Here is a 57671-nt window from a genome sequence, read left to right on the forward strand (position 1 = left end):
GGCCGGGGTTCCGGACGGGTGCCGCCGTGGCCGCCGTGGGCAGGGCCAGGGCGAACAGGAGCACGGCCCCCAGACAGGTGCGGCCCATAGCCGTGAAACGAAGCATACCGTTGTTCCCCTTCCATACGGATGCGGGACGGACGTCGACAAGGACGGTCCGGCCCTCCGGGACCCGCACCCCCCGCATGCGCCACCCGACCACGGGCCGGACGCATACGATACGGACCCCACAACCAGCACCATACCACACCCAACGACACCACCGCACACGACAGCCACGCATCCCAAGGCATCCGGCCCCGACACGATCCCTGCCCACATCATCACCCTCGTCGGCAGACTCCTGACCGACTGCGTCGCACCATCGCCGTTGCGGTCATGTACATCACCATCCTGTACCTCGCGTACATAGGCTGAGGGAACGGCGGGGGCATAGCCCTCCTCATATTTTATTTGTAACCTCAGTACCAGTTGTGGGGAAGCCAGAAGCTCTGGGCGCCACAAGGATTGTTATACCGGCCCTGGATGTAACCCAGCCCCCAGGTAATCTGAGTGGTCGCGTTCTCATGCCAGTCCGCACCAGCCGACGCCAGCTTGTTCGCCGGCAGCGCCTGCGGTATCCCATAAGCACCGGACGAAGGGTTCTCCGCATTCCACCGCCAACCCGACTCATGGTTCCACACCCACACCAGGCACTCATACTGGTCATCACCCCAACCCTTGGCCGGAAGCATCGACCTGGCGATCTGCTTCGCCTGCCCGGGGCTCGCATGCGTGCCATCGGTCGACACCGCAGTCGCCGGAGTCGTCGATGAGGACGCACACTGCCACATCATCCTGCCGCCCTTGCCCTGACCAGTCGACCCGGCCGGCACCGTGGTATGCATCGACCCCGTGTACCGGTAGGCCTCCGTCATACCTGGGGAGGCGGGACCCACACCAATCTCCTCGTCGGCCCCGGACCCCTGGTCGCCCGGCCGGCCATCCTCGATGCCGCTCGGGAACGCATGCCTGGCACCCACGAAACCGCCACCGCACGATACATCTCAGTATGGGCCGCAGGGTTCACGACGATGTCACCCCGCTGCAGCGACTTGGCCGCGTCGGCCATGTTACCGCTCCAGGAGAAATGAGTGAACCCCATGCTCTGCAATATCGGCCCCATGGTGAACGTCGTGAACGGCCAACCATCACCGACCGGGAACCCTGCATGCTTGATCGCAAACCAATCCAGGCTCGAACAGTCGTAATCATGTTGCGAGTTGCGACGGGCCTGGCTGTACCCGTGGGACTGATCGGCCGCAATACCCTCCGCCCATGAGACATACGCCTCGATCGTCGGATTGGGTGAACGCCCCACATCCCCGGCCGCGACCACGGAAGCGCCTCCGGATTTCCTGCACCCCGCAAGGAAGTCCAACACATCCAAAGGAGAGCACGCCGACAGGACCAGCATGGTCAGGACACAGACCAGCAACGCCACCGGCCTCCGGGCCGTCCGCCACCTTCGGTTCATTGCGCTGTCCCGGAGCCGCCGGAAACCAGCCAATACGGGTTCTGTCCGGACACGGCGACATCGACGACATAGCAAGGCGTCTGCCTCGTCCCGTAGGGCAGCATCCCCGAACCCATAGGCGTGTACGGGTGACGCGCGTCATCGGGACCCTCGTTGCCCTCACGGTCCAGATGCACACTCCGTGTGCTGGCCGGGCAGAACGACGTCACCGCCCAGACGCCATCATCCATCGGCACATACAGGGTGTCGTACCCCACACGGACGATCGACTGCGGATCCGTCCGGGAGTCGACCTGCAGGCCCTCCGGCACCGGGAAAGCCGTCTCGCCCAGGTACCCGTTCGACAACACCATCGCATCACCTGCAGGCCGGTCCCAGGTGTCCCCCTGGCAGGATGGGGCGGCCGTCGCCGAACCGGGAAGGAGAAGCGCCGCCGCGAACGGCACGACCATGACCGCATGGGTCCTCGGCCTGGTCGACGCACAGCTCGGCATCGAACGCATCAAGGACCAGGACGGCCGCCTCGCCGACGACGGCCACCCCATCGACCCCGGCACCATGCCGCATCAGACCATCGACTGGAGGGGGCAGGAAAAAGCGGCCATGACGATCAGGCTCACCCCCGACCAGGGGCGGGCCGGTCGACCTGCTGTGCGAACGCTTCGGCCTGTCCCGCAGCGCCCTCGTCCGGTCACTCGCGGAGGTCCGACCAGAACCATGAGAGTACAAAGAGTACAAAGAGTACAAAGAGTACAAAGAGTACAAAGAGTACATAGGGTACAGAGAGTACAAAAACAAGAGCGGAGCAAGCTAGATGAATCGTATATACGATTCAAGCTTGACCCCACGTCCCGCCCTCCTGCGGAGGGTGTGACCGTCTACCCGAGGGCCGAAGGCCGAACAAGCCGGCATGCGCCGGCCGACCATGAACCAACAACCGGTAAGGGCCGACGATGAGCCGGGTCAGGCACGGCCTGACCCGGAGCGGCGCCGTCAGGACACGAGCCAAGGCGGCCACCCCCAGGACCAGGCTCGTGACGATCCGGGTCAATCAGGACGAGCTCGACGAACTCCACCAGCAGTCGAGGACCAGCGGGCGCAGCATAGCCAGCATCCTCATGGGCGGCCGGCGTGACCCGGAGCCGGGCCGGCGCCGGGAGGAGGGGAGCGGGGCCGAGGCGTTGGAGCTCGCACGCATCCGCATGGAGATCCACCGCATCGGCGTCAACGTCAATCAGGTGGCCCACCTCGTCAACGCCCGGCTCGAAGCCGACCCGAACCAGGTCGCCGACATGGTGGGCGCCACCAGGCGCATCGAGGAACTGCTCACCGAGGTCGACGCCCTGGTCGCGCGATCAAACGCAAGCCGGCTGAGAACAGCCGATGCGAAACACGGCCGGCATGAGAGAATCGAACCAGGACAGGAACGGAAGGAAGCACACGCATGAGCGGTCAAGAGGTGCTGGGCACCAGACAACTCGCAGGGCTGCTGTATTCGATGGGGCGCACGTTCGACGGGCTCCGGTCGACCTTCATGGCCACCGAGGAGTTCCTGCGCACGGGCAACCCCAAGGTCGTCAACTCGAAAGCCGACTACAACCTCCTGCTCGATCTCCGGCAGGCCGCGGAGCACACCCTCCATTACGACTACGCACACCACCCGATCGACCTGGAATACGTGAAGAGTATCAACGCTGAACTGACCAGGACCGCATCCATGGAACCCGGCAAGCTGCGCGACGAGCACACCCCCGTCATGGTCAACACCCTCCTGGGCAGGTACGAGCCCCCCACGCCCGACCCCGAAGCCATCGCCGCGCTGCTGGGCGACACCACCAGGAAAGAGGAGGGTGACGACCTTGAAAGGGCCGTCCGCCTGTTCGCCGGCCTGGCCAGGATGCAGCCGTTCGGCGACGGCAACAAGAGGATGGCGCTCCTCGCCGCCAACGGCCTGCTGATCGCCGACGGGAACAGGAACCCGCTCACCGTGCCCACCAGCGACAAGGACCGCACCTGGTTCAACCAGGAGCTGGCCGACTACTACCTCAACGACGACCGGACCATCATCGGCCACCTGGCCGCATGGAACAAACAGCAGGCCGGCCGAGAGGAGGATGGCGCCGACACCCTGTTCCGGATCCCCGACCAGACGCTCGGGAACCACCAGGGCGGCCCCACCCTGTGAGTCCCCCCATCTTCGGCCGGACCGAGCCGAGAATGGTGGGATGATTCCGAACATCACCAGGGGCTCCGACCCGGCCGGCCTGCTCAGATACCTCTTCGGCCGGGGACGCTCGAACGAACACAGCGACCAGCACATGGTGTGCGCCAGCCCCGCCATCACCGACTGCTTCGACCTGGACGGCCGGCCGACGACCTCCTTCAGCCGGATCGCGTACGAGCTCGACAGGTGGTACCGGCGTCTGGCGCAGGACGGGCAGCCCATGCCCCCGGACATGCGGGGCAGGAGGAACCCGGACCAAGAAGCCGGCAAGGACCGGATCTGGCACTGTTCTCTGGCCATCAAGGCCGGCCAGGGGATCATGGACGATCAGCAGTGGCGCCAGCTCGTCGAAGACTACCTGACCAGGATGGGCATACTCGACGACAGCGGAAGCGATGTCAGATGGGTGGCCGTCAGACACGGGCTGAGCAAGAACGGCAACGACCACGTCCACATCGTCGTCGACCTGGCCACATCCTCGGGTTGGATCAACCCCTTTCACGACCGGATCCTCGCCCAGGACTCCTGCAGGGCCATGGAACGCGACCGTCCCGAACTCACCACGCTCCTGGACGACCCCACGCGATCCATGACCACCTGGGAGTACCGCCAATGGAGACGCTGGGCCACATGGAAAGCAGAACACGACTGGACCGGCGCCGAACCGTTCGACTCGCTCGACGGCAGGACCAGGGCCGCCCTCATCAACCAGGTGGCCGCCGACACCATGTCCAGGCTCTCCCCGCCCAGTCTCGTCGAGGCATGCGCCAGAACCCCGCCCTCACCTGTATCCGAAAGGTGTGTACCATGAATATCACGCGCGGAGAAAAGCACGGTATTGCCAGCATCGGGCATGTGGAATGCTCCTAATGTCAGGGTGCATCCGGAGATCTTGGCGGTTGGTCGGATGCACCGGTGGTCATTTCACGGGAGTTCTCCTGGTCATTGAAATCAGGAGACCTTCCCTTTTATACGGGCTGTGGTGATTTGGATAAAGGGATGTCACTGATGCCTAAGACGAAGTCGGAGGACAGTCCGAAAAGTTGGTGAAGAGCAATCAGGTCCTTTTGCTGCCACGTGGTCTTACCCCGAACCTTGTTGCTTATGTTCACGGAGGTTTGGCCCAGGAGCCCGGCAAGGGCTGAAGAGGAGAGCCCCTGACTCTTTAACCACCAGTACATGTTTGACGTAAATCCTCATTACATAGCTAACTGACAGTCAAGGAACAGAGTACATTTTGACTTTGTGCAAACTTGGCGATCAACTAAAACAGTCAGTGAAAAAAAATGAGCTGTGCTCGGAAGAAGGAGCCACAATGAGTTCTGCAAGTACTGTTGTAGAGGCAACCTCCGAGGATCATGCAACTTATGAGGATGAGGTACTTCGATACAACATCAGGATGCTGCTTGCGGCCACTCCGGGGGTCAACCAAACGACCCTGGCCCGGATCTTTAACATCACGACCGCCGGAATGTCCTATAAGCTCAACAGGCCAGGCCGTTGATCTTTCAGAGACGTGATCCTCATCGCCGATGAGTTGGGAACCTCGATGCAGGCGCTGATGGATGATTCGGTTTACCGGCGTATGAATGACTGGACCTTGAAGAACCGGAAAGGTGCAGAGTTGGGTGACGATGACAGGATGGTGGATGGCAGAGCCCGCTATTTCCTTACGCCTGAGTCGTCAGAGTGCCCCGGATGCGATTCGAACGCACGACACCTTCTTTAGGAGAGAAGTGCTCTATCCCCTGAGCTACCGGGGCAACGCGTACTACTGTACCACGCATGGCGGCCAGGTCGGGCGGGTGGTGTTGCAGGGGTGCCGACTGGTTCCACGGGCTGAAAGGGGAGGGGTGGGCCTGTGGTCTGGTTAGAATGTTGCCTGCCCCAAATCGTATTCGGAAGGTGCCTATGTCGAAATTCCGGCAGTCTTTTCTGGTGCGGCTCGTGTTCGGGTGGTGGGCCCGGATTCTGGCTATTGCTTCCCTGCTGGTTCTGGGGGCGCGGATGCTTCCTGCCTGGTTCCCGGTGCTGCCCTACCTTCCCGATCTGGTGGCGATCACGCCCTGGTTCATCCTGGTCGACTTGCTTGCCCTGGTCCTGGCACTGACCGCGTCCAAGTGGATGACCGCCCTGATCCTGATCGGGGCCTTGGCCTTGAACGTCTCCTGGCAGTACCCTTTTTACGGCGGGGGTCAGGGCCTGTCGGACAAGACCCTGACGAACATGTCCCTGGGGCACCCGGACAGGACCGATGGGTCGGCCCGGGTCATGACCTTGAATGTGTACAAGGGACAGGCTGATGTGCGGACGATCGTCCAGACGGTCAAGGAGAACCGGGTGGAGGTTCTGGCGCTTCAGGAGGTAACGGATGACTTCGTCCAGCGCCTTGAGGATGCCGGCATTGATGAATACCTGCCCTATAAGAAGGTGTCCTCAGCGGATGGGAAGTACGGCAACGGCATATGGACAGCCACACCCATGGGGTCACCGGCTCGTGATGATGTGAACTCCCGGGCTTCGATGATGCCTGCGGGGAGCGTGGGCTTCAAGCATGGTTCCACCAGTATCCGCTTCATTTCGGTCCATACGACCTCGCCCACACCCGGAACCTGGTCATCCTGGCGCGACAGCATTGACGACATGAACAGCCTGAAGCGGCATACCCATACCAGGTATGTGTTGATGGGGGACTTCAACTCCACCTACGACCATGCCGTATTCCGCGATTTCCTGGGCGACAGGTTCCAGGACGCCGCACGCCTGGCCGGCCATGGCATGACCATGACCTGGCCGACCGACCGGGCTTGGGTCCCCAGGGGGGTCGCGATCGACCATGTGGTGGTGGATCAGGGCATCAGGGCCGGTCAGCTGCAGACCATGGTCATTCCCGGATCGGACCATGCCGCCCTGCTGTCCACCCTGGAGGTCGACTGAGTCTGGATGGCCTGATCTGACTTCTCAGGAATCCAGGTTGGACTGTGTGCCGGCCTGGGCGCCTGCACTGGCCTGCTCCTCCTGGGCGGCATCCAGCTTGGCCCTGACCTGCCCCAGGAGTTCCTGGGCCCGCTTGGCCAGGGCCTCGCCAATCTCCCACTGGCGCATGGAGGCATCCAGGTCCAGACCGCCGGCCTCCAGGGCCTGGACTGCCTGGATGAGCTGGTCGCGAGCCTGCTCGTAAGGGAGCTTGGTGATGGTCTCGCGCTCCTTGTCGGTCAGGGACGAGGCCAGTAGGGGTTCTTCCTGCTTGTCCTTCGCCTGTTTAGCGGTTGATTCGCTCATGGACGCTCCTTGTCGATTGTGTTTGTCGGTCTTGTCTGAAGTTTTCATACCCTATCTGATTCGCTGAGATTCAGCGGTCCGCATCGGCTTTACCGGCGACCACCGCTGATCGTAGCCGGCAGCAACGGCCGAGTGTGCCGGGTGGTCCCTGTCGGCTCTAGCCGACTGCCACCACCCTGGTTTCGATCTTGCCCTCCTTGACGGTGAGTGTCAGATCCTGATCCTGGGCCACCTGGTCCGGGCTGCTGACCACCCCGCCCTCAACGGTCTGTACCACCGCATATCCCCTGTCCAGGGTTGACTGGGGGGAGAGGGCGGTCAGGGAGGACTGGAGTTTCTCGACCGTCAGTGAGGCATCGTCCACAATCCGTCGCAGGGCGATGTCCAGACGGACCCGGGACTCGTCGACCAGACGCTGAGGCTTGTCCAGCATGGTCTGCGGCCGGGTCAGGCTGGGACGGTTGGCATATCCGTCGATCAGCCGGGTCTCGCCCTCGACCAGATTCCGGATCCGGGACTCGATTCGGGTCCGTGCCTCCATGATGATCGATTCCTGTTCGACCAGGTCGGGGGCCACCCGCTTGGCCGCATCGGTGGGGGTGGAGGCGCGCAGGTCGGCCGCCAGGTCAATCAGGGTCCAGTCGTCCTCATGCCCGATGGCTGAAACGATGGGGGTTTGGCAGGCCGCGGTCGCCCGGACCACGGCCTCGTCGGAGAAACCGAGCAGGTCCTCGAAGCTGCCGCCGCCCCTGGCCACGATGATGACATCGACGCTGGGGTCCTGGTCGAGTTTCCGGATGGCCTGGACCACCTCGGACGGGCACTGGGGACCCTGTACATGGGCATGGACCACGGTGAACTCGATTGTGGGCCAGCGCAGCCGGGCATTGGTGATGACATCACCCTCGGCCCTGGCCTTGGGGGCGCAGACCAGGCCGATCCGATTCGGGAACTCGGGCAGGGGGACCTTGTTCTCCGCGTCGAAGAGGCCCTCCCCCTTGAGTTTGCGTCTCAGTTCCTCGATCTGTTCCTTCAGGTCGCCGGTGCCGACCCGCTTGATCCGGTCGGCCATGAAGCTCAGCCTGGTCTGCTTGACCCAGAGGTCCGGCCGGCCATGCACCACCACCCGGTCGCCCTGGCGGAAGTCCCTGGCCTGGGTGGCGAAGGCCCGGAAGCCCATGACATTGATTGATATGTCTTCAAAGTCGTCGCGCAGGGTCAGATATGCGGAACCGGTGCGCCTGGTGTTGATTTCAACGATTTGCCCCTCGATCCAGGCCCCGGGCCAGCGGGCCACCGCATCGTGGTACTTCTGGCTGAGCACGCTGACCGGCCAGGGGTCCTCTTCGGTGGTGTCGCGGGCCAGCCTGGGCAGTTGGTCCAGAGGTTTGGGGGCCAGGCCGCACGACGATCCGATGTCGTAGGGTGCACCCATCGACCTGCCCATGTTCGAACCCATGTCTGTTCGCACCCGAGCCTCCTGACCCTTGGTTCACTTCGGCCGGACCATCCGACGGGCCGTCGCCCTCTTCGGCCTGGTCAGGCCTGCATATCCGTTCAGGTTCCCTCAATACGGGGACAATCCCGGTAGGCCTGTCCCGTCCTCGGGCCTGCAACCAGTTGATTTCGCCAAGGGCAAAGTCCTTGATTTCCCTAAGGATTGCAAAGGTCGGAATTGGTTCATTGGTGCGAATCCCAACTATTGCGCGGGCCCGGCTTATTCGTTCCTGGTCGGGCATCGAATGACGAGGACGAAAACACCCTCGGTAACAAGGCGGCTCGCACCCGGGCGGTAGCATTGGAACGGTAAGCCAGGCATGGTGTGGGTTCTGTTTTCGACCATCATCATGCGGCGGTCTCACGGATTGAGGTTGTTTCATGTCTGAAGGCGTCGACGCTGCCAGTCGATATAGGGGGACGGAGCCGGGGGATTCCCTGCGGGTGGGTCTGGACATCGGTTCCACCACCGTCAAGGCCGTGGTCCTGGGGGTCGATGATGGTCTCGACCAGGCACTCTTCAGCGACTATCGTCGTCACCATGCCAACGTGCGGCAGTGCGTGGCGGAGTTGGTCACCGACATCAGGCTCTCCCTGTCGCGTGCGGGGCTGGCGGAGAACCCCATCAGCCTGGTCATCACCGGGTCCGGCGGACTGGAACTGGCCGGTCAGCTCCACGCGGAGTTCGCCCAGGAGGTCATCGCCGAGACCGAGGCCATCAACGCCACCCATCCCGAAGGCGATGTGATCATCGAACTGGGGGGCGAGGATGCCAAGATCACCTACCTGAAGCCGACTCCCGAGCAGCGGATGAACGGGTCCTGCGCGGGTGGCACCGGTGCCTTCATCGATCAGATGGCCACACTGCTCAACACGGATGCCGCCGGTCTCAACGACATGGCGTCCAGGTACAAGACCATCTACCCAATCGCCTCCCGGTGTGGCGTCTTCGCCAAGTCGGACCTCCAACCCCTGATCAACGACGGGGCCGCCAAGGAGGATTTGGCCGCATCGATTTTCAACGCCGTCGCCACCCAGACCATATCCGGCCTGGCATGCGGCCGCCCCATCCGTGGCAACGTGATCTTCCTGGGTGGTCCGCTCTTCTTCATGAGCGAGCTCAGGGAGTCCTTCAAGCGAATCCTCCAGGACAGGGTCAGCCGGTACATCATCCCGGAGAACGCCCACCTGTATGTGGCCTATGGTGCCGCCATCATGGCGGGCCGTCACGATCAGGACGGTCAGGATGACTCGGCACGGGTGGAGACCGACTATTCCCCCGAGACCGACGTGAACGATCCCTTCGGGCCCGCTTGGGGCCTGGATCAGGACGAGGTGGACAGGGCCGGATCCGCCAGGGCCACCGATCTGGACAAGCTGGCCCTGCAGGATGCCATGCAGGACGGCCGGACCGTCACCACCCTGGTCGGTGACGGTGAGGGCGGTCGTCCGGATGTGGAAACCGACTCCCGGGCGGTCGGGGCCGGTCAGGGTGCCCGTCATGGAATGAATTTCGACCTGACCTCACTGGACGGGGTCCTGTCGGCCCTGGAGGGTCTGGAGAACATGCCGTCGACGGCCAGGACCATCCGGCCCCTCTTCATGGATGAGCAGGAGCGCAAGGAGTTCGATGACCGGCACGGTTCGCAGGTCATCCCCACCGGTGATCTGAGCGGGGCCAAGGGACCCCACTTCCTGGGCATTGATGCGGGCAGTACCACCATCAAGGCCGTTCTGGTCGATGACGACAAGACCATAGTCTGGTCCACCTATGGGGTTCACAAGGACAGCCCTCTGATCGCCGCCGCCGATATCGTCAAGGAGGTCAGGAGGGCCCTGCCCGAGGGTGCCTACATAGCCAGGGCCTGCGCCACCGGTTATGGCGAGGGGCTCATAACGGCCGGTCTGCATGTGGACGAGGGCGTGGTCGAGACCATGGCCCATTACAGGGCAGCCGAGGAGATCAGCCCCGGGGTCACGTCCGTCATCGACATCGGCGGCCAGGACATGAAGTACATCGCCGTCAATGACGGTGTCATCGATTCGATCTGCGTCAACGAGGCCTGCTCGGCGGGTTGCGGGTCCTTCCTGCAGACCTTCGCCCGGTCCATGGGGATCAGCATCCAGGAATTCACCCAGCAGGCCCTGGCCTCCGGGGCCCCAACCGACCTGGGGTCCCGGTGCACCGTCTTCATGAATTCCTCGGTCAAGCAGGCCCAGAAGGAGGGTGCCTCCCCGGAGGACATCGCCGCCGGCCTCTGCTATTCCGTGGTCAGGAATGCCCTCTACAAGGTCATCAAGTTGCGCGACGCCAACGCCCTGGGGCCGGTCGTCGTGGTCCAGGGAGGGACCTTCCTCAACGACGCGGTACTGCGGGCCTTTGAGCTTCTGACCGGTCGCCAGGTGACCAGGCCCAACATCGCCGGGCTGATGGGGGCCTATGGCGCCGCACTGACGGCCCGCATGCACTGCCCCCAGAATGAGGAGGTCGAGGTGGCCGTGGCGGGCAACCCACGCCTTGGGCATCCCTCCATAACCATGCGCGACGGGGGGAAGTCGATGGGGGCCACCCCCACGACCCCCAACAAGGTACCAATCCCAGGTGGGGCCGGGGTTTCCGGGGCGACGGCCATGAAGGCCGAACCACGTGGTGCCATCAAGGGCCGCCCCCGGGAATCGACTGTGGCCGGCGCCAAGAACGAGCAGGGGTTCAGATCCACCATGCCGGACATCCAGGTCGAGGAGGACCATGTGGTCAGCTCCATCCTGGCCGGGGAACAGCTGGACAACCTGTCCATGACCACCACCCACGATGTATGCAAGCTCTGCCAGAACCACTGCAAGCTGACCATCACCGAATTCGAGGACGGCGGCCGCTACGTGACGGGGAACCGCTGCGAACGTGGCGGGGATAAGAACCGGAGGCGCTCCGACAGGCCCAATCTCTACGACTTCAAGTACAAGAGGGCCTTCGCCTACCGCCGCCTGACCCCGGACAAGGCCACCAGGGGCGATATCGGCATCCCCCGGGTGCTCAACATGTACGAGGACTACCCGTTCTGGTTCACCCTCCTGACCAGCCTGGGATTCCGGGTCATGATTTCGGGAAGGTCCAACCACGAGCTCTTCGAGAGCGGGATGGAATCCATCGCCTCCGAGAACATCTGTTACCCGGCCAAGCTTGTCCATGGGCACATCCACTCGCTCCTGGACAAGGGGATCAAGACCATTTTCTACCCCTGTGTCACCTATGAGCAGGAGCTGGTGCCCGACACGGACAACCACTACAACTGCCCCATCGTGGCCAACTATCCGGTGGTGATCGAGGCCAACATGGCCGAACTCAAGGAGGATGGGGTCCGGTTCATGAGGCCCTACTTCAACCTGTCCAACAGGGAGAAGATGGTCGAGCGGGTCGTCAAGGTCTTCGACTGGGCCGGCGTTGGCGAGGAGGAGGCCCGGGGCGCCGTCCAGGAGGCCTACCGCGAGGATGCCCGTTTCAAGGAGGATGTCCGGCAGGAGGGGTTGCGGGCCCTGGCCTACATGCAGGAGTACGGGGTCAAGGGTGTGGTCCTGTCCGGCAGGCCCTACCATGTGGATCCCGAGGTCAACCACGGCATCCCCGAGACCATCTGTTCCCTGGGCATGGCCGTGCTCTCCGAGGACTCCATCTGTGAGCTGGACGTGCACGATATGCCCAAGCTGAGCGATTACATCATCCCTGCCGCGGGGGAACGTGCCCTGGCCTCCAACAACCCCAATGCCGGCGAGTTCCGCAAGACGGTTCCGAACTTCGGCGACGGCCGGCAAAAGATGCCCCTGAGGGTGACCGACCAGTGGGCCTACCACTCCAGGCTGTATTCCGCGGCGCGGTTCGTCTCCGAGTACCCCGACCTGCAGCTGGTCCAGCTGGTCAGCTTCGGGTGCGGTGTGGATGCCATCACCACCGATCAGGTCCAGGAGATCCTGGCCGACAAGGGCGATGTCTATACCCAGCTGAAGATCGACGAGGTCTCCAACCTGGGGGCCGCCAAGATTCGTCTGCGCTCGCTGAAGGCCGCCATGGATGAACGCCACCAGCGTGATCTGGACATGAACGCGGCAGGCGAGGTCCCGGCGGCTGCCCAAGCTGAGAATGCCGACCTCTCCCTTGGTGGGGTCCAGGAGGAGGATACCGGTATTTCCTTGGATTCCGTCAATGAAGATGCTGCCGAAAGCACTATAGAGGTGGAAGGGACCGAAGGGGCCGCTGTGCCCGTCAAGGCACAATCCGACGGGTTCCGGTCCACGAACGCCCAGAGGATCAGCCTGTCCGGAAACAAGGCCGATATCGTGGCCCTGGCCCGGTTCGTCGCCCTGCACGATAAGAGCGACCAGGGTCTGGTGAGCCTCCACCCCATGGGCATCAGGCCCATGCGGGAGGCCATGGCCTCGCGGCAGAAGGAGGCGGACCAGGGGTCGGTAAAGACCGGAACCTCCCAGGGGCAGGATGCGGAGAAGCAGGCAGGTACCGGACCCAAGGGTGACATGGATGCCAAGACCGGTGAGGCTGCTGCCAAGCCGACCATGTCCAAGTATGCCAAGGAGCATCGCTTCACCAAGGCCATGGGGCACAAGTACACCGTAGTGGCACCACAGATGTCGCCCGTGCACTTCTCCCTCCTGGAGGCGGTCTTCTCCAGTGCCGACTACCACTTCGAGCTGCTGAAGCACGCCACGGCCGAAGACATCAACACCGGGGTCAAGTATGTCAACAACGACGCCTGCTTCCCGGCCATCATCGTGGTGGGCCAGCTGGTCAACGCCTTCATCTCGGGGAAGTTCGACCCCCATAGGTGTGCGGTCATCGTCACCCAGACCGGCGGCATGTGCAGGGCCACCAACTACTACGGCCTCCTGCGCAAGGCCCTGGCCGATGCCGGATACGGCTATGTGCCCATCATCACGCTGAGCGTTCAGGGGTTCAGGGCCAATCCTGGCCTTCGGGTCACCCCGGCCCTCCTGCACCGTGCCGTCAAGGCCTTCTACCTGGGTGACGCCATGATCGAGTGCCTGCTCAGGATCCGACCCTATGAGCAGGAGCCCGGCTCGGCCAACAGGCTCTACAAGCTCTGGGACACGATCTGCAAGGAGACCATCGAGCACCACGGATACTCCAAGACCGCCAGGAGGGTTTACGGCCGCGGCTACCTGCCCTACAACACCCTGATGAAGCGGATGATCCGGGCCTTCGATGACCTGCCCCTGCGTGACATACCCCGCAAACCCAGGGTGGGCGTGGTCGGAGAAATCCTGGTCAAGTATCATCCTGACGCCAACAACCATGTGGTCGACCTGATTGAGAGCCAGGGGTGCGAGGCGGTCCTGCCGGGGGTCTGCGACTTCATGGTCAATGGAATCTCCAATGCCGAGTGGAACGAGGAGATGCTGGGCACCGGCGGCCAGGTGGGTGTCAAGAAGATCGTCCTCAGGGCGGCGGACGTCTACCGTGCACCGATGATCGCCGGTTTCAAGGCCTCCAAGGGGAAGTTCGACATTCCGGCCCACATCAGCAAGCTGAGGCAGAAGGCGGCTACGGTCACCTCCCTTGGGGTCCAGGCCGGCGAGGGCTGGCTCCTGACCGGCGAGATCATCGAGCTGATCCAGTCCGGCGCCCCCAACATCGTCTGTGCCCAGCCTTTCGCCTGCCTGCCCAACCATGTGACGGGGCGCGGCATGTTCGGCAAGATCCGCAGGACCTATCCCGAGGCCAACATCGTCTCCATCGACTACGATCCGGGTGCCTCGGAGGCCAACCAGCTCAACAGGATCAAGCTGATGATCGCCGCTGCGAAAAAGCACGGCGACCGGGAAGACCTGAACCCGGACCAGGGGGATGCCGCAGCGGTCGGGGCATCGGAATCGACCGGTCGGGGTATGCAGCAGGAAGGCCTGGAGTCCGATGATTCCGGCCTCGTGCTGGACGATGACCGGAAGAAGGTCCTGGAGAGCCTGTAGCCAAGCCGGGGCTGGCGAATGTAAATGGTACCCGCCGGCCCGGAACCGTTCACCTTCCATCCGGAGGGGTGAATACGGCCCGCCCCACCGTGGGGAGGTCCGTCAGAACCAAGGAGAGAGGGGTATCCATGACCAGCCGCGAGGAGATCATGGCACTACTGGACACCGACCAGATCTATATTGCCGATACGCCTGAGATGAAGGAGATCCAGGACGCCCAACAGGATATGGTCTTTGACTTCAATGCCTGCCGTCCTTCCCAGGTGGAGGAGAAGCAGGCCCTCTGCAGGAAGATGTTCGGTTCCTTCGGCGAGGGAAGCTGGGTGGAGGGGCCGGTCCGGGCCAATTGGGCCTGCAACACCTACTGGGGGAGCAGGTGCTACGCCAACTTCAACCTGGTTTTGGTGGATGACGGGCGTATCGATATCGGCGACCACACCATGTTCGGACCCAACGTCACCATCGTCACCACAGGCCACGCCATCCGCCCCGATGTGCGCGAGTGCGGTACTCCCCAGTTCACGGTTCCGGTCACCATCGGCAGAAACGTGTGGATCGGGGCCGGGGCCATCATCATGCCGGGCGTTACCATCGGAGACAATACGGTCATCGGGGCCGGATCCCTGGTCAGCAAGGACATTCCCTCCGACGTGGTTGCCTACGGTCACCCCTGCACGGTCGTTCGACCCATTGACGACCACGACTATAAGTACTTCTGGAAGGACCGCAGGTACCAGGCCCCCTATGACGTCCGTCCCTTCAGAATGGGCCAGGAAGGCTGATTCCATGCATTGCATCGGACTGGTGTGATCGGTTTGGCCGGACATCCCCGTCTTGCATCCGTCCGGTCACGGTGATTTCGGTCAGCGGCAGTCATCCCAGGTCGGGGAGGGGAAGAGCAGGTTCCTGAACCGTTTCCACTCCTGGACATAGTCGATCTCCGGCTTGCGCAGCAGACGTATCTGAATGCCGTCCATGACTTCCAGGCTCATCCTAACGTAGTCCCGCATGTCCCTTTCCCACTCCAGGCCGTCGGGGAGTTTCCAAGGAAAGGCGGAATAATGTTCCCATACGCTGTCTGGTCTGCGGATGAAATAGTCATGCAGGGGGTGGTTGGGTGCAATGGCCTCTGTTTGCAGGACCGTATAGAGCCGGGTGAGTTCGGGCCGTCCGGCATTATGCTCAACCAGGTAATCGAAATAGGCCGGAAGACGGGGGTGGGTTGGATCTGATCCGGGTAGTCCCGTCTGGACGAATTCCTCGGGTGTGCCGTTGACATCATAGATATCGGTGACGAGGAGGGAGAGCAGGCCTTCCTTGCTGCCTACATAATGGAGAATGCCGGGCTGTGACATCCCCACCAGGTCGGCTACATCCTTGAGCGAGATGCCGTTATAGCCATGCCGGCTAATGAGGTGAGCTGCGGCCCGGGTAATTTCCGCTCGTCTGGTTTCCGGGGTTTTTCTGGTTCGGCTCGCCATGTCTGTGGTCCCGCAGCTCCTTTTCTTCCTTATGTGCTCGGTCATTTCCGGTTCGATGCTATTCATCCTACATGGGGACGGGCGTACAGAGCCTCGGCAGCATGGCTTGGGGACGATTCCGCCCTCCGGATTTCCTCTGGAGCAGAAAGGGCGAGCTTCTCGACGGTAATTAGATCAGCGACTTGACAAACTTATCGAGTGGTCGTTAGATATAAATATCTAATGCATATTAGATATGTTGCCTACCATGCATTGGATATGTCAGAGAAGACTAGTGTGAAAGAGGTCGACACGATGAGCGACTCGGTAACCCCGGAGTTGGGGAATTCAGAGCGTCTGCAGGCGCACAAGGCAGCCCTGGCCGCAGCCGAAAAAGATCCGCTGCTATCGCCCGAAACAGGTAAGCCGGTACCCAGGAAGACCCTGCTCAGGTTTGGCGCGAGCTTCCTGTTGTTCGGTGTTCTGTGGATGTCGGGGTTGGGAATCGTCAGCATCGTGCTCCTGCCAGAGCATCTGAAGCAGGTACCGGGTGTGGCTCCAGAGGCATTGATGGGCATCGTCAATGCCTGTACCGCCGTGGCCTCGCTGGTTTCCAACCTGCTTTTCGGTAATTTCTCGGATCGCAGCCGTTCCCGGTACGGTCGCAGGACCCCCTGGATCATCGGAGGCGCTCTCCTGGGCGGTGTGACCCTCTTCTTGACGGGTATGACCACAAACCCGATCCTGTTGACCATCGTGTACTGTCTCTGCATGTTCGGTCTGAACTGCATGATCGCCCCCATGGTGGCCATCCTGTCTGACCGTGTGCCCTCGGGCGTGCGTGGAACCCTGTCCGCCTTCTACGGTGCAGGTTCCACCATCGGCTCGCCCATCGGTTCCCTGATCGGTGCATCCATGGTGACCCATATGCTCCCAGGCTTCATCCTCGCCGGCGTGCTCATGTTCCTCGGTGGCATCGTGGCCATACTGATCATGCCCAGGGAAAGTTCCGCCGCCTACCTGCCCAAGGACGAGGGCACCTTCAAGGACGTTCTCAGGTCCTTCCAGCCGCCACGCTTCCATGGAGCTCACGACTTCTACAAGGCCTTTGCCGGCAGGCTCTGCATGCTGTTGAGCTACCAGATGATCTCCGCCTACCAGATGTACATCGTCGAGAAGTACGTGGGGCAGTCGGTGACCCAGGCCGCCGCCACCATCTCCGTCATGTCCATCATCACGATGGTCGTATCCCTCCTGGGTTCCCTGGTCTCAGGGCCCATATCGGACATCATCGGCCGCCGCAAGGTGCCTGTGATCATCGCCTCGGTACTCTTTGCCATCGGCATCGCCATGCCGTGGGTCAGCCCGACGGTCATGGGCATGTACCTCTATGCAGGCATCGCCGGCTTCGGATATGGTGTCTATTCCTCGGTCGATCAAGCTCTGAACGTCGATGTTCTGCCCAGCAAGGATGAGGCGGGCAAGGACCTCGGTATCCTCAACCTGGCCACCACACTTGGCCAGATGACGGGTCCTCTGGTCATGTCCTTCATCACCCTGACCTGGGGTTATGCCGCTGCCTTCCCCACAGCCATCGCCGCTGCTCTGATCGGCTGCGTCTTCATCATGACGATCAAGGGCGTCAAATAAATAAAGAATCAAATGCTTGACCCCGCTTACGATCACAACGTTTTGGTGTGCGAGCGGGGTTGGTACAGACAAGCAATCCACAAAAGGAGCGGAAACCATGACCATGAATACCTCTTCCGATGCAGAACCGGTATGGATCGAGACCACGCGGGATCAGACACTGCAGACCCGACACCTTGATGTCGGGGTGGCGGCAGCTTCTCAGGACCTGGTGTCAACCGGCAAGGAACTTCAGACCCTGAGAGGGTTCGGAGGATGCTTCAATGAGCTCGGCTGGTTGCCCCTGCAGAAGCTGGGGAGGGAGGACCAGGACCGGATCATCCGGGATCTCTTCAGCCCCGATGAACTGAATCTGGCCTTCAACCGGACCCCGGTCGCGGCCAATGACTTCGCTGCAGGCTGGTACAGCTACGACGAGACCGATGGCGACTACGGTCTGGAAGATTTCAGTGTCGAGCACGATGAACAGACGCTGATTCCCTATATCCGTCGTGCCCAGGAGCTCCAACCGGGCATGGGGCTCTTCGCCAGCCCCTGGAGCCCTCCCACCTGGATGAAGAATCCAAAGGCCTACAACTACGGCCGTATCGTCATGACCCCCGAGAACCTCAAAGCCTATGCCCGTTACCTTCTCAGGTACGTGCAGGAATATGACAGACGGGGCATCCACATCGATCAGCTCCATGTCCAGAATGAGGTCTTCGCCGATCAGAAGTTTCCATCCTGCCTCTGGTCAAGTGAGGACATGCGCATCTTCATCCGTGACTATCTGGGACCGCTCTTCGCCAAGGAGGCTCCCGAGACCTCCATCTTCCTGGGTACCCTCAACGGTCCCGAGGACATGAAGTTCGGTCCCGAGGGCATCACCCTGGAGAACTACAACAGGTATGTTGACAACATCCTGTTCGATGACGAGTGCCGTCGGTACATCTCCGGAATCGGGTACCAGTGGGCAGGCCAGCACGACATCGAGCGCACCCATCAGTCCTGGCCCGAGATCGAGCTGGAGCAGACGGAATCCGAATGCGGCATGGGCAACAACACCTGGGAGTACGCAGAGTACGTCTTCTCCCTGATCAACCGTTACTTCCGTGCCGGAGCCACCTGTTACACCTATTGGAACATGATCCTGGGCGAGGGCATATCGACCTGGGGGTGGAGGCAGAACTCCCTTTTCTCGATTGATACGGCAACCGGCGTGGTCCGGCGTAACCCTGAATACTACGTGATGAGGCACTTTTCCCACTACGTGCGTCCGGGCGCCCGACTCCTTGAAACCCGGGGGCACTTCAGCTCCATGTCACTGGCCTTCAGGAACCCTGACGGTACGATTGTGGTAGTCGCTCAGAACGCCCTGGATCGCCCCATGCCCTTCTCCTTCTCATCAGGAGAGCGTGGTGCAAGCTCCGCGCAGGGGTTCCGGGTGACGCTGGAACCGCGCTCCTTCAACACCTTCCTCCTGTAGATCGGAGATTCCAATGTCTGATAAGACCACACGATCCCGGGATTCGTCGGATCCACATGGGCCTCAAGGCCGTGTTCCGGACAGGACGATCTTCGGGTGCGCCTACTACGACGAGTACATGCCGGAGCAGCGGACGGACCAGGACATGGCCATGATGAAGGCCGCTGGAATCAATACCATCCGCATAGCCGAATCCACCTGGAGCACCTTGGAACCCCAGCCCGGGTTCTTCGACTTCACCCATGTGGACCGCGCCCTGGATGCTGCAGGCAGGGCGGGTATCGATGTCATCGTCGGTACGCCCACGTATGCGGTTCCGGCCTGGTTGGCTGCCATGCATCCCGATGTGTTGGCGGTCACCCCCCAGGGGCCCACCCGGTACGGGGCCCGACAGATCATGGACATCGTCAACCCCTCTTACCGCTACTACGGCGAGCGGGTCATCCGCAAGCTCATCAGCCATGTCGCCCAGAGAAAAGAGGTGATTGGATACCAGGTCGATAACGAAACCAAGTACTACGACTCGGTTTCGCCCGACATGCAGCGGCTCTTCGTCAAGGATCTGCGGCAGCGGTTCGATGACGATCTCGATCGCCTCAATGCCGCCTACGGCTTGGATTACTGGTCCAACAGGATTGATTCCTGGGAGGACTTCCCCGATGTCACCGGGACCATCAACGGGTCCCTGGGGGCTGCCTTTGACCACTTCCGCCGGACGCAGGTCAGTCGGTACCTGGCCTGGCAGGCCGGCATCGTGCGTGAATACGCTCGCGACGACCAGTTCGTTACCCATAATTTCGATTTTGATTGGAGTCCGGGCTGGTCCTATGGGGTCCAGCCTGCAGTCGATCACTTCGAGGCGGCCCCCTGCCTGGATATCGCCGGAGTGGACATCTATCACCCCACTGAGGATGACCTGACCGGAAAGGAAATCGCCTTCGGTGGGGACATGGCCCGAAGCATCAAGGGCGGGGCCAATTATCTTGTGCTGGAGACCGAAGCCCAGGGGCAGCACGGTTGGTTGCCCTATCCCGGGCAGTTGCGTCTTCAGGCCTATAGCCACCTGGCCTCCGGGGCGGATGGTGTCATGTACTGGCATTGGCATTCCATCCACAACTCATTCGAGACCTACTGGAAGGGTCTGCTCTCTCATGATATGGAGCCCAATCCGACCTATGAGGAGGCCGGTCGGTTCGGCAGGCAGATAGGGCAGAAGGAGGTGGGGGAGCATCTGGTGCACCTCCACAAGCGGAACAAGGTCGCCATCATGGTGGGCAACGATTCCCTGACTGCTCTGAATTGGTTCTCCCTGGAAACGGGTTTCCCCCGTCGGGATGGGGAGATTTCCTACAACGACGTGGTCAGGAGGGTCTATGACGCCCTCTTCGAGCTCAACATCGAGTGCGATTTCGTCAATGACCGGGCTGATGCCGACCTTCTGGGACGCTATGGCATGCTTATCGTCCCTGCCCTGTACAGCACGGATGAGGAAACTCTGAAGTCGCTTGCGTGTTACGTCGAGCGGGGCGGTCATCTGGTGGCAACACTCAGGTCCTTCGTCACCGATGAGAATCTGAAGGTTTGGCACGACAAGGCTCCGCACCTCCTGACGGAGGTATTCGGCATAGACTACAACCAATTCACCCGTCCGGGCAAGGATCTGAATCTGGACCTGACCATGGCGGATGGCGATCGTCCCGTCAGCCAGGGACTCATAGAGCTCTTGAAGGCACACCCCGGTACTCGGGTCCTGGCGCATTACGACCATCCGGTCTGGGGGCGGTATGCGGCCGTGACCCGTCACGGTTACGGTCGGGGCAGCGCCGAATGGATCGGCACCCTTCCTTCGGCGGAGGGGATGCGGGGTCTTCTCGCTGAGGCGGCTGATGCCGCAGGTGTCACCGGTCCGGCCAGGGACCTGGTTGGTAAGGTCAGTGTGCGGGAAGGTATCAACGCGCTGGGGGAACAGGTTACCTATCTGCTCAACTACAGTACCGAACCTGTTCGAATCGAATCACCCTTCGAAGGCCGCCTCCTGGTGGCCGATGGGGAGTCGGAACCGGAACGCAGCATTTCAGCCGGGCAGACCCTGAACATCGGTCCTTGGGATCTGGCGATCATCATCAAGTAGTCATCTCATAAGGAAGGTGCCCATATGGTGCAGGAAGCGAACAGGCAGGATATGCCTTACAGGAATGCCGCGCTGGGGGTGGATGAACGGGTGAACGACCTTTTGGGCCGCATGACCCGTGAGGAGAAGGTCGGCCAGATGATGCAGCTGGATGCTCGTCTGGATGTGGATCAGGAAGTGATCGACCAGCACGCCGGTTCCCTCCTGCATGTCTCTCCGGAGAACATGATCAGGGCCAACCGGGCCACCGGTCGTACCAGGCTGGGCATCCCCCTCCTGATCGGTGACGACTGCATCCATGGGCACTCCTTCTTCCGCGGTGCCACGATCTTCCCCGAACAACTCGGCATGGCTGCCTCCTTCGATCCCGACCTAGTAGAGAGGATGGGACGGGCCACGGCACGGGAGGTGGCCACGACCGGTGTCCACTGGACCTTCTCGCCGGTTCTTTGCATCGCCCGTGACACCAGGTGGGGTCGGGTCGACGAGACCTTCGGCGAGGACCCCTACCTGATCGGCGAGATGGCTTCGGCCCTGGTCCGGGGGTATCAGGGCGGCTCGGCCCTGTCCGGCTCTCTGGCCAAGGACTCGGTCCTGGCCACGGCCAAGCACTTCGCCGGGTACTCGGAGACCCAGGGAGGGCGTGATGCCTCCGAGGCCGACCTCTCCCACCGCAAGCTCCTTTCATGGTTCCTGCCGCCCTTCGAGCGCCTGGCCAAGGAGGGGGTGGCCACCTTCATGCTGGGTTACCAGTCCATTGACGGCACACCAGTGACCATCAACGACTGGCTTCTCAACGATGTTCTGCGGGGGAGCTGGGGCTACCAGGGCACCCTGATCACCGACTGGGACAACGTGGGGCGCATGGTCTGGGAGCAGAAGGTCCAGCCCGACTACACCCACGCCGCCGCAGCCGCCGTCAGGGCCGGCAACGACCTGGTCATGACCACCCCCGGCTTCTACCAGGGGGCCCTGGACGCCCTGGACCAGGGGATGCTCCGCGAGAAGGACCTGGACCGGGCCGTTCGTCATATCCTGGCCCTGAAGTTCCGTCTGGGACTCTTCGAGGACCCGCGCCTGCCTGATCCCCAGGCCCAGAAGGTGGTCATCAATTCCCCCGGGCACCAGCAGCTCAACCTGGATGTGGCCGAGGAATCCATGGTCCTTCTGCGAAACAAGGGTGCCCTGCCGCTCTTCGGCGGCCTGGATGACCAGGGCCATTGCGCGGACGGAAAGTCGCACTCCATCGCCCTGGTCGGTCCCCTGATCGACGATGCCCAGAACCAGTTGGGGGATTGGGCCGGCGGGTCCGGTCAGTGTGACTGGATTCAGGACCAGCCCAGGGAGATGATCTCCACCGTGGCCGACGGCCTCCGCCAGGAACTGCCCGACGATTGGACCCTGACCTGCACTTCCGGCATCGACATCGCCCGCCTGGTGGATGACCCCGACGGGGCTCTCTACCCGGATGGGCAGCCCCGGCCCAAGGTGGCGGCCCCGGCCCTTGTCGACCAGGCCCGGTTCAACCAGGCCATCGAGGCGGCCAAGGCCAGCGACCTGATCGTGGCCGTGGTCGGTGATGTGGTCCAACTGGTGGGCGAGGGGCGCTCGACCGCCACCCTAAACCTGTATGGCCCCCAGGCCCGGTTCCTGGATGCCCTGGCCGAGACCGGCAAGCCCATGGTCATCGTCCTCATGTCGTCCAAGCCCCTGATCCTGCCACCCTCCGCCGAGGCGGCCAAGGCCCTGATCTGGGTTCCCAGCCCCGGTATGCAGGGCGGGCGTGCCCTGGCCCGGATCCTCACCGGGCAGGTCGAACCCACCGGTCGTCTGCCCATCACTTTCCCCCGCCATGCCGGCCAGTTGCCTGTCTACTACAACCAGATTCGGGGCCAGCACGGCAACCGGTATGCCGACCTGACCCAGGACCCGGCCTTCGCCTTCGGCGAGGGTCAGGGCTACACCACCTTTGCATACGGGCAGCCCAGGCTCACGGGTCCGGCCGAGGTGGGTCCGGAGGACACGGTCGAGGTGGAGGTCGACCTGACCAATACCGGTCGGCGGGCCGGAACGGAAATCGTCCAGGTCTACATCAGCGACCTGGTCACCTCGGTCAGTTGGGCGGACCGGGAACTCAAGGCCTTCCGGAGGGTCCGCCTGGAGGCGGGTGAAACCACCCGGGTCCACTTCGGGATTCCCGTGTCGGACTGCACCCTGGTTGACGCCCAGGGCGACCGGAAGGTTGAGCCGGGAGAATTCGAGGTGCTGATCGGTCACTCCTCACGCAGAAACGACCTGCAGAAGGTGGCCTTCACCGTTCGGTAAGGAAGGGGCGCCGGACGTCCTCGGATGACTCGGCGGGCATTCTCCTTATGCCTCGATCGGTCCTGGTGGGTCCCATGGGGTTCCCGGCAGGACCGGTCTGGTTTTGCCCTTCATGTCGGTGAGGGGGATACCTTCGGCCAAGGCCAGTCAGGATAGTGCAATGTGGTTAACGGGGAGGGTATCGGATTATGGTGTGTTGGTTTCCGTCGGGGGAGTCCGCCTCCTACCATGACAGCATGAGGAAAAGCAGAGGTGTCGGGTATGCGCACCTGTTGACGGTTCCGAACCCCAAGCATGTAGCCAGCCTGGTCCGGTACTTCGAGCATGGGGCCAAGTCGGCCGCCGACCAGGGGTTCGGTGTCGAGATCGAGCACCTTCCGGTACGCAACGACGGAACCGATGCCCCGGTTCCCTACGAGGGTGAGACCGGCATAGCGGCCCTGCTCAAGGAGTTGGAACCGCTCTATGACGGTGACAAGGAGTACCGGGAAGATGGTTTCCTGGTTGGGCTGAGCCGGCCGGGGTGCGTGGTCTCCCTGGAGCCCGGCAGCCAGGTGGAATGCTCCTTGGGGGTTCTGAGGGACCGGAATGAATTCGAGTCCCTCTACCGAGGCTTCCGCAGCCAGGTGGACCCGATCGCCGAACGGCTGGGTTTCCGCCTGGTCGAGTACGGATATCGGCCTGCCGGTTCCTTCCGCGACGTGCATGTCAATCCCAAGGAACGCTACGATGTCATGAACACCTACCTGGGCCGTATCGGCCAGTGCGGGCCCATGATGATGCGGAGCACCGCCTCGACCCAGGTCAGCATCGACTACCGGGATGAGCGGGACGCGGTCGCCAAGATCAGGTTGGGCACCGCCATCGGTCCCATCCTGGCCTACTTCTTCCGCAACACCCCGATCTTCGAGGACCAGGTCAACACCCTGCCGTTGCGTCGGCAGCGCATCTGGGATTGGCTGGACGTCCAGCGCACCGGGCTCATCCCCGGACTCTACGAGGAGGGGTTCGGCTGGGAGGACTATGCGGTCGACCTCCTCTCCACTCCGCTCATGGTGGCCGATGTCTCCCAGACACCCGAGGTCCGGGACCGGCATGAGAAGCCCTTTTTCATCTGCTGGCACGAAAATGCGGCCGAGATCTACCCCGACCGTTCACTCAACGAGCATGAAGTGGCCCATATCCTGACCACGCACTTCAACGATGTGCGGCTGAAGAACTACATCGAGCTGCGACACTGGGACTCCCTGCCCCAGGAGCGTGCGGGACGGCTCTTGGAGATCATCAGCCACGACTTCTATGACCCGGGCCAGCTGGCCCGCCTGGAATCCCTCTTCTCCGGCCTGACCGAGGAGGAGGTCCTCCTGGCCAAGGCCGACCTTCAGGTACACGGTGCCCAGGCTCGGCCCTATGGTCGTTCGCTCGATTCCTGGCGCGAAATCCTGGGTGCCGCCGACACCCTGGGCACCGTCCCCGGGGATTTCGCCAACCCCGATTGCTTCCAGAAGTAGCGCCTCTTGCTTCCAAGGGGCAGAGCTGTTCTGCGGAAGGTCTTCCAGGTCGTTGCCGTGGTCTTTCATTGCAGCCTGCCGACAGGGCGGGTCATCCTGGTCAAGGCTTTTTGGTGTGTCCCGTCTTGCGGATGTCCGGTCCCAGGATACGAAAACCAGTCAATGATTTCATGAGGGTGGTATAATCTGTTGACCAATGGGCCTTGATCCGTCATCAGCGGGGAGCCTTCGGAAGAACAGAACCAGCCCCGGACTGGTTCCCAGTAGACCCGACGGGTGGGCCCGCACAGCCCTGATGAAGCGGTCCGGCAGGGTGTCTTGGCCGGGCAAGCGAGGTGGTACCGCGGTGGACCTGATTGGGTCCCATCGTCCTCGGCGTGGTTACAGGAACAACCAGCGAGGAGCGTGAACGGTGAGCCAATCCACTGAACCAGACAAGCAGGACGGCAATGTCTATCCCAAGGCCGTGGTGGACCAGGGTCTTTCCCAGGTGACCCCCAATCCCTCATTCCCCCACATGGAGGAGTCGGTACTGGAGTATTGGGACCGGGATGACACGTTCAACAAGTCCGTGGAGCGCAGGCCCTCGGGTGACCATGCCGACAACGAGTTCGTCTTCTTCGACGGTCCCCCCTTCGCCAATGGCCTGCCCCACTATGGTCACCTCCTGACCGGGTACGTCAAGGATGTGATTCCGCGCTACCAGACCATGAAGGGCCACAAGGTCAACCGTGTGTTCGGCTGGGACACCCATGGCCTGCCCGCCGAGCTGGAGGCCCAAAGGGAGCTGGGCATCGACAGCGTGGACCAGATCGAGCAGATGGGCATCGAGAAGTTCAACGACGCCTGCCGTTCCTCCGTCCTCAAGTACACCGACGAGTGGAAGGATTACGTCCACCGCCAGGCCCGCTGGGTCGACTTCGACCACGGCTACAAGACCCTGGACGTGCCCTACATGGAGTCCGTCATGTGGGCCTTCAAGACCCTTTATGACAAGGGACTGGCATACCAGGGAAACCGGGTGCTGCCGTACTGCTGGAAGGATCAGACCCCACTGTCCAACCATGAGCTGCGCATGGACGCCGACGTCTACCAGGACCGGCAGGACACCACGGTCTCCGTGGCCGTCCGGCTCAGGGACGAGGAGGATGCCTACGCGGTCTTCTGGACCACCACCCCCTGGACCGTCCCCACCAACCTGGCCATCGTGGTCGGTGCCGACATCGAGTACTCCGAGGTCAGCCCGGTCAGCGGCGACTATGCCGGGAAGAAGTTCTACCTGGCCACGGCCCGTCTGGGTGACTATGCCAAGCAGCTGGGGGAGGATTACCAGGTGGTCCGGACCCTCAAGGGCTCCGAGATGGAGGGTTGGCGTTACTGGCCGGTCTTCCCCTATTACGCGGACGATAAGGCCCTGGCCGAGGGCGGGACGCCCGGCCCCAATGCCTACACCATCTACACGGCCGACTACGTGGACACCGTCGAGGGAACCGGACTGGTCCACCAGGCCCCCTACGGCGAGGATGATATGAACACCCTCAACGCCAAGGGGATCAGGACCGTGGACCCCCTGGACGCCGGTGCCGTCTTCACCGGCGAGTGCCCGGACTACGAGGGGATGCAGGCCTTCGATGCCAACCTGCCCATCATCCGTAACCTGCGCGCCGGCGATGGCCCCCTGGGCCGGATTCCCGCCGAGCACCGGGCCATCCTCTTCCAGGAGAAGAGCTACGTCCACTCCTACCCCCACTGCTGGCGTTGCGGCACCCCGCTGATCTACAAGCCGGTCTCCAGTTGGTTCGTCTCCGTCACCAGGATCAAGGACCGCCTCCTGGAACTCAACCAGGAGATCAACTGGATTCCCGAGAACGTCAAGGACGGCCAGTTCGGAAAGTGGCTGGCCAACGCCCGTGACTGGTCCATCTCCCGCAACCGGTTCTGGGGGTCCCCCATCCCGGTCTGGGTATCGGATGACCCCAGGTATCCCAGGGTGGATGTCTACGGCTCCCTGGACGAGCTCAAGCGGGACTTCGGCCGCTACCCGACCGACGACCAGGGCCAGGTCAACATGCACCGGCCCTGGATCGACCAGCTGACCAGGCCCAACCCCGACGACCCCACAGGCAAGTCGACCATGCACAGGATCTCGGACGTGCTGGACTGCTGGTTCGAGTCGGGCTCCATGCCCTTCGCGCAGTTCCACTACCCCTTCGAGAACAAGCAGTACTTCGAGGACAGGGACCCCTGCGACTTCGTGGTGGAGTACATCGGCCAGACCCGTGGCTGGTTCTACACCATGCACATCATGTCAACGGCCCTCTTCGATCGACCGGCCTTCAAGAACGTGATCTGCCACGGCATCGTCCTGGGCTCGGACGGCCAGAAGATGAGCAAGCACCTGCGCAACTATCCGGACGTGAACGGGGTCTTCGACAAGTACGGTTCCGATGCCATGCGATGGTTCCTGATGAGCTCCTCCATCCTGCGTGGGGGGAACCTGGTCGTGACGGCCGACGGGATTCGTGACACGGTCCGCCAGGTCATGCTGCCGGTCTGGAGCTCCTACTACTTCTATACCCTCTACGCCAACGCGGCCAATGGGGGAGCAGGGTATGAGGCGCACCGGCTGACGGCCGACCGGGTCGGGAACCTGCCCGAAATGGACCGCTTCCTCCTGGCCCGACTGCGCCGTCTGGTCCTGTCGGTCGAGAAGGCCCTGAACGACTTCGCCATCTCGGATGCCTGCGATGCGGTCACCGACTTCATCGATGTGCTGACCAACTGGTACATCCGCAACAACCGCGACCGGTTCTGGAGTGAGGACCACCAGGCCTTCGACACCCTCTACACGGTCCTGGAGGTCTTCTCGCGCGTCCTGGCACCCCTGGCCCCCATGGAGGCCGAGGAGGTCTGGCGTGGTCTGACCGGAGGGGAGTCGGTCCATCTGGCCGACTGGCCCTTCCTGGTCGACGAGGCCACTGGCGAGGAGACCGAGCTGGGTCGGGCAGTCAAGGACGATACGGCCCTGGTCGCCGCCATGGAGAAGGTCCGCGAGGTGGTCTCCGCCACCCTCTCCCTGCGCAAGTCCGAGCAGATCCGGGTTCGTCAGCCCCTTTCCAGGCTGACCGTGATCGACCGCGACCCCGATGCCGCCCGCCCCTATGTGGGCATCCTCAAGGCCGAGCTCAACATCAAGGATGTGGGGTTCTGCACTCTGGATCAGGCCCAGGAGCGTGGCCTGCGCATCATCCATGACCTGAAGGTCAATGCCAGGGCCGCCGGGCCCAGGCTGGGCAAGCAGGTCCAGTTCGTCATCAAGGCCTCCAAGGCCGGAGCCTGGCGGGAGGAGGATGGCCGAGTGGTGGTCCAGACCCCCGCTGGTGACGTGGCCCTGGAGCCCACCGAGTATCAGCTTGACAACAGGATCGAACAGGAGGACGGGGCGCAGGCGGACCAGTCGGCTTCAGCCGCGCTGCCCACCGGCGGATTCGTCATCCTGGACACCCGACTCACCGATGACCTCATGGCCGAGGGATACGCCAGGGACCTGATCCGGCAGGTTCAGGACGCCCGCAAGGCCGCCGACCTGGACATAGCCGACCGGATCAGCCTGACCCTGACCCTGCCTGCGGCGGATGCCCCCAAGGCCGAGCAGTTCCGGAACCTGATCAGTCAGGAGACCCTGGCCACCAGCCTGGAGGTCAAGGCCGCTGACGGACTGACCGAGCCCCAGGTGGATCTGTCCAAGGCCTGATAGCAGGACACTGGAATGGGCTTCCATCCGGACCAGGGCGGGAAGCCCATTCCATTATTCGGGCCGCCTCAGACGAACCATCTTTGCGGCGGTCACCTCAGACTCAGGCGCCGACCTTGTCGCTGGTCTCGTTGAGGGTTTGGACCTCCTTGTCACTCAGTTCCAGCTTGGCCGCGGCCAGGAGGGCCGGCAGCTGCTCTGGTGTCCGGGCGGAGGCGATTGGGGCCGCAACCTGAGGGCGGTGGTTCAGCCAGGCCAGGGCCACGGTGGCCAACTCCACGCCGTGGGCCTTGGCGATGCCGTCCATGGCCGAGACCACGTCCAGACCCTCCTGGGTGAAGAAGTCCTTGACCATCCCCTCGCGCTGTTTGCCTTTCAGATCGTCCAGGGTGCGGTACTTGCCGGTCAGGAAACCTGAGGCCAGGGAGAAGTAGGGGAATACGGCCAGGTCCTCATCCCGGGCCACCTCCATGAGGCCACCCTCGTAGGCCTTGCGGTAGACCAGGTTGTACTGGGGTTCCAGGGCCACTGGGAGGGTCAGGTCGTTCTGGCGGGCGATTCTGAACCACTCGCGGATTCGGTCGGGGGAGTAGTTGGACAGGCCGATGGCCCGGGCCTTGCCCTCCTTGACCAGTTTATCGAAGGCTGCAGCGGTCTCCTCCAGGGGGGTCTTCTGATCATCGAAGTGGGCGTAGTAGAGGTCGATCACATCCACGCCAAGGCGGAGCATGGAGGCATCGGCGGCGGCTTCGACGTTCCGGGCCGACAGCCCGGGGTATTGGGGGTGCTGGCTGGCCTTGGTGGCCACCAATACCTTGTCGCGCTTGCCGCTTCTGGCCAGCCAGCGCCCCAGGATAATCTCCGACTCGCCGCCGGAGTGGCCCGGTGCCCAGGCCGAGTAGACGTCGGCGGTGTCAATCAGGTTGCCGCCGGCCTCGACGTAGGCCTCCAGGACCTTGTCGCTGGTCTGCTCGTCACTGGTCCAGCCGAAGGTGTTGCCTCCCAGGACCAGGGGGAAGATCTCCGTATTGGTATTGCGAAGCAGTGTCATGAATCGTCCTTTCAGAAGCGGTGAATTCGTCCACGGTTCCGGCGCGGGCTGATAAGGCCGAGTGTATTCCCCCTGGTTCGGCTTCCACGGTATTTCCGCGCTCCGGTGCAATCATGGCCATGTTCGGTTTCATGTATGGTGGTCATGACGACTGTCGGAGGCGGCTGGTCCTGGAGTGGGGGCCGTGGGCCGTTGGGAATCAAAGGAGAAGGAAGATGGGTTCTGGTATCGCAATAGGCCTTTTGGTCATCATTCTGTTAGGTCTCATGCTGAGCATATTCGTGGTGCCACAGCAGCAGGCCTACATCATCGAACGGTTCGGCAAGTTTCACCGGGTGGTCCTGGCCGGAATCCACGTCAGGATCCCCCTTGTCGACAGGGTGGCCACCAAGACCAACCTCAGGGTCAACCAACTCAACGTGAAGCTGGAAACCAAGACCAAGGACAACGTCTTCGTCACCGTGGAGGTATCCACACAGTTCCGCGTCGAGGCGCAGAACGTGGCCACGGCATACTACGAGCTGGGCGACCCGGCCGGGCAACTCCGCTCCTACATGGAAGATGCCCTCCGTTCCGCCATCCCCTCCCTGAGCCTGGATGACGCCTTCGCCCGCAAGGACGATATCGCCTCCGACGTGCAGCAGACCGTCGGCCAGGAGATGCGGCGCTTCGGCTTCTCCGTCATCAAGACCCTGGTCACCGCCATCGATCCCTCAGCCCAGGTCAAGCAGGCCATGGACTCCATCAACGCCGCACAGCGTGAGAAGGAGGCCACCAGGGAACGGGCCGCAGCCAGGAGGATTGAAATCGAGACCCAGGCCAGCGCCGATGCGGAGAAGACCCGTATGCAGGGTGAGGGCCAGGCCAACTACCGGCGCGAGATCGCCAACGGTATCGTCGATCAGATCAACAGCCTGAAGGCCGTCGGCATGGATATCGACGCAGTCAACAACGTGGTCTTGTTCAACCAGTATCTGGATGTGATGCGGTCCATGGCCGAGTCCGACAATGCCAAGACTCTCGTGCTGCCTGCTGCGACCCCCGGTGGGTACAACGAGCTCTTCAACCAGATGGCCACGGCCATGATGACCGCCCAGTCCACCCAGGATGAGCGGTAGGACAGAATCGTCAATCACAGTTCGCCCGCTGGATTGGGTGAGCGGGTCAGTCGTATTCCGTAAGCAGGTCGATCAGGTTCGGTGATCGGCCTGCGGGCTTCAGCCGACCAGGAAGTCCTTGATGGCCTCGGCACTCCGGTAGCCCTTGTCGTACATCTCATTGAGCCCTTTCAGGGACTTGCTGAGGGTGGTCAGTCCGCAGAGGCTGTCGGGGGCCAGGATCAGGACCTTGCCCTTCTTCTCGGCCTCCTTGGCCAAGGCCACCTCGTCGTTGTAGGTCTTGTAGCGCTCCATGAGCCGTTCGGCGGCGGCCGGGTAGGTCCTGGCAAGGATCCTGGCCGGGAGGACGTCCTTCTTCTGCTCGCGCAGGATGTCCCGCTGACGGGTCAGGACCAGGACGATGCGGTCATAGCCCTCGTCGAGGGCCTTCCGGACCGGAACCGGGTCGGCGATGCCGCCGTCCAGGTAGGGGATCTCGTCGATCATGTAGGCCTTGTTGGCCACCGGCACCGAGGATGAGGCCTTGAGGATGTCGTAGTTGTCCTGGGCCAGGTCGGACTTGTCGAAGTAGGTTGCCGAGCCGTCCAGGGCATTGCAGGCCACGACCGTGAACCCGGCGGGGTTCTTCATCAGCGCCTGGTAGTCCAGGGGGTTTTCCCCGTCGTGGGCCGAGAGGGTTCCGTAGACGTAGTCCAGGTTGACGAAGCTGCCATCCTTGACGAAGTTACCGGCCCCGGCGTATTCCCTCCTCGAGGAATAGACCGTGTAGAACTTGTAGCACCGCCTGAGCTGCCCTGCCAGGAAGGAAGCCAGATTGGCGCTGCCTGCCGAGACCCCGTAGCAGTGGTCGAAATTGATGCCCTCCTCCATGCAACGGTCGAAGACGCCGGCGCCGAAGATGGAACGGTACCCGCCGCCCACATCGATGACAGCTGTTCGGTTCGTTCCCATGAGGCACCTCGTTTCGTCGATTGTCCCCTACAGCTTATGCGCGGATGATGGACAAGCCCGGCCCCTGCCCGACTCGAGCAGATGGCGGGAGTACTCGAGCATCCGGGCAGAGGGATCCGAGTTGGCGATGAGTATCCTGCCCGGGGCCCCATCATCCTTCAATTGACCGGACTCGGCAAGGAGATTCCGGAGGTGTCTGGCCGTTCCCCCGTTGCCGTCTATCAGGGCCAGTCCGGGTGGGCAGATTTTGGCGATTCGCCCCCGGAAGAAGACGAAATGGGTGCATCCCAGGACGATCGAGTCCATGGTGTCCAGGTCGTACCGGTCCAGGTACCGGTGGAGGGTGGCATCGACCAGGTCATGGTCATCCAGGTGGCCGGACTCCACAATCCGGACCAGGTCCGGACAGGGCTGGGTGAAAATCGCGTGGGTGGCCTTGAACCTGTCCATCAGGCGGGAGAACCTGTCCTCCTTCAGGGTCAGGGGGGTGGCCGCCACGATGACCCGCTGGGGGCGTCCGTCGCCCCGTTGGCAGGCCAGCTTCAGGGCGGGCTCCATGCCGATGATGGGGACCGGGTAGCGCTGCCGCATCTCCTCCACGCAGACGCTGGTGGCCGTATTGCAGGCGATGACCATGGCCTTGACGCCCTGGTCCATGAACCGGTCGCCAATGGCCATGCAGCGTTGGGCCACTGCCTCGGGAGACTTGGTTCCGTAGGGGGCATTGGCCGAGTCGCCGAAGTAGTGCAGGTCCTCGAAGGGGAGGAGGTCATGGATGCAGGCGGTGACGCTCAATCCTCCGAGTCCGGAATCGAAGATCCCGATCGGTGCCCCTGAACCCATCTGGCAGCTCCTTTCCAAGCTGAATGACAAGCCTATCCTGTCGGTGAATGGCCGTACCCTACAACCATGAGTATTCCCCGGACTGTTTACAAAATGCATGCGACGGGCAACGATTTTGTGGTCTATGAGGATTCCCAGGGGAACCTGGAGCCCAGTGCCGACCAGGTGCGTTGGCTCTGTGACCGGCATTTCGGGGTCGGCGCCGACGGGGTGATTCGCCTGGCTCATCCCCGGGACGTCAGCGACCTGGACCAGGAGGCCATCGAGGGGTGCGACCGGTTCGGCTGCCAGTGGTTCATGGACTACCGAAACGCCGACGGATCCCTGGCCCAGATGTGCGGCAATGGCACCCGCGCCATCACCCTCTTCGCCCAGAAACAGGGGCTGGCACCGACCATGGAGGGGTCGTCCTTCCTGCTCGGCACCCGGGCAGGGGTCAAGCGCATCGTTTCCCGCAGCCCCATGTCCGACGACGGTGGGCATGTCTTCACCGTCAATATCGGGGCCTGGACGATGGGCCCCCTGGGCGGTCGGATGGTGGACGGCGGTGCCCTGGACGGCTCGGCTCCGGGAACCCTGGTTGACATGGGCAATCCCCATGTGGTGGTCCTGGCCGGGTTGGGAAAGGGCCCTGTCGGGAGTGGTTCCGACGTGGCTGGAGCGGATGCAAGTTCAGGCGTCTCCGTGCGGAATCCGACCCCGGCCGGTCTGCCTGAGGCCGTCACCACACTCCTGTCCAGGAGCGACCTGCCCGACCTGGACGAGTTGGATCTCGAGAAGCAGCCCAGTGCCCATCCTGGTCTGGAGGAGGGGCAGAACATCGAATTCCTTCGTCTGGAATCCATGGATTCCCAAGCCGGAAGGGGTCATGCCGCCATGCGGGTCTATGAGCGTGGTGTCGGGGAGACCCTGTCCTGTGGGACCGGGCTCAGCGCCAGCGGTGTGGTGCTCAGGGCCCTGACCGGGTTGGACCACTGGACCATCCGTGTGGGCGGCGGTGTCCTGGGCGTGGATGTGGACGATCAGGAGGTCCATCTGACCGGTGAGGCCAGGCTTGTGTCCCGTCTCACCCTGGAGGACATTCCCCGGAATCTGACCTGATCACCCGAAGAGGGCCGACCCTTCCGTGACCAGGATGATGGTGGTCAGGGCCACCAGCCAGACCAGGTCGACCATCAGGTCGAAGTGCAGACGGTAGTAAGTACGTAGCCCCCGCCCCAGACCGGGCAGGCGGCCGGTTTGCGAGGGAAGTCCCTGGACGGTCACGGTGGCGTGACCGAAGGCCATGAACTGGATGCTGGTGGAGGCCATCAGGACCAGGCACCAAGGGCAGAGGGCCCTGATGACGAAGACCGACTGGGTGAAGAGCCAGGTGGCATAGGCCAGGGCCAGGAGTGAGCCGAACCAGGTCAACCCGTCCAGCCAGGAGGGGAGCCTGACCCCGCTCAGGCCGACTACGGCCAGGGTCAGGAAGACCGCCTCGGCGACCAGACCCAGGAAGGCGTTGGGGATGGGCAGGGTGCCCAGGTGAATCAGTTCGGCCTGCCAGGACTGGGCCACGGTTGAGCAGGAAACCACGGAGTTGATGTCGCAGCTGAGTCGTTCCTGGGGGTTCCGGGCCAGTTGGAGGGTCTCCGCCGACAGGATCAGGCTGGCGAAGAGGGCCGCCAGAGAGGCGATGCCGGCCATCAGATAGGTCCAGACATGCCCATGGCGCCAGCCCGGTGAGGTTGTTCCGGAATTCCGCTCGCTCATGGCCACCACCTCGGTAGGTCGGAATGGTCCCGAAGAAGGTGCAACTCCTGCAAGGGGAGTGCTCGCTCAGGGCGTTGATACGAAAACGAGTTTAGGATGGAGGCATGACTCATGAGACAGGGGTGAACCCCGACCTGGACCAGGACGGGCCGGGGTGGGACCTGCACTGCCATACGGTGTTTTCCGACGGGACCATGACCCCCGCGCAGATGGTCGCCCTGGCCGGGAAACGAGGGCTGGCAGGCCTGGCCATCACCGACCACGACACCAACGCCGGCTGGGAGATGGCCGCGCAGGCCGCGGAGGGGGCGGGGATGCCCCTGCTCCTGGGCACCGAGATCACGGCTGAGGACCGGAACGTTTCGGTCCATATGCTGGCCTACCTCTATGACTCCGAAGACAAGGTCATAACCAGGCTTTTCGAGCGGACCAGGCGGGCCAGGCTGACCAGGACCAGGACCATGGTCGACAGGATATCCCGGGACTACCCAATCACCTGGACGGATGTGCTCGACCAGGTCAAGGAGGGTGGCCGGACCACCGTCGGCCGTCCCCATATCGCCGACGCCCTGGTCGGGGCGGGGGTCTATCGCGACCGGAGCGAGGCCTTCGCCGGGGTCTGTTCCTCCTCCAGCCCCTATTATCTGCCCACCCCGTCGCCCACCACCCACCAGGTGCTGAAGGCCGTCAAACATGCCGGTGGGGTCGTGGTCATCGCCCACCCGGGTGCCGCCAAGCGCAACCCGGTCCTCCTCAGCGACGAGCAGATAGGAAACCTGGTCAGGGAGGGGTTGGACGGCCTGGAGGTCCGGCACCGCGACAACCCGCCCGAGGAGCGCGAACGGCTGCTGGCCCTGGCTGAACGCTGGGACCTCCTGGTGACCGGCGGGTCCGACTGGCACGGTGATGGCAAGCCCAACGAACTGGGGGAGAACCGTACCAGTGCCCCGGTGGTGGAGCGGATTGTCCGTCGGGCATACGGAAGCAGGCCGGTGGGGTATCCCTCGGAGTGAGGGTCTTTACCGGCCTGCCAAATACCGTATGTGGGGTCTGACCAATCTCAGTCGGTGGCGCCACCCAGGGCGCCGAAACCCACCGGGTGGGTGGTGTCCGAACCGATGACCGCATAGCCCAGGGCATCCTTGGGGACGATGATGTGACGGCCCTTGTCGTCGACCAGATCGATGGGGCCTCCTGCGCTCAGGGCCTGGCTGATGTGGGCGGCCACCTCTTCGGCCTTGGCGTCCATGCTGAAGTTGACCGTGCGGGCCACGTTCCTGATGCCGAATTCAATATCCATCTTTGCCTCCAAGGATTCCGCCTGCCCTGTAGGCGAGCTGGCGGGCAATATGCTTGTTTCATTATTCGCTGGCGGGGTCGATTACGCCCTGAGCGTCGTTCCTGTCCTGACGGACGATTCCATCCGTGGTCCTGGTCGGTGTCTCCTTCGGGTCGGGCTTGCGGGGCATGACAATGGTTTCCGTGCCGGTCAGGGGGAATTCGTCGGAAGCCTCATCGTGGGCGGGTCCAGCTTCCTTCTTGCCGGCTTGGTCCCCATCGGCGGCTTCCTTGACCCGAGAGGATTGATCATCCTGTGAAGGGTTCTCGTCCTGTGTGAGGTTCTTCTCTTGTGCGAAGTCCTCATCGGCGGATTCCACGTCCGGGGAGGGTTCCTCCTCCTGGTGCTCATCTGAACGATCTTCGCTGTTCGGGAGTTCATCGTGGTTCAGATCAGGGTGCCTGTCCTGATCGGGCAGGCCAATATCCGCCATTGTTCCCGCATCCCCCGGTTTGTCCGCCCCAGCGTTCTTTTCGTCATCCGTGTTCTCATCGTGTTCGTCGGCGACGCGGGCCTGGCCGGTAGCCGGATTGGTAATCTGGGTCTCCGCCTGTACCCTGGCCGACATATGGTCCATGGCGGTCTGGGTCTGGGCCAGATCGACCATGTCGACCTTGCTGATGGCAACGGTGACCGAGCTGTCGCCTGCAGGTTCGTCCACCTTGTCCTCATCGGCCCGGGACTCGTTGGTCTTTTCCTCCGGCCGGACAATGTGGGTCCGGTCATCTGATTTGGTCCCAGTGTCAGCCGAGGATCCATTCTCGGCGGCCTCGGACGTCCCGTTCGATCCGGTTGTGCGGGGTTTGGCCTCGTCCTCTCCCTTCAGGAGGGTTCCCACCGTAATCGTCGATGGGGCGGACCCGGCTCCGGGCTTGGCCGCCTTATGGTCCTCACGGGCACGGCTGGCCTGCTCGTGGTCGCTGAGCTGCTGGGCCAGGCGTTCCACCTGGGCCTTGAACTGGATGATGCGTTCGTTGTCGGCCCGGTCCAGGGCCGTGATGAACTCGCCCACCTGTTCCATCTGCAGCCAGAGGTTGGCCCGGAGCATGATCAGGTCGTCCAGCCGTGAGCCCACCATCCGTCCGTAGGCGGCGATGACCGCATTGCGGCGGGACCCGTCCAGCTTGGAGAAGATCCAGGCCAGGTCGCGGGCGGGATCATTGACCTGTATGTCTTGCCACCCGTACACGGCGCTCAGTCCGGAGTCCGCAAAGAGAAGGTCGCCATCCGAGAAGCCGCCGTGTACCGTGCAGGTGTCGAATGACCAGAGTCCATCCGTTTCGACGATGGAGGCCCAGTTGTCGGTGATCTCTTCGGGGACGTGGCCGTCCTTGCGCAGGCGCTTGATCCACCCCTGAAGCTGGGATGAGATCTGAACCGTCGTAAAGGCGGGATACCGGTGCTCCTTGAGGAAGTCCGGCCGGATGCGGTGGATGGCCCCGATGGCCGTTCCCGCGGCCGTGCACTCGTTGACGGTCAGCAGATGGAGGGGGCGGATCCTGCCTGGGCAGTGCCGCATGACGGTGACGCTGACCCTGCCGGTGGGGCTGGTCTCGCTCAGCCCCGGTTCATAGGCCAGAACCTGCTCCACCCGGAAGCCCATGGCGGCCACTTCCTTGGCGTCCTCCAGGGCTCGGGCCGCCTTGACCCGGGCCGCCATGCGCTGCTTGCCGACTTCCTGGTCGGCTGCCCATACATCGTAGGTGTTCCCCATGGAATCCTGGACCACAGCAGAGCTGATCCCCTCGGCCCGGTCCATGTGGCTGATCTGATCACAGTCCCTGGCGCCCGTCATCTGCACATCGGGCATGGCTGCGGAAGCCAGTGCGGCCAAGGTCAGCTTCGTTTTTTCACTCACACTCCCAAGGATAATACAAGCGACGGGCTTCCAGAAGGCGGAGGTCGTCGGGGTCTCCTCCCGGGAACCTTTGACCACATGGACACCATGGCGAGCGTCGGACGGGGCGGTTTGACACAATGGGGGTGTGCATGAAGATCAGGAGAACTCATTGGAGGGTCTGGACCGGTTCCAGAGGGAGGCTGTTCTCAGTCTGGACGGCCCGGTCAGGATCATAGCCGGGGCCGGTGCAGGAAAGACCCGGACCATCACCCACCGAATCGCCTATGCCTGCGCCCGCGGGAGTTGGGATCCCTCCAAAACCCTGGCCGTCACCTTCTCGGTGAAGGCGGCGGCCGAGATGCGTTCCCGGCTCACCGCCTTGGGGGTGCCGGACTCGGTCAGGACCGCCACCTTCCACTCGGCGGCCTTCCATCAGCTCCGTCAGGTCTGGGACCAGGTCAGCTCTTCCCATTCACCCACCCTGATCCAGGACCTGAGACCCCTGGTGAAAACCGCCTACCAAAGGGTCTGCGGCCAGGAGGAGGCCGACCCGGGCCAGGTGCGCGACCTGGATGCCGAGATCAACTGGGCCAAGGTGGGGCTGATCGCCCCCCAGGATTACGTTCGCGTCTGCGCCGCCACCCACCGCACCCCACCGGCGGGGCTTGACCCCGACCGGATGGCTGACCTCTATTCGGCCTTCGAGTACGACAAGTCGGCCCATAACCAGATGGACTTCAACGACATTCTCCTTCTGGTCTGCCACATTCTCCAGGAGGAGCCCGAAGCGGCAGCCGTCATCAGATCCCGTATCCGTTGGATAACCGTGGACGAGTACCAGGATGTGTCACCCCTTCAGCACCGTCTGCTGAACCTCTGGTTGGATGGCCGTGACAATATCTGCGTGGTGGGCGACCCCGCCCAGACCATCTACTCCTTCGCCGGGGCCGCCTCCTATTACCTGCTCGATTTCCCCGAGGAATTCCCGGGTATGAAGGCCGACATCAAGCTGAACACCGACTACCGGTCCACGCCCCAGGTGGTCAACTATGCCAACAGGGTCCTCTCCAAGTCACCCGACCGGGGTGACTACCTGAAGCTGAAGTCGGCCAGGGAGGCAGGCAAGCGGATCGGGACGACCAGGTACCAGGATGACCGGGAGGAGGCCCAGGGGGTGGCCAAGCGGATAGAACGGCTCATCCACGGAGGGGCCGATCCCGGGCAATGTGCCGTCCTGACCAGAATTAACGCCCAGCAGCAGATCATCTGTGCCGCCCTGCATGAGCGGGGCATTCCCTACCGGTTGCGGACTGATTCAGGCTGGTTGGGCCAGACCATACCCGAGGTGGCTGCCGACGCAGGCAAAGAGGCAACCCTTGATGACCTCCGGCAGGCCAAGGCGCGTGGCCAGGTGACCGTCTCGACCATTCATGCGGCCAAGGGGTTGGAATTCGGCCATGTCTTCCTGGTCGGCTGCTCCGAGGGGCTCCTTCCCTTCGGTTCACCCAGGGAGGGTGACGACCTGGAGGAGGAGCGCAGGCTCATGTATGTGGCGGTGACCAGGGCTGAAGACACCCTGCACCTGTCCTTTGCCGAGAAGAAGGACCCGGCCTCCTTCGCCAGACGTTCACCCAGTCGTTTCGTTCAGAGGTGATATGACCTCCGGCCCGACTCGGATGATGGTGGGTTTGAGAAAGGACAATCTCCTGGCCGTGGTTGCGGCATGACCGTACACCGCAAGCATTCGGTCACACCCGCTGAGAGCGCGGACTACAGCTGGGAATCCCCATCCGCGGGGTGACCATCATCCTGATCGGGGTCGGTACCGGGGAAACCTGCTTGATTCTCGGTGCCGTGAGAGGGGTCGTCTCCCTTATCCGGCGGCTCGTTCCTCCCCTCGGAATCGTCGATGCCGTCATGGTTCCCGTCTGCCCTGCCGCCCGGTTCCGGGGTGGAATCGGTGCCATGCTCTCCGTTGTCATCGTCCAGGAGCCTGGCCAGCTCGGCGTCCCAATCCACCGAGGTGGGGGCGGAGGTCCGCCCTTCGGCCCGGTCCGTAACGTCTGGTCCTGATTCGACCTGGCCATCGTTGCCTGACCGGTCATCCGACTTCTCCCCGGGTAGGGTGGGGAGGAGGTCGGGATGCGACCACATGGCGTCGCGCTGTGCGAAGCCCAGCTTGCCGGTCTCTTTCTCCCATAGCTCGGCCGCTTCACGCAGACGCTTGGGATGGAGCCTGAGACCGAGCAGGGACTCAAAGGTCTGTTCTGCTGGTCCGCCCACGGCGCGCTCGCGCCTGGTCATCTCACGGAGCTGCTCCAGGTGGGGGATGTGTGCCATACCTGCGTTCCAGACCACGCAGTCCACCCAGCCATCGGCCTGGGCCAGGAGGATCTCCAGGCTGTGCAGGGCCTCCTCCTGCTCGAGGGTGTCCTCGATGCCCACATTGCTCAGGTTGATGGCCCCGGCGATGGATTCCGGATTGAACTCGGTGGCCTCGCGCAGCTGTTCCTCCATGGCGTCCAGGTCGATGGAGACCCCACGGGCGTACTTGCCGATCAGGGCCTCGAAGCGGGGCATCAGCCAGGGGACCGAGGAGAAGAGGCGGGCGTGGGCGGCCTCCTGGAGGGCCAGATAGCTCATGACCTCGTCCAGGTCCAGGTCGAGGGAGGAGGCGTAGGACTTGATGTTCTGCGGAATCAGGGCTCCGGCGGGGTTCTTCAGGAGGGCCACGCCCTGATCGAATCCGCCACGTACCTCCTTGGAGAGCTCGCCGGCGGCCTGGCCGAGTTGCATGGCGAAGGAGGTGTTGCCCAGGAGCTTCATCAGGGTGGCCGGATCCTTGAGGTTGTCCGGCAGGGGAATGGGGACCGGCCCGGCGAACATGCCGGAGATCTCCCCCTCGGGGAGCCCTCCCAGGCGCTCGCCCATGACCGCGGTCAGGGCATCGCTGACGGCCTGGGCCACGGGGGAAGCGAACTGGACCCAGGAATCGATGCTGCCCTCGATCCAACCGGCCCGGGTCAAGGCATCGGCATGACCGGGGGCCGGGTCGAAGGCGCAGACGGAATCCAGCCAGAGGTTGGCCTCGCTCATGATCCTGGACACCCGATCTCCGTCCCCGGCAGTCACGGTGGTGTCCGACTGGTCGGATGAGGTCTGCGCCAGGGCTATGGACTTGGCGAGGTTGACGTTGATGGGGCCCTCCTGGGCCTGGTTCTCCATGTCGGCCGGGGTATTGAGGCCACCTGCCGTGAAGGCCTGGATCAGGGCCTGCACCTCCGACGGCTCGGGGAGTTGGGAGGGGTCCTGGGCGGCCATCCGGGAACGGACGGACTCAGGCAGCTGAGAGAACTGCTTCCAGGCCAGCTCGCCCTGGAGGGGGCCAAAGCAGTCAATCAGCCATTGGTGGATTGCATTCTCGTCCATAAGGTCGTTCCAGTCCTCGCAAATCGGGTGACGATGCAGAAAGTGCACCGTCTGAACAGTTTATCGTCTCCTTCTCCCATAATATGGGAGCTATGACACATATGCATGGGAAAGAGGGAATCTCCGCCACAGGCGCACCCGGGGCCGGGGAAACCTCCGGTCGCAGGCTGACCAGGCGAATCCTGGCGAGTGTCCTTCTGGTCCTCCTCTCCCTGGTGATTCTCTGCCTGCCCAGCCCCTATGTGATCGAGACCCCCGGGCCCACCCAGGATGTGCTGGGCAGGAGTGGGTCCAACCCGGTCATCTCGATCAAGGGGGCCAGGACCTACACCGGGACCGGCAGACTCCTCCTGACCACCATCAATGCCGACGGACTGCCCGGTTCGCCGGTCACCAATCTGGAGACTCTGGTGGGATGGGCCAACCCCAAGGCCATGGTCATGCCCAAGGAGGCCGTGATTCCCCAGGGACAGACCCTGGACGAGTACCGCAAGCAGGAAGCCAGCGATATGAACGGCTCCCAGGATGCGGCCGCCAAGGCGGCCCTGTCCTTCCTCAGGTCCAGGGGGTACCAGACCGACGGCATCAGCATCGGCATGCATGTGGACGACATCGGAGGCCCTTCGGCCGGCATGATGTACACCCTGGGCGCCATCGACAAGCTGACCCCCGAGGATGAAACGGGCGGCAAGACCATCGCCGGAACGGGGACCATCGACGCGAAGGGTGCCATTGGTCCCATCGGAGGCATCGGTCTGAAGCTGATGGGCGCCAAGCGTGATGGGGCCACCTGGTTCCTGGCCCCCAAGGACAACTGCAAGCAGGTGGTGGGGCATGTGCCCGAAGGGCTGCGCGACGTCCGGGTGGAGACCCTGGACCAGGCCTACGATGCCCTGGTGGCCATCGGTCAGGGCAGGGGAGGGAGCCTGCCCCATTGCATGGTCGATCCGGGCACTGAAACCAAGTGACCCCTCCGGCCGCCGGATTCGGGTCGGTGTGAAAACGCAGGCTTGCAATTGGTGAATTCCAGCAGTTTTGTTATGCTGAAATCGTGGCTGAGACTACCTATACAGCGGAAGAGTTCGGTTTCCATACTGGAGATATCGTCCAGGAGTGGATGTGGGATGACGATGTCGATGACGGCATCAGGACCCGAATCGAAGACCTGACCGGTGAAGAGCTGGTGGATGAGGATTACGACGCAGCTGTTGATGGCGTGATCATCTGGTGGCGTGACGGCGATGCCGAGGATGACCTGGCAGATACCATCGTCGATGCCTCCGCCATGGTCAACCCCGGTGCCCCTTTCTGGGTCCTGACCCCCAAACCGGGCCGCGACGGGGCTCCCGCTCCCAACACCGTCTCCAATGCCGCCAAGACGGCCGGAATGAATGCCCTTATGCCCACGACGGTCAGCAAGGACTGGAACGCCACCCAACTGCGCGCCTTCGGCAAGGGCAAATAAGTACCTTTGCGGGGATTTCCGCTCCGCTTGATGTGCGAAGAGCAACCAGGCATTTCTCCTGTGGTGGTTTCTGCCGAATACCTATCATCAGGTGTGTTTCCGCGTGATCCCGTAGGACACTCCCGCTCAGCACCCTTTCCATAACATGTTCTCCAGCACTTCTGGTTGGCGATGGGGAGGATGCGACAATGACGGACCGGCAAGTGGGAGTAAGCCCTCCAGCACCCATACGTGGGCTTGGCCGCTTTCCTGCTTGTGTGCGTGGTACCTGTTACTTGTCTACCGGCTACCGTCACCGGGGCATGTCGGTTGCCGTTTCCCCGGCGACGGCGGACTGCTGATACTCGGACAGGAGTGTCTTGGAACGAAGATCGAGCAGGTTGGCAACCAGTGCCAGAAGCAGGATGACAAGACCGGTCAGGAAGATCCAATGCAGGCCGTCGAAGACGATGGATCGGGCTGGACCAAGCAGGGCGGCAGGAATCTGGTTGGCTGTGGCGGGGTTGATCATCCTGTCCATCATCTCGGCGGTTAGGCCTGGGTGGTCGGGGATCCTGTCGGCGATGACCGTGTTCATGACGATGCCGAAGATCGAGACCATCAGGGTCTGCCCCAGGGAACGTGCCAGGGTGTTGAAGCTGGTGGAGGCGCCCACATCACCGGCCGGGACCACGCTCTGTGCCGTGATGGTCGAGGTGGTGATGGCCAGGCCGAACCCGAAGCCGACGATGGCCGATATGACCAGGAAGACCCAGTAGGGGGTGACCAGGGGGACAGCCACATAGCAGATGCAGGCGGTCAGGATAAAAGCCAGGGCGATGTTGGTGGCCCGGTGCGGCGGGTGGCGCATGGTCAGGGGGCCGGCCAGGTAGGCGCCCAGGAGCCAGAGGATGGACGAGGGGGTCACGACGAATCCGCCCATGGCGGGGTTGAGTCCCATGACGGATTGCATCCAGATCGGCATGTAGGTGTCGAAGCCCATCAGAAAGCCGGCAATCAAAAGCATGCAGATGTTCTGGATGACGAAGGTCCGGTTGTAGAAGAGCCGCAGGGGGAGGATCGGGTCGGCCTGGTGCCTCTCGAGGCGCAGGAGGATGACGAAGACGACCACCGTGGCCAGACCCAGGATCCCCGGGGTCAGGAGGCCCTGACGCGAACCCAGGCTTTGCAAACCCAGCATGAGACAGATCAGTCCAAGGCTGAGCAGACCGATTCCCCGGTAATCGACCGGAGTCTTCCGGGGCTCGATGCGCTCGCTGAGGAAGACCTGGATCAGGATGATGACAATCAGGCCGATGGGAACATTGATGGCGAAGACCCAATGCCAGCTGAGTTGCTGGACGATGAACCCACCCAGGAGGGGGGCGATGATGGAGGCGATGCCCCAGGCTGATCCGTTCAGCCCGATCATCCCGGCCCGCTTGTCCAGGGGGTAGATGTCTGCCAGGACCGTGTAGGTCAGGGGCTGGATGGCTCCGGCACCCAGGCCTTGGAGAAGTCTGGCCCCGATCAGTTGCGGCATGGACTGGGAGAGGGCGCAGAGGCTGGACCCTATGACGAAGATCAGGAGGCCGATGGTCAGGAGGGGCTTGCGGCCGTATCTGTCGGAGAGTTTCCCATAGATGGGGGTGGTGACCGCGCACATGAGCAGGTATATGGAGTAGACCCAGTTCATGATGGAAAGGCCCCGCAGGTCGGAGATGATCGTGGGCATGGCCGTGGAGACGATGGTCCCCTCGATGGCCGTCATGAAGGTGGCGATGAAGACCGCGACCGTGACCAGGGTTACGTTGGTCTTCCTGGTTGACTTGTTTGCTGACACCTGAAACCTCGTCCTCAGTTTGGGAAAAGTCGCCCCTGTGGTGAATTCCTAGTGGATTATAACCGTCTTCGCCGGACCTGTCACAGGTGGAACTCTCTGCTATCATGTTTCTCGGTCCCGTAGCTCAGTTGGTTAGAGCGCCACCTTTACACGGTGGATGTCCCCGGTTCGAGTCCGAGCGGGACCACTCCTCCGATCGTGACCCCATCCGCCCGAGTCTGAACATTCAAGTAGAATCGTCTGCATTACCACCAGGATGGGTGAGTATGACGCCCATCGGCAAGAAAGGTCAGGAGGTCGATGTCCTGATGTCAGCAAGGTCTGATTCCGGCAGGAATGAAGCCACCATAGCCCGTGCGGGCAAGCGCCGGTACGGTTACGACACGGTACAGGTCGACGAGTTCCTGGACAAGGCCCACGCCCTCTATGAGAGTGAGGATCCGAGTCTGACCCAGGATCAGATCGCCAATGCCTCCTTCGCGCTCTGCAGGAACGGGTACATCATCGCAGAGGTGGATGCCGCCTTGGCCCGCCTGGAACGTGCCATCTCCGACAGGAACGTCGCCGGGGAGATCAACCGGGCCGGCATGGAGGCCTGGACCGCGCGGATGGTGGGCCTGTATCGGAACCTGGAGCGGCACGCGGACCGGGACAGCGGGGCCGTCTTCGACCGTGGACTTCCCGGCAAGCCCTCCTATGACTGCAAGCAGGTCGAGCGTCTGATTTCCCAGGTCCTGGTCAGGATAGCCGGCGACCTTCACCTGGAGGATGCGGGCGGGACCGAAGGCAAGAAGGCCGTCGACATCACGTCGGACCGGATCTCGAATGTGATTTTCACCCAGCACAAGGGCAGGCACGGGTATGACGAACGCCAGGTGGACTATTACCTTTCCAAGGCAGTGGAGCTCCTCCAGCAGATGGAGTCCCTTGCCCGTCTGGGGCTTGACGGGAATGTACACCGTGATGCCCAAACTCAGGACGTCCCTGTCGACAATGCCCAGCCGGTGGCGATTCCGCCCGCCGGAAACCCCGCCGAGACTCAGACCATCAAGCCCCTGATCGGGCAGGAGCAGACACCGGCCTGGCAGACGGACCAGGCCGGGTCCACGGCAGCTTCCGACCGATTGTACGCCCCGGCACCCGCCGTCAAGCCCCCGGAAACCGGCTCGACCGACTTCGCCCGGTTGCATGAGGCGGAACAGGCTATTTTCGAGCCAGCTCAGCAGGCTGCTTCCACCAGCACCGGTTCGGGCGCTGACCAGACAGGTGGCCAGGAATCTCCGGCTGCGGCTCAGCCCAGCGGTTCCCTGGGTGTCCTGGCCAGGTCGGCGGGCCACGACCAGGTCGGGACCGATGCCGGGGCCAGTGCAACCCCGGTCACCCCACCTGTCCAGTCCGCTCAATCGACTGGATCGGCTCCCACCTCTGGTCATGACTGGTCGACACCCCCATCCTTTGCGGCGTCCTCGTCCAGGACTCAGGAAAGGTCGTCCTTCGGTTCCCCGGTGGGGGGCAGTGGGCCCCTGTCGCCTCAAACTGAGACGAAGCCCACCTCCAGCCCCTGGAGCGGACCCAAGGAGGAGCCTGTGCGGCAGGGGAAGACGCAGGTGCCTTCGACGAGCGAGCCCAGTTGGGCCCGCCCCGTCTCAGAGGAGCCCATCGGGAAGCCCAAGAGCAAGCCGACGGAGCAGGATGCCGATTCCTACCTGGACTCCTTGGTGAACGCCGAGCTGCCCAAGATGGACATGGACCTGGATATTCCCGATATTTCCTTCCCCGTCTTCGAACGCGATGACAAGAAGGACCAGGATACCGGGGGCGAAGGTTCCCAGGACTAGGTCGATCTGTTGTGCGGCGGCCCCGATCAGGCGCGTCGCGTCAGAAGTTACGGTCCGAATGGACCATGGAAAGCGTGCGAGGATGATGAACGGTCATGACGAGGCCGGTACAGGGGTCGAGGACGGTCAGGCCCGGACCCTGGAGGATTGGACCGGTTCCCAAGGTGAGGGCTGGTCCAGAAGCCTGGTGATTCTCGGTTCCACCGGTTCCATCGGTACCCAGGCCCTGGATGTGGTGGGTCGTCACCCTGAACACTTCCGGGTGACGGGGCTGGCAGCAGGTGGCGGGCAGACGGACCTCCTTGCCAGGCAGGCCGTCCGGTTCGGCGCGGGGCGGATTGCCCTGGCTGATGACTCCAAGGTCGATGAGCTCCGGCAGGCCCTCTCCCAGGCCGGTGCCGGTCAGATCCAGGTGGATGCCGGCATGGATGCCGTCATTGCCCTGGCCGGGTCGGGGGCCGACCTGGTCCTGAACGGAATCACCGGATCAATAGGGCTCAGGCCATCCATCGCCGCCCTCCAGGCCGGTTCTCAGCTGGCCCTGGCCAACAAGGAATCGGTGGTCGCCGGTGGTCACCTTCTCTTCGATGCCCAGGTGCGCCCGGGGCAGATCAACCCGGTCGATTCCGAGCATTCGGCCATCTGGCAGTCCCTGCGTTCCGGCAGGTACGGGGAGGTGTCCCGGCTGGTCGTCACGGCCTCAGGTGGACCCTTCAGGGGTTGGACCAGGGACCAGATGGAGGGGATCACGCCCGACCAGGCCCTGAACCACCCCACCTGGAAGATGGGCCCTGTGGTCACCATAAACTCCTCGACCATGGTCAACAAGGGACTTGAGGTCATTGAGGCCAGCAGGCTCTTCCGCATCCCCCAGGAACGGATATCGGTGGCCGTCCACCCGCAGTCCCTGGTCCATTCCATGGTCGAATTCCGGGATGGGGCCACGATCTGCCAGGCCTCGCCCCCGGACATGCGTCTGCCCATCGCCCTGGGCCTGTCGGCCCCCCAACGGCTGGGAGATGTTGCCGCCCCCTGTGACTGGACCCAGGCCGCCCAATGGACATTCGAACCGCTTGATGACCAGGTCTTCCCGGCTGTCGGTCTCGCCAGGCGGGCCCTGGACTCCTCGGAGGGGATGACCGCCGTCTTCAACGCGGCCAACGAACAGGCCGTCCAGGCCTTCCTCGACAGGCGTCTGCCCTATCTGGGCATCGTCGACACGGTGGAGAGGGTCATGGACCAGATGGCCGACTCCCATCTGTCACGAACTTTCACATCCGTGGAGGTAATGGAGCAAGTCGAGCGGGAAGCTCGTCGACGTGCCGATGCTTTGATAGACATGGCTCCGTGACTAGCAATGAGATGTTCGATCATGAAAGGCCCTCGGACGGTGGTCGACCGGACCGGGTGAAGGACTCGGGATTCCGCAAGACAGGTGACCAGGCCATCAGCGAGACCCCCCTCCATCCCCGGCGGAAGTCCCGGAGGATCATGGTGGGGCCGGTGCCTGTGGGCGGTGGTGCCCCCATATCGGTCCAGTCGATGACCAATACGGTCACGGCCGACATCAACGCCACCCTCCAGCAGATCGCCGAGCTGGCCGCCGCGGGGTGCGACATCGTCCGCGTGGCCGTTCCCAGTCAGGACGATGCCGACGCCCTCCCCATCATCACGAAGAAGTCGCCCATCCCGGTCATCGCGGACATCCACTTCCAGAGCCGGTACGTCTTCCAGGCCATCGATGCCGGTTGCGCGGCGGTCCGGGTCAACCCGGGCAACATCCGCAAGTTCGATGAGGTCGGCCCGGAAATCTGCAAGGCGGCCACCGACGCGGGCATCTCCCTGAGAATCGGCGTCAACGCCGGCAGTCTGGACAAGGACATCTATGCCAGGTACGGCGGGCCCACCCCCGAGGCCCTGGTCGAGTCGGCCATGAAAGAGGCCCATATGTTCGAGGATGTGGGTTTCCACGATTTCAAGATATCCGTCAAACACCACGACCCGGTCACCATGGTCCAGACCTATCGGCTCCTGGCCTCCAAGGGGGACTGGCCCCTTCACCTGGGTGTGACCGAGGCGGGGCCGTCCTGGCAGGGGACCATCAAGTCCTGCCTGGCCTTCGGCGCCCTTTTGGCCGAGGGGATCGGCGACACGATCAGGGTCTCCCTGTCGGCGCCCCCCGTCGAGGAGGTCAAGGTGGGTTGCAAGATCCTGGAGTATCTGGGTCTGCGCCAACGGCACTTCGACATCATCTCCTGCCCCAGCTGCGGCCGGGCCCAGGTGGATGTGATCGAGCTGGCCCGGGAGGTCACGGAGGGGCTCAAGGACATCACGGCCCCGATCAGGGTCGCCGTCATGGGATGCATCGTCAACGGTCCCGGTGAAGCCCGCGAGGCCGATCTTGGTGTGGCCTCAGGCAACGGCAAGGGGCAGATCATCATCAAGGGCAAGGTGGTCCAGACCGTGCCAGAGGACCAGATTGTCCCCACCCTCCTGGAGCGGGCCCGCACCATGGCAGACGACATGGAGGCCCAGGCGGCCGCCGCGGGGGAGACCATGCCGACCATGGGTCCCACGGTGGTTCCGGTGACCGGCAAGGCCGGCTGAGGGGAGCCAATCCCGGTTGAAGGCTACAATGTCCTACGTGTCAACTGAGGATGAGCAGCAGCCGAACCCGCCCGTCAGGTGGAGTGGGGTGAGGCGGATCATGACCAGCCTGCCCATCTTCGTCATACTCATGGGCATCCTGGTCTCCGTCTCGCATCTGACGGCCGTTCCCTGGAAATACGAGCCCGTGGACCAGAACCTCCCCACCCTGACCTCCGACACCTCGGTCACCTTCGATAACCCGTCGGGAAGCCGCCTGGATCGGATGGGGGACTATAAGGTCGGCGCCCACCATGAAACCCTGACGGCGGTCCAGCCCGGAACCGGGGAGAAGCAGAGGATCAAGGTCCTGATCAGGGTGCCCCGGGGAGCCCGGGGTACGCGACCGGCTGTGGTATTCATGCACGGGGCAGGGTACGGCACCTGTGACAACTCCTTCGCGGATGTGGCCGAATCCCTGTCCTCGGCCGGTTTCGTCACAGCCGTCCTGGACAAGCCGGTATGGTCGACCACCGATGCCAACAGGGATTACCCCGCCTCGGCCAAGGCCTATGAGCAGGTCGCCGACCTGCTGCGTGCCAGAGCCGATGTGGACCCCGCCAAGGTGGGTATCTACGCCACCAGCGAGAGCACCTGGATAGCCGCCTACCTGCTTAGCCTGGACCACAAGGTGGCCTTCCAGATCCTGCTCAGCCCCATGGTCCATTCCCCCCGGCATGCCCTGGGTTTCTTCGTGGCCCAGGACTTCGCCATCGCCGGGGCCAACCAGGGCTACCAGTCCGTGGTCCGACGGCTGTTCAGCACGGATGCCTCCCTGACCGGGTTGGGCAATCTGGATATCGACCCGACCGACCGGTATACCTATGCCATCCCGACCCTCCTGGCCTACGGGGCCAAAGATGTGATGACGGCCCAGGTGGAGGGGGCCCAGAAGGTCCTGGCCGAGGCCCACAAGGCGGGCAACGAGAACGTGACCATCCGTTCCTATGCGGTTTCCAACCACGTGCTGAGGTTGGGTGACGAGGCCAACACGGGCACCCCCCTGGCCGACCACTACCAGACCGATATGACCAACTGGGCGGTGGGTCAGGCCATGGGCCTCAGACAGACCAGCCCCAGCGTGGGCGGGGCCACCATCCACCAGTCCATTGCCGTGCCGACGGACCTGAGGGGCAGGCCCACACTGACCGTATACATGCTCACCCTCCACCTGCTCACCCTCTTGCTCCTTCTGGCCTCCCTGGTCATGGCCCTGGTGGCCGGCGGGATCAAGATCCACCATCTGATTCGGCATCGTGGGCCCGTTCTGGGCTTCTCCCACGGTTTCGGCGGCTCCCTGACCACGGTCACCGGCACCACCCTTGCCTCTCTGGTCCTCTTCATCGCCGGTCTGGGCCAGGTCATCATGGCCCTGGTCAGACTGGGTTGGGGAGGGGTGCCGGACCCGGCCGGGGTCAGTTACTGGAGCTGGCCGGTCATCCAGGTGGTCTGTGCCCTGGTCATCTGGGCCTGGTCCAGGATCTTCGCTCGGATGGCCGAGGTGGCCTCCCTGAAAGGCGTGTCCCAGATACCATCGCAGATCAAGCGGCGCAAGGCCGGCGGTCCCAGCATCGCCCAGCAGATGCAGACCAACGACCCCCAACCCGTCGTGGCCTCGACCGGTCTGGGGAAGGCCCTCTTCGTCGTCACCACCCTGGCCATGTTCGGGGTTCTGCTGATCTTCGCCTTCTGGGGCCTCTTCATCTACTACTGATCCGCACACAAGGGAGCTGTCATGGCCATCTATCGTGACGAGGGCATGGTCCTCAGAACGGTCAAGCTTGGCGAGGCGGACCGGATCGTCACCATACTGACCCGAGGGCACGGCAAGATCAGGGCCGTGGCCAAAGGTGTCCGGCGGACCAGGTCACGTTTCGGCGCCCGCCTGGAACCCTTCATGCGCGATGACCTCCTCATAGCCCAGGGCCGCAACCTCGACATCGTCTCCCAGGCATCCTCCCTGGCCACCTATGCGGATTCCATCTGCGCCGACTACGACCTCTACGCCAACGGGGGCGTCATCCTGGAGACGGTCGACAAGTTGATCACCGGTGAGGACCAGCCCGCAGCCGATCAGTACGGCCTCCTGGTGGCCGCCCTGGCCTCCCTGGCGGCACACCGGCACGACCCCCGGGCCATCTCCGCCTCATACCTGCTCCGGGCCCTGGCCCTGGCCGGGTGGCGTCCCCGGCTGGACTCCTGTCTGGTCTGCGGGAGGGAGGACGACCTGACCCACTGCTCCATATCCGGTGGAGGGGTCATGTGCAGTGCCGACCGAACCACGGAGGCCATACGGGTGGATCCGGTGACCCTGGACCAGTTCCGCGCCCTGAGCCGGGGCGACTGGCGGACCCTGGGCAGCGGCCCTCTGACCCCCCTGTGCGACCAGCTTGTTGAGAAATGGGGGGAATATTACCTGGAACGGCCCATCCATTCCCTACGACTATTAGATTCGTGACCATGAGTTTTGACCAGGTCGACTACACCTCCCTTGATGTGCCCCGGGCGCCCTTCTCCGACCCGGACCGCATCCCCGACTTCCCCAAGGGATCCGTCCCCCGGCATGTGGGCATCATCATGGACGGGAACGGACGCTGGGCCAAGCAGAGAGGAATGGAACGCACCCAGGGCCACCGGGCGGCCGAACCCGTGGTCTTCGATACGATCGCCGGGGCCATCGAGGCCGGGGTGCGCTACCTGAGCCTGTACACCTTTTCGACCGAAAACTGGAAGCGCTCGCCATCGGAGGTCCGCTTCCTGATGGGATTCTCCCGGGACATCATCCACCGTCGTGTGGCCCAGATGGACGAGTGGGGGGTGCGTGTGCGCTGGTCGGGTCGGCGGCCCAGACTCTGGAAGTCCGTCATCGACGAGCTTGAGGTGGCCATGGACCGGACCCGACGCAACAAGGTCATCGACGTGGTCTTCTGCATCAATTACGGTGGCCGTGCCGAGCTGGCCGATGCCGCCACCGCCATAGCCCGGGAGGCCTCCCAGGGGAGGATCACCGGCTCCAGGGTGACCGAGAAGATGATCGCCGAGCACCTGTACAACCCCGACATCCCTGATTGCGATCTGGTGGTCAGGACCTCGGGGGAGTACCGGACCAGCAACTTCCTGCCCTGGGAGGCGGCCTACGCGGAGTTGGTCTTCACGCCCGAACTCTTCCCCGACTGTGGCAGGGAGGTTCTCTGGAAGGCCATCGGCCAGTATGTCAGCCGTGACCGTCGCTTCGGCGGGGCCGAATAGGAGGCCGGGGCATATCCTCTCGGGGAGGATGGCAGCGTCACCGAACCAAGCGACCCCGACGACCGGCCATATGGCCGGTCGTCGGGGTCGCTGCGTATGCACCGGGGTGGTTTACTTGTCGGGGGTCTCCCAGATCGTATCCAGGTCGGAGATGGTCAGGGAGGAGATATGGGCAGGGCCCTCACCGGATTCGCTGAAGAGCCTGATCGCCCTGGGGCCCTCGGCCGGGAAGCTGTAGGAGCTCATGGCCTCCAACCCGTCGTTGACGTAGACCTCCACGGATCCCCGGTCCAGGATGATGCGCAGCTTGACCTGGTCGGCGTGGCCGTCAAGCGGGGCGGTCCTGTAGCCCTTGTCTCCGTATGTGTTGCAGTGGCGGTCCAGGACGACACGACCCAGCTGGTCATCATAGCAGACCATGGTGTGGCCACCGTTTTCGGTGGCGTGGACCTCCAGGCCGACCCGCTCGGTCCGGTTCCTGTCCAGGTCGATGGTCATCTCGATATCCGCCGTGTGGGCGTCCTCGACCAGGGTCCTGGTCTCGTTGACACCCAGGTCGATCGGTCCCAGATCCCTGGTCTGTCGGCGCAGGCGGGAGAATTCGGCCACGGGTCGGGTGCGCAGGTGGTCCCCGGCCAGGGTCACCTCGCGGGGGAGGGTGAACTGGCCGCACCACCCGTCATCCTGCATGGGGATGGGCTCGGTGAAGGGACTCATCCATCCGAAGACCAGACGCCGGCCGTCGGGGGCCTCCATGGTCTGCGGTGCATAGTAGTTCTGACCCAGGTCCCAAAGGTGGAAGTCGGTTTCCTGGTGGAAGTCACCACCGGGCCGCCAGGTGCCGATCACGTATCCGGCGTTGTTGTGGTTGCGCTGGTCGAACCCGTGGGGCTTGGTCCCCATGGCCGAGTAGCAGATGACCCACTTGTCCTCCAGGGGGAACATGTCCGGGCATTCCAGCATGAAGACGTCAGGATCGGGGTGCCGGTAAATGACCCGGTCGAAGCTCCAGTGTTCCATGTCCTGGGATTGATACATCCAGATTTCGCCCCGGTGCCGGGGGTTGCTGACCCCGAAGACCATGAACCAGGTGCTGCCCTGCTTCCATACCTTGGGATCGCGGAAGTGAAGGATCCTGTCGTCGGGGCAGGGAACGACCACGCCCTTCTTCTCAAAGTGGATGCCATCGGAGGAAACCGCCATGCATTGTTCCTGCAGATTGCCCTCATCCTCGTTTACCCCGTTGCGCCAGCGGTGACCGGTGTAGTAGATGACCAGGCGTCCGTCATCGGCCACGACGGCCGATCCAGAGAAGACCCCGTCCTTTTCGGCCTCGAGACTGGGGGCCATGGCCAGGGGTTCGCGGCGCCAGGTGACCAGGTCCTCGCTGGATACGTGGCCCCAGTGCATGAGCCCCCATCGGGTTCCGTAAGGGTAGAGCTGGAAGTAGGCCTGGTAGCGACCCTTGAAGTAGCTCAGGCCGTTCGGGTCGTTGATCCATCCCGCCTTGGAGGCTATGTGGCAGAGGGGATACCAACGGTCGTTCCGGTCCTGGAAGAGTTCGTCAATTCCCCGCTGCGCCTGTTCCAGCTGGGTGTGCATGTCGCCTTGTTCTATTGTCATCTGGTTCATCCTTGAGCCTTCCTGTCCTTCCCGTGGTCGAAACGACCCGGGAAGGACCATCGTGTTCGGTTTGTATTTGTCAGGCTATGGCCTTGGCTTTTTGCGAATCCCGTATGAAGGGGTCCCCATCCACCTGCTGGTCATCGCGCTTGAGCACGAAGAAGCCGTAGATCAGCGCCAGCAGGACCACCAGCGAAATCGTGTAGAAGGTGGTCCTGTCGCCGGTCTTGTCGTGGAGGATTCCCAGCGGTGTGGACAGGACAACCTGCCCTACCTGGGAGGCGATCTGGAAGCCCACCATGTAGAGGGTGGCCGAGAGCTTGGGGTTGAAGTGGAGGGTGAAGTACCTGAAGGCCGGCAGGCAGAAGAGCGGCACCTCGATGGAGTGGAAGAGCTTGACCACCGAGACCGTTATCGGGTCATGGAAGAATCCGCACAGGCCGATCCTGGCGAACATGACCGTGGCACCCAGGAGGAGGGAGTTGCGGACACCGATCTTACGCATGATGACGGGTACCACCCCCATCATGGCCGACTCCAGAAAGACCTGGAAGGAGTTGAGGATCCCATAGACCTCGTTGCCCCTGGCCGCGGTGGGGAAGAGGTTGGCATAGTAGGTCGGGAACATCTGCTGGTCGAAGACGGTGTAGAAGGTGTTGGTGAAGATCATGAAGACAATCAGGAGCCAGAGGGTCGGCATGCCCAGGACGTGCAGCATGTCGTGCAAGGAAGGTTGGGACTTCTCGCCCGCCGGGGTGGATTCTTTCCTGATCTCCTCGCGCTGCTCATCGGGAATCCAGAAGAGGTAGACCAGGAGCATGCAGAGACCGAAGACGGAGCCCAGCCAGAAGTTGATCATCGGGTTGATGTTGAAGGCGAATCCCGCGACCAGGGCCACGATGGCGTACCCGAAGGAGCCCCAGGCACGGGACTGACCGTATTCGAATCCGAACTTGCGGCTGTAGCGTTCGGTGATGGCCTCGATCAGGGAGCAGCCCGACATGAATCCGGCGGAGAGGACAATGGCGCCCAGGATGGCGCCCAGGATCATGTTGGAGTGCATGAGCGGGGCGTAGATGAACTGGACGAAGGGCCCGACCAGCGCCGCTATTGCCGCGATGAAGATGGCCAGACGCCGCTTGACGCCGAGCTCGTCCTGGATGACCCCGTAGACGAACATGATGATCAGCGTGGCCACGGAGTTGATGGAGTAGATGTTGCCGACCTGGGTGTTGGTCATGCCAAGGCCGGTGACCAGCCACCGCTGGTAGAAGGACCACCAGATGCCCCAGGCGCAGAAGAAGAAGAATATACCGGTGGAGGATTCCAGGTAGGATGGGTTTCTCCACATTGACGTTTTTCCGACCATACCCTTGTCTCTTTCTCTTTCTCGTGGCGCTTCGCATCTCTGCGAAGTCGGGATCCGGGGTAGTGTTCCAACATTGGCGGATCCTGTCACCACATCATAGGGCGTCAATCGATTTACGTCAAACGATTGACTGTGGTGGCCCGGAACCGGGCAAATGATGATGAAGACCGGGAGGGAAAGGTCAGCGGGATCGTGCATCCGCCCTGGCGGAGTCCTTGACGACCAGACGGCAGTGGATTCGGGTCGGCTCTTCCGCGTCCAGGGGGGGGAAGTGGTGCCCGGGTCTGTGGCCAGGGAAGGGTGGAGAAGTCGGAATCCCCAATCAGGTCCATGAGTTTGCGTGCCGCCCAATATCCCATCTCATAATGGGGCAGTTCGACCGTGGTCAGCCGTGGTGCGGTCGTTTCGGCCATGACCGGGTGGTTGTCCACCCCCACCAGGCTGATGTCACGGCCGATGGACAGGTGCCTGGCCGCTGCGATCTGATAGACATAGAAGGACCGGGAATCGTTGAAGCAGAAGAAGCCGTCCGGTGAGGCACGGTCGACCAGGGCACCGACCGTGTCCAGGGCCTCCTGGTTGAAACCCACCTTGCAGACCAGACCCGGGTCCTTGGACAGACCGGACTCATGCAGGGCGGCCTCGTACCCCCGTTGCCTATCCACCTGGGCGGGAAGGTCCTGGGTGGTCCCGATATAGGCGATCCTCCGACAACCGGACTCAATCAAGTGACGGGTGGCGTCGTATCCGATAAGGTACTCATCGGGGGCGATGCTGGGACAACGGTCCCGGGATTCCAGGGCATTCACCACCACCGATGGGCTGGAGCGCAAGGGGGATGGCAGGTCAACCACCTGGTCGTACATCTTGGCGTAGAGGAATCCGTCCACCCCATAGCGTTTCAGGGCTTGGATCTGCTCGGGTTCCCGGTCGCTTCCGTCGGTTGAAACGGTCAGAAGCACATATCCGCGTGTCGAGGCCGAGTCCTGCGCCCCCTTGATGATGGCACCCGCATAGGGGGTCGTGGCCACTTCCTCGCTGATGAATCCCAGCATGCCGGTTCGGCTGGTCCGCAATGACCTTGCCATGGGATTGGGGTGGTATCCCAACCGCTTGGCGGTTCGTCGTATGGCCTTGGCGGTCTCCGACTTGACCCGACCCCGGTCGCGATTGTTCAGAACCAGGGAGACCGTGGAGACGGATACCCCTGTTTCCGTGGCGATCTGTTTCATCGTAATCACGGGAGCACCTCTATACTCATATTCGTCTCCGGCCGTGCCCATTGAACCCTGACCCTTCGCGGAAGGGCGGGGGCGGTCGGCCAGTCCTTACTCAATCATCCGAGAGGATGTCGTCGATCAGCTCAACCTTCCGGTGAATCTGGTTCCGCTTGCCCTGGCGGATGTCCAGCTTGAGGGTGACCCCCGTCCTGTATCCCTGCTCGGCCAGGATGCGGGTCGCCTTCTCGACGGTCTGCATGACCTGGCTCAGATCGCCCTCGATGATCGTGTTCATGGCGTTGGTCTGGTTGGGCAGACCCGACTCGCGGATGACCTTGATGGCCTGGGCCACGTATGTCGAAAGCTCCTCGCCCTGTCCGCTCGGGGCGATGGAGACCGAGGCCACCGTGTTCAAATAGGCCGGATCCCCGTGCTTCCTGTGCTCATCCATGTCCGAAGCCTTTCATCATGGTGGGGGGTGGGGTGCCTGGTTGGTCCGTCCCCCATACCGCCGTGGTAAGCAAATCGTATGTCCTGGTTCTGACAGCCCTTGCGCCGATTGGGGCCCGTCATAAGCCGACGGTATGCTTGGGGCCAGCGTCAGGTCCGTATGTGCCATACGGCGATCCCTAAGAGAAGGTGTGATCAGTGGCAGTCTCGAAACTGGATGAGGTCATCTCCCTGGCCAAGCGCCGGGGGTTCGTCTTTCCTGCGGGGGAGATCTACGGGGGAACCCGCTCGGCATGGGATTACGGTCCCCTGGGCGTGGCCCTCAAGGACAACATCAAGCGCGAGTGGTGGCGGTCCATGGTCGTCACCCGTGATGACGTGGTTGGCGTGGATACCTCTGTCATTCTTCCGACCGACGTCTGGGTGGCCTCGGGCCATGTCTCCGTCTTCAATGATCCTCTGATCGAGTGCCTGAACTGCCACAAGCGGCACCGGGCCGACACCCTGGAGGAGGCCTACGCCGAGAAGCACGGTCACCAGCCCGCCGACGGACTCGAGGACATTCCCTGCCCCGACTGCGGGACCAAGGGCCAGTGGACCGAGCCGCGCGACTTCAACATGATGCTGCAGACCCACCTGGGTCCCGTCCAGGATGACAAGAGCCTGCATTACCTTCGCCCGGAGACCGCCCAGGGCATCTTCGTCGACTTCAAGACGGTCATGGCCTCCTCCCGGTCCAAGCCCCCCTTCGGCATCGCCAACATGGGCAAGAGCTTCCGCAATGAGATCACGCCAGGCAACTTCATCTTCCGCACCCGTGAGTTCGAGCAGATGGAGATGGAGTTCTTCGT

At 62.9% G+C, this 57671-nt stretch carries 44 protein-coding genes, 2 tRNA genes and 1 pseudogene (1 of these 47 running past the window's edge); 27 read left to right on the plus strand and 20 right to left on the minus strand.

Going from position 1 to position 57671, the window contains the following annotated elements; all coding sequences use genetic code 11:
* Window positions 1-461 precede the first annotated feature (461 nt).
* The 4 genes from AACP59_RS09425 to AACP59_RS00015 are packed head-to-tail and all read right to left on the minus strand — an operon-like array spanning window position 462 to window position 2083.
* The gene (locus tag AACP59_RS09425; protein WP_370465990.1) at window positions 462-1022 is read right to left on the minus strand and encodes an aggregation-promoting factor C-terminal-like domain-containing protein; all 561 of its coding nucleotides are present in this window, start codon (window positions 1020-1022) and stop codon (window positions 462-464) included.
* Window positions 914-1516, minus strand: coding sequence for a peptidoglycan amidohydrolase family protein (locus tag AACP59_RS09430; RefSeq protein WP_370465918.1), 603 nt, complete (start codon window positions 1514-1516; stop codon window positions 914-916). The genes AACP59_RS09425 and AACP59_RS09430 overlap by 109 nt, the downstream gene beginning before the upstream one ends.
* Window positions 1513-1869: a hypothetical protein gene (locus AACP59_RS00010; protein WP_339349242.1), complete on the minus strand. Its 357-nt coding sequence runs from the start codon at window positions 1867-1869 to the stop codon at window positions 1513-1515. Before AACP59_RS00010 ends, AACP59_RS09430 begins: the two co-directional genes overlap by 4 nt.
* 4 nt (window positions 1870-1873) lie before the next feature.
* A complete protein-coding gene (locus tag AACP59_RS00015; RefSeq protein WP_339349244.1) occupies window positions 1874-2083 on the minus strand; it encodes a hypothetical protein in 210 nt (69 codons plus the stop codon).
* Between the two features lie 386 nt (window positions 2084-2469).
* On the opposite strand from AACP59_RS00015, the gene mobC reads away from it, so the two are divergent.
* From mobC to AACP59_RS00035, 4 genes are all read left to right on the plus strand, one after another.
* The gene (gene mobC / locus AACP59_RS00020) at window positions 2470-2964 is read left to right on the plus strand and encodes a plasmid mobilization relaxosome protein MobC (protein ID WP_339349246.1); all 495 of its coding nucleotides are present in this window, start codon (window positions 2470-2472) and stop codon (window positions 2962-2964) included.
* Window positions 2961-3701 (plus strand): Fic family protein, encoded by a 741-nt coding sequence (locus tag AACP59_RS00025; protein ID WP_339349247.1) that lies wholly within the window; start codon window positions 2961-2963, stop codon window positions 3699-3701. The genes mobC and AACP59_RS00025 overlap by 4 nt, the downstream gene beginning before the upstream one ends.
* Before the next feature lie 40 nt (window positions 3702-3741).
* Complete coding sequence (locus AACP59_RS00030; RefSeq protein ID WP_339349248.1) at window positions 3742-4551, plus strand: relaxase/mobilization nuclease domain-containing protein; 810 nt, start codon at window positions 3742-3744, stop codon at window positions 4549-4551.
* Window positions 4552-5055: 504 nt separating this feature from the next.
* Window positions 5056-5244, plus strand: coding sequence for a hypothetical protein (locus AACP59_RS00035; protein ID WP_339349249.1), 189 nt, complete (start codon window positions 5056-5058; stop codon window positions 5242-5244).
* A gap of 186 nt (window positions 5245-5430) precedes the next feature.
* Here AACP59_RS00035 and AACP59_RS00040 read toward each other — a convergent pair.
* A tRNA-Arg gene (locus AACP59_RS00040) sits at window positions 5431-5503 on the minus strand.
* A gap of 148 nt (window positions 5504-5651) precedes the next feature.
* On the opposite strand from AACP59_RS00040, the gene AACP59_RS00045 reads away from it, so the two are divergent.
* Window positions 5652-6677 carry an endonuclease/exonuclease/phosphatase family protein gene (locus tag AACP59_RS00045; protein WP_339349251.1) on the plus strand — a complete coding sequence of 342 codons (1026 nt, stop codon included), beginning with the start codon at window positions 5652-5654 and terminating at the stop codon, window positions 6675-6677.
* A gap of 24 nt (window positions 6678-6701) precedes the next feature.
* Here AACP59_RS00045 and AACP59_RS00050 read toward each other — a convergent pair whose 3' ends face one another.
* Both AACP59_RS00050 and xseA read right to left on the minus strand, forming a co-directional pair.
* Window positions 6702-7022, minus strand: a complete 321-nt coding sequence (locus AACP59_RS00050; protein WP_297317438.1) for an exodeoxyribonuclease VII small subunit — start codon at window positions 7020-7022, stop codon at window positions 6702-6704.
* 157 nt (window positions 7023-7179) lie between these two features.
* Window positions 7180-8469: an exodeoxyribonuclease VII large subunit gene (xseA, locus tag AACP59_RS00055; RefSeq protein ID WP_339349253.1), complete on the minus strand. Its 1290-nt coding sequence runs from the start codon at window positions 8467-8469 to the stop codon at window positions 7180-7182.
* 431 nt (window positions 8470-8900) lie between these two features.
* Here xseA and AACP59_RS00060 point away from each other — a divergent pair, with 431 nt between their 5' ends.
* Entirely contained in the window at window positions 8901-14516 is a 5616-nt protein-coding gene (locus AACP59_RS00060) for an acyl-CoA dehydratase activase-related protein (protein WP_370465919.1), read from the plus strand.
* 128 nt (window positions 14517-14644) lie between these two features.
* On the plus strand, window positions 14645-15298 hold the full coding sequence (locus tag AACP59_RS00065) for a sugar O-acetyltransferase (protein ID WP_339349255.1): 654 nt from the start codon (window positions 14645-14647) through the stop codon (window positions 15296-15298).
* 81 nt (window positions 15299-15379) lie between these two features.
* On the opposite strand, the gene AACP59_RS00070 is transcribed toward AACP59_RS00065, so the two are convergent.
* Window positions 15380-15997, minus strand: a complete 618-nt coding sequence (locus AACP59_RS00070; protein ID WP_339349257.1) for a TetR/AcrR family transcriptional regulator — start codon at window positions 15995-15997, stop codon at window positions 15380-15382.
* Between the two features lie 294 nt (window positions 15998-16291).
* On the opposite strand from AACP59_RS00070, the gene AACP59_RS00075 reads away from it, so the two are divergent.
* The 6 genes from AACP59_RS00075 (at window position 16292) to ileS (ending at window position 28812) form a co-directional block, all read left to right on the plus strand.
* Window positions 16292-17626: an MFS transporter gene (locus AACP59_RS00075; RefSeq protein ID WP_297316874.1), complete on the plus strand. Its 1335-nt coding sequence runs from the start codon at window positions 16292-16294 to the stop codon at window positions 17624-17626.
* 97 nt (window positions 17627-17723) lie between these two features.
* Window positions 17724-19091: a glycoside hydrolase family 30 protein gene (locus AACP59_RS00080; RefSeq protein WP_297316868.1), complete on the plus strand. Its 1368-nt coding sequence runs from the start codon at window positions 17724-17726 to the stop codon at window positions 19089-19091.
* A gap of 13 nt (window positions 19092-19104) precedes the next feature.
* Entirely contained in the window at window positions 19105-21222 is a 2118-nt protein-coding gene (locus AACP59_RS00085; protein ID WP_339349261.1) for a beta-galactosidase, read from the plus strand.
* Between the two features lie 24 nt (window positions 21223-21246).
* Window positions 21247-23547 (plus strand): glycoside hydrolase family 3 N-terminal domain-containing protein, encoded by a 2301-nt coding sequence (locus AACP59_RS00090; protein WP_339349262.1) that lies wholly within the window; start codon window positions 21247-21249, stop codon window positions 23545-23547.
* 236 nt (window positions 23548-23783) lie between these two features.
* Window positions 23784-25058 (plus strand): glutamate-cysteine ligase family protein, encoded by a 1275-nt coding sequence (locus AACP59_RS00095; RefSeq protein WP_339349263.1) that lies wholly within the window; start codon window positions 23784-23786, stop codon window positions 25056-25058.
* 412 nt (window positions 25059-25470) lie between these two features.
* On the plus strand, window positions 25471-28812 hold the full coding sequence (gene ileS / locus AACP59_RS00100) for a mupirocin-resistant isoleucine--tRNA ligase (protein WP_339349264.1): 3342 nt from the start codon (window positions 25471-25473) through the stop codon (window positions 28810-28812).
* A 103-nt stretch (window positions 28813-28915) separates the two neighbouring features.
* On the opposite strand, the gene AACP59_RS00105 is transcribed toward ileS, so the two are convergent.
* Window positions 28916-29863, minus strand: coding sequence for an aldo/keto reductase (locus tag AACP59_RS00105; protein WP_339349266.1), 948 nt, complete (start codon window positions 29861-29863; stop codon window positions 28916-28918).
* A 215-nt stretch (window positions 29864-30078) separates the two neighbouring features.
* On the opposite strand from AACP59_RS00105, the gene AACP59_RS00110 reads away from it, so the two are divergent.
* A complete protein-coding gene (locus AACP59_RS00110) occupies window positions 30079-30981 on the plus strand; it encodes an SPFH domain-containing protein (protein WP_297316862.1) in 903 nt (300 codons plus the stop codon).
* A 99-nt stretch (window positions 30982-31080) separates the two neighbouring features.
* On the opposite strand, the gene AACP59_RS00115 is transcribed toward AACP59_RS00110, so the two are convergent.
* Together AACP59_RS00115 and murI are read right to left on the minus strand one after the other, a co-directional pair.
* Entirely contained in the window at window positions 31081-31932 is an 852-nt protein-coding gene (locus AACP59_RS00115) for a patatin-like phospholipase family protein (RefSeq protein WP_339349268.1), read from the minus strand.
* Between the two features lie 27 nt (window positions 31933-31959).
* Window positions 31960-32775 carry a glutamate racemase gene (gene murI / locus AACP59_RS00120; protein ID WP_339349269.1) on the minus strand — a complete coding sequence of 272 codons (816 nt, stop codon included), beginning with the start codon at window positions 32773-32775 and terminating at the stop codon, window positions 31960-31962.
* A gap of 66 nt (window positions 32776-32841) precedes the next feature.
* On the opposite strand from murI, the gene AACP59_RS00125 reads away from it, so the two are divergent.
* On the plus strand, window positions 32842-33876 hold the full coding sequence (locus tag AACP59_RS00125) for a diaminopimelate epimerase (protein WP_339351183.1): 1035 nt from the start codon (window positions 32842-32844) through the stop codon (window positions 33874-33876).
* Here the strand turns inward: AACP59_RS00125 and AACP59_RS00130 are convergent, their stop codons facing one another.
* On the minus strand, window positions 33877-34530 hold the full coding sequence (locus AACP59_RS00130; protein ID WP_339349271.1) for a vitamin K epoxide reductase family protein: 654 nt from the start codon (window positions 34528-34530) through the stop codon (window positions 33877-33879).
* Window positions 34531-34634: 104 nt separating this feature from the next.
* On the opposite strand from AACP59_RS00130, the gene AACP59_RS00135 reads away from it, so the two are divergent.
* Window positions 34635-35543 (plus strand): PHP domain-containing protein, encoded by a 909-nt coding sequence (locus AACP59_RS00135; protein WP_339349273.1) that lies wholly within the window; start codon window positions 34635-34637, stop codon window positions 35541-35543.
* Window positions 35544-35590: 47 nt separating this feature from the next.
* Here AACP59_RS00135 and AACP59_RS00140 read toward each other — a convergent pair whose 3' ends face one another.
* Window positions 35591-35830 carry a DUF3107 domain-containing protein gene (locus AACP59_RS00140; protein WP_297316856.1) on the minus strand — a complete coding sequence of 80 codons (240 nt, stop codon included), beginning with the start codon at window positions 35828-35830 and terminating at the stop codon, window positions 35591-35593.
* Window positions 35831-35891: 61 nt separating this feature from the next.
* Window positions 35892-37727 carry a phosphotransferase gene (locus AACP59_RS00145; RefSeq protein ID WP_339349274.1) on the minus strand — a complete coding sequence of 612 codons (1836 nt, stop codon included), beginning with the start codon at window positions 37725-37727 and terminating at the stop codon, window positions 35892-35894.
* Between the two features lie 127 nt (window positions 37728-37854).
* Between AACP59_RS00145 and AACP59_RS00150 the strand changes: the two genes are divergently transcribed.
* The gene (locus AACP59_RS00150) at window positions 37855-39363 is read left to right on the plus strand and encodes an ATP-dependent helicase (protein WP_339349275.1); all 1509 of its coding nucleotides are present in this window, start codon (window positions 37855-37857) and stop codon (window positions 39361-39363) included.
* A 116-nt stretch (window positions 39364-39479) separates the two neighbouring features.
* On the opposite strand, the gene AACP59_RS00155 is transcribed toward AACP59_RS00150, so the two are convergent.
* Window positions 39480-41138 carry a zinc-dependent metalloprotease gene (locus AACP59_RS00155; protein ID WP_339349276.1) on the minus strand — a complete coding sequence of 553 codons (1659 nt, stop codon included), beginning with the start codon at window positions 41136-41138 and terminating at the stop codon, window positions 39480-39482.
* A gap of 92 nt (window positions 41139-41230) precedes the next feature.
* On the opposite strand from AACP59_RS00155, the gene AACP59_RS00160 reads away from it, so the two are divergent.
* Window positions 41231-42106, plus strand: a complete 876-nt coding sequence (locus AACP59_RS00160) for a S16 family serine protease (protein WP_297316852.1) — start codon at window positions 41231-41233, stop codon at window positions 42104-42106.
* A gap of 83 nt (window positions 42107-42189) precedes the next feature.
* Window positions 42190-42603, plus strand: a complete 414-nt coding sequence (locus tag AACP59_RS00165) for a DUF3052 domain-containing protein (protein WP_297316851.1) — start codon at window positions 42190-42192, stop codon at window positions 42601-42603.
* Window positions 42604-42895: 292 nt separating this feature from the next.
* On the opposite strand, the gene AACP59_RS00170 is transcribed toward AACP59_RS00165, so the two are convergent.
* Entirely contained in the window at window positions 42896-44425 is a 1530-nt protein-coding gene (locus AACP59_RS00170) for an MDR family MFS transporter (RefSeq protein ID WP_297316850.1), read from the minus strand.
* 113 nt (window positions 44426-44538) lie between these two features.
* On the opposite strand from AACP59_RS00170, the gene AACP59_RS00175 reads away from it, so the two are divergent.
* From AACP59_RS00175 to AACP59_RS00205, 7 genes are all read left to right on the plus strand, one after another.
* Window positions 44539-44612, plus strand: a tRNA-Val gene (locus tag AACP59_RS00175).
* Window positions 44613-44733: 121 nt separating this feature from the next.
* On the plus strand, window positions 44734-46263 hold the full coding sequence (locus AACP59_RS00180) for a DivIVA domain-containing protein (protein WP_339349277.1): 1530 nt from the start codon (window positions 44734-44736) through the stop codon (window positions 46261-46263).
* A gap of 82 nt (window positions 46264-46345) precedes the next feature.
* Window positions 46346-47614 (plus strand): 1-deoxy-D-xylulose-5-phosphate reductoisomerase, encoded by a 1269-nt coding sequence (gene dxr, locus AACP59_RS00185; protein WP_297316848.1) that lies wholly within the window; start codon window positions 46346-46348, stop codon window positions 47612-47614.
* A gap of 11 nt (window positions 47615-47625) precedes the next feature.
* Window positions 47626-48870 (plus strand): flavodoxin-dependent (E)-4-hydroxy-3-methylbut-2-enyl-diphosphate synthase, encoded by a 1245-nt coding sequence (gene ispG, locus AACP59_RS00190; RefSeq protein WP_339350043.1) that lies wholly within the window; start codon window positions 47626-47628, stop codon window positions 48868-48870.
* Between the two features lie 100 nt (window positions 48871-48970).
* The gene (locus AACP59_RS00195; protein WP_297316872.1) at window positions 48971-50623 is read left to right on the plus strand and encodes an alpha/beta hydrolase family protein; all 1653 of its coding nucleotides are present in this window, start codon (window positions 48971-48973) and stop codon (window positions 50621-50623) included.
* Between the two features lie 21 nt (window positions 50624-50644).
* Window positions 50645-51367 carry a DNA repair protein RecO gene (gene recO / locus AACP59_RS00200; protein WP_339349278.1) on the plus strand — a complete coding sequence of 241 codons (723 nt, stop codon included), beginning with the start codon at window positions 50645-50647 and terminating at the stop codon, window positions 51365-51367.
* 2 nt (window positions 51368-51369) lie between these two features.
* A complete protein-coding gene (locus AACP59_RS00205; RefSeq protein WP_297316846.1) occupies window positions 51370-52158 on the plus strand; it encodes an isoprenyl transferase in 789 nt (262 codons plus the stop codon).
* A gap of 111 nt (window positions 52159-52269) precedes the next feature.
* On the opposite strand, the gene AACP59_RS00210 is transcribed toward AACP59_RS00205, so the two are convergent.
* From AACP59_RS00210 to AACP59_RS00225, 4 genes and pseudogenes are all read right to left on the minus strand, one after another.
* Entirely contained in the window at window positions 52270-53790 is a 1521-nt protein-coding gene (locus AACP59_RS00210) for a glycoside hydrolase family 32 protein (RefSeq protein ID WP_297316845.1), read from the minus strand.
* Window positions 53791-53860: 70 nt separating this feature from the next.
* Window positions 53861-55150 carry an MFS transporter gene (locus AACP59_RS00215; RefSeq protein WP_297316844.1) on the minus strand — a complete coding sequence of 430 codons (1290 nt, stop codon included), beginning with the start codon at window positions 55148-55150 and terminating at the stop codon, window positions 53861-53863.
* Between the two features lie 181 nt (window positions 55151-55331).
* Window positions 55332-56391: pseudogene (locus AACP59_RS00220) on the minus strand (LacI family DNA-binding transcriptional regulator).
* Between the two features lie 91 nt (window positions 56392-56482).
* On the minus strand, window positions 56483-56821 hold the full coding sequence (locus AACP59_RS00225) for an MTH1187 family thiamine-binding protein (RefSeq protein ID WP_297316576.1): 339 nt from the start codon (window positions 56819-56821) through the stop codon (window positions 56483-56485).
* A gap of 197 nt (window positions 56822-57018) precedes the next feature.
* Here AACP59_RS00225 and AACP59_RS00230 point away from each other — a divergent pair, with 197 nt between their 5' ends.
* A protein-coding gene (locus tag AACP59_RS00230; RefSeq protein ID WP_339349282.1) for a glycine--tRNA ligase crosses the window boundary here: on the plus strand, window positions 57019-57671 show its 5' end (the start). Its footprint extends 865 nt past the window's final position; the window shows 653 of its 1518 coding nt (coding positions 1-653); it begins with the start codon at window positions 57019-57021; the stop codon falls past the right edge of the window.

The organism is Bifidobacterium indicum, from assembly GCF_036987015.1.
GTDB lineage: Bacteria > Actinomycetota > Actinomycetes > Actinomycetales > Bifidobacteriaceae > Bombiscardovia > Bombiscardovia indica.

Excerpts from the sequence above, each read along its gene's own strand:
- AACP59_RS09430 (WP_370465918.1), bottom strand. The coding sequence starts at position 1,516 with ATGAACCGAAGGTGGCGGACGGCCCGGAGGCCGGTGGCGTTGCTGGTC.
- AACP59_RS00010 (WP_339349242.1), bottom strand. The coding sequence starts at position 1,869 with ATGGTGTTGTCGAACGGGTACCTGGGCGAGACGGCTTTCCCGGTGCCG.
- AACP59_RS00015 (WP_339349244.1), bottom strand. The coding sequence starts at position 2,083 with ATGCGGCATGGTGCCGGGGTCGATGGGGTGGCCGTCGTCGGCGAGGCG.
- mobC (WP_339349246.1), top strand. The coding sequence starts at position 2,470 with ATGAGCCGGGTCAGGCACGGCCTGACCCGGAGCGGCGCCGTCAGGACA.
- AACP59_RS00025 (WP_339349247.1), top strand. The coding sequence starts at position 2,961 with ATGAGCGGTCAAGAGGTGCTGGGCACCAGACAACTCGCAGGGCTGCTG.
- AACP59_RS00030 (WP_339349248.1), top strand. The coding sequence starts at position 3,742 with ATGATTCCGAACATCACCAGGGGCTCCGACCCGGCCGGCCTGCTCAGA.
- AACP59_RS00035 (WP_339349249.1), top strand. The coding sequence starts at position 5,056 with ATGAGTTCTGCAAGTACTGTTGTAGAGGCAACCTCCGAGGATCATGCA.
- AACP59_RS00045 (WP_339349251.1), top strand. The coding sequence starts at position 5,652 with ATGTCGAAATTCCGGCAGTCTTTTCTGGTGCGGCTCGTGTTCGGGTGG.
- AACP59_RS00050 (WP_297317438.1), bottom strand. The coding sequence starts at position 7,022 with ATGAGCGAATCAACCGCTAAACAGGCGAAGGACAAGCAGGAAGAACCC.
- xseA (WP_339349253.1), bottom strand. The coding sequence starts at position 8,469 with ATGGGCAGGTCGATGGGTGCACCCTACGACATCGGATCGTCGTGCGGC.
- AACP59_RS00060 (WP_370465919.1), top strand. The coding sequence starts at position 8,901 with ATGTCTGAAGGCGTCGACGCTGCCAGTCGATATAGGGGGACGGAGCCG.
- AACP59_RS00065 (WP_339349255.1), top strand. The coding sequence starts at position 14,645 with ATGACCAGCCGCGAGGAGATCATGGCACTACTGGACACCGACCAGATC.
- AACP59_RS00070 (WP_339349257.1), bottom strand. The coding sequence starts at position 15,997 with ATGGCGAGCCGAACCAGAAAAACCCCGGAAACCAGACGAGCGGAAATT.
- AACP59_RS00075 (WP_297316874.1), top strand. The coding sequence starts at position 16,292 with ATGAGCGACTCGGTAACCCCGGAGTTGGGGAATTCAGAGCGTCTGCAG.
- AACP59_RS00080 (WP_297316868.1), top strand. The coding sequence starts at position 17,724 with ATGACCATGAATACCTCTTCCGATGCAGAACCGGTATGGATCGAGACC.
- AACP59_RS00085 (WP_339349261.1), top strand. The coding sequence starts at position 19,105 with ATGTCTGATAAGACCACACGATCCCGGGATTCGTCGGATCCACATGGG.
- AACP59_RS00090 (WP_339349262.1), top strand. The coding sequence starts at position 21,247 with ATGGTGCAGGAAGCGAACAGGCAGGATATGCCTTACAGGAATGCCGCG.
- AACP59_RS00095 (WP_339349263.1), top strand. The coding sequence starts at position 23,784 with ATGAGGAAAAGCAGAGGTGTCGGGTATGCGCACCTGTTGACGGTTCCG.
- AACP59_RS00105 (WP_339349266.1), bottom strand. The coding sequence starts at position 29,863 with ATGACACTGCTTCGCAATACCAATACGGAGATCTTCCCCCTGGTCCTG.
- AACP59_RS00110 (WP_297316862.1), top strand. The coding sequence starts at position 30,079 with ATGGGTTCTGGTATCGCAATAGGCCTTTTGGTCATCATTCTGTTAGGT.
- AACP59_RS00115 (WP_339349268.1), bottom strand. The coding sequence starts at position 31,932 with ATGGGAACGAACCGAACAGCTGTCATCGATGTGGGCGGCGGGTACCGT.
- murI (WP_339349269.1), bottom strand. The coding sequence starts at position 32,775 with ATGGGTTCAGGGGCACCGATCGGGATCTTCGATTCCGGACTCGGAGGA.
- AACP59_RS00125 (WP_339351183.1), top strand. The coding sequence starts at position 32,842 with ATGAGTATTCCCCGGACTGTTTACAAAATGCATGCGACGGGCAACGAT.
- AACP59_RS00130 (WP_339349271.1), bottom strand. The coding sequence starts at position 34,530 with ATGAGCGAGCGGAATTCCGGAACAACCTCACCGGGCTGGCGCCATGGG.
- AACP59_RS00135 (WP_339349273.1), top strand. The coding sequence starts at position 34,635 with ATGACTCATGAGACAGGGGTGAACCCCGACCTGGACCAGGACGGGCCG.
- AACP59_RS00140 (WP_297316856.1), bottom strand. The coding sequence starts at position 35,830 with ATGGATATTGAATTCGGCATCAGGAACGTGGCCCGCACGGTCAACTTC.
- AACP59_RS00155 (WP_339349276.1), bottom strand. The coding sequence starts at position 41,138 with ATGGACGAGAATGCAATCCACCAATGGCTGATTGACTGCTTTGGCCCC.
- AACP59_RS00160 (WP_297316852.1), top strand. The coding sequence starts at position 41,231 with ATGACACATATGCATGGGAAAGAGGGAATCTCCGCCACAGGCGCACCC.
- AACP59_RS00180 (WP_339349277.1), top strand. The coding sequence starts at position 44,734 with ATGTCAGCAAGGTCTGATTCCGGCAGGAATGAAGCCACCATAGCCCGT.
- dxr (WP_297316848.1), top strand. The coding sequence starts at position 46,346 with ATGATGAACGGTCATGACGAGGCCGGTACAGGGGTCGAGGACGGTCAG.
- ispG (WP_339350043.1), top strand. The coding sequence starts at position 47,626 with ATGTTCGATCATGAAAGGCCCTCGGACGGTGGTCGACCGGACCGGGTG.
- AACP59_RS00195 (WP_297316872.1), top strand. The coding sequence starts at position 48,971 with ATGACCAGCCTGCCCATCTTCGTCATACTCATGGGCATCCTGGTCTCC.
- recO (WP_339349278.1), top strand. The coding sequence starts at position 50,645 with ATGGCCATCTATCGTGACGAGGGCATGGTCCTCAGAACGGTCAAGCTT.
- AACP59_RS00205 (WP_297316846.1), top strand. The coding sequence starts at position 51,370 with ATGAGTTTTGACCAGGTCGACTACACCTCCCTTGATGTGCCCCGGGCG.
- AACP59_RS00210 (WP_297316845.1), bottom strand. The coding sequence starts at position 53,790 with ATGAACCAGATGACAATAGAACAAGGCGACATGCACACCCAGCTGGAA.
- AACP59_RS00215 (WP_297316844.1), bottom strand. The coding sequence starts at position 55,150 with ATGGTCGGAAAAACGTCAATGTGGAGAAACCCATCCTACCTGGAATCC.
- AACP59_RS00225 (WP_297316576.1), bottom strand. The coding sequence starts at position 56,821 with ATGGATGAGCACAGGAAGCACGGGGATCCGGCCTATTTGAACACGGTG.